Raw genomic sequence first — 55,748 nt, forward strand, 5'->3', positions numbered from 1 at the left:
ATCGCCGCCTCCCGGCTCACCGAGCGGGGCGCGACCCGCGCGGACGACAAGCTGTCCGAGGCCGCGATGGAAGACCGCAAGCGCGAGGGGTACTTCTAAGCTCCGCGCCCCTGAAGGAGGCCGCAGGCCTTCCTTTCAGGGGCGCGGGGAACTGCGCGACCAGCCACAAACAACCCGCACTCCGCCAACGAATTGGAACCCCCCCCACCCCGGAGGGCGCAGGCTGGGGAGTTGCCCTCAACTCCCCAACGTAAGCCGCGGCTTCGGCGCATCCGTGCGCCCCGTCTGCGGGCGTCGGCTGCCCGCCCGGTACGGCCCGGGCCAGCTGACGCCCGGCCCCGTGTACCCCTGCTCGGCCGCCGCGTGCAGCGTCCAGTGCGGGTCGTACAAGTGGGGACGGGCCAGAGCGCACAGGTCTGTACGGCCCGCCAGGATCAGGGAGTTGACGTCGTCCCAGGAGGAGATGGCGCCCACCGCGATCACCGGGATCCCCGTCTCGTTGCGGATCCGGTCGGCGTACGGGGTCTGGTAGGAGCGGCCGTACTCCGGCTGCTCCTCCGCGACCACCTGGCCCGTCGAGACGTCGATCGCGTCGGCGCCGTGCGCGGCGAAGACGCGGGCGATGGTGACGGCGTCGTCCGCGGTGGTGCCGCCGTCGGCCCAGTCGGTGGCGGAGATGCGTACGGTCATCGGGCGGTCCTCGGGCCATACGGCGCGTACGGCGTCGAAGACTTCCAGCGGGAAGCGCAAACGGTTCTTCAGGGAACCGCCGTAGGCGTCCGTGCGGCGGTTGGTCAGCGGTGAGAGGAAGCCGGAGAGCAAGTAGCCGTGGGCGCAGTGGAGTTCGAGCAGGTCGAAGCCGCAGTGGGCGGCCCGTCGGGCGGCTGACGTGAACTGCTCGCGTATATCGGCCATTTGAGTCCGGGTCAGCTCGCTCGGCGTCTGGTTCTCCGGCCTGTACGGGAGCGGGGACGCGGCCACGAGTGGCCAGTTGCCCTCCTCCAGCGGTTCGTCGATGCCCTCCCACATCAGCTTGGTGGAGCCCTTGCGGCCCGAGTGGCCGAGCTGTACGCCGATCGCCACGCCCGGTGCCTGTGCGTGCACGAAGTCGGTGATCCGCCGCCAGGAATCGCCCTGTCGGGAGGTGTAGAGGCCGGCGCAGCCCGGCGTGATCCGGCCCTCCGGGCTCACACACACCATCTCCGTCATCACCAGTCCGGCGCCGCCGAGCGCCCGTGCGCCCAGGTGGACGAGGTGGAAGTCGCCGGGTACGCCGTCCACGGCCGAGTACATGTCCATCGGTGAGACCACGACCCGGTTGCGCAGGGTCAGTCCACGCAGCCGGAACGGTGTGAACATCGGCGGCGTACCGGGCGGGCAGCCGAACTCTCGCTCCACGCTCTCGGTGAAGCGCGCGTCGCGCAGCCGGAGGTTGTCGTGCGTGACGCGGCGGCTGCGGGTGAGCAGGTTGAACGCGAACTGGCGGGCGGGCTGGTCGAGATAGAGTCCCAGGTTCTCGAACCACTCCAGGCTGGCGCGTGCCGCCCGCTGCGTGGAGGCGACGACTGGGCGCCGTTCCTCCTCGTACGCGGTCAACGCGGCGTCGAGCGAGGGCTGTTCCTCCAGGCAGGCGGCGAGGGCGAGCGCGTCCTCGACGGCGAGCTTCGTACCGGAGCCGATGGAGAAGTGCGCGGTGTGCGCGGCGTCGCCGAGCAGGACCACGTTCTGGTGGGACCAGCGCTCGTTGACGACGGTACGGAACGCCGTCCACGCCGACTTGTTGGATCTGAGCGCCCGTCCGCCGAGCGCGTCCGCGAAGATCTTGGCGCACCGTTCGACGGACTCCTCGACGTCCGCCTCCGCGAACCCGGCCGCTTCCCACACCTCTCCGCGCATCTCGACGATGACGGTGGAGGCGTCGGCCGAGTACGGGTATCCGTGCAGTTGCATCACCCCGTGCTCGGTCTCCGCGATCTCGAAGCGGAACGCCTCGAACGGGAAGTCGGCGGCGAGCCAGATGTAGCGGCACCGGTGGGTGGTCACCCGCGGCCGGAACACTTGCGCGTACGCCTCGCGCGTGGCGCTGTGCACCCCGTCCGCAGCGACCACGAGGTCGTACGATTCCGAAAGCCGCGCCACGTCCGGCGCCTGCGTACGAAAGCGCAGCTCGACGCCGAGCGAACGGCACCGCTCGTGCAGGATCTCAAGCAGCCTGCGCCGCCCGAGCGCCGCGAAGCCATGCCCTCCGGAGGTGTGGCGGGTGTTCCGGTGGACGATGTCGATGTCGTCCCACCGCACGAACTCGTCCCGCAACGCCTCGTACACCACGGGATCGGCGTGCTCGATGCCCCCGAGCGTCTCGTCGGAGAGCACGACGCCGAAGCCGAAGGTGTCGTCGGGGGCGTTGCGCTCCCAGACGGTGATGTCACGGGCAGGGTCGAGCCGCTTGAGGAGGGCGGCGGCGTAGAGCCCACCGGGGCCACCGCCGATCACCGCCACCCGCATCGCGCTCACGGTCACCGCCCCCGCCACTTCGGGGGCCGTTTCTCCGTGAACGCCGCGTGGAACTCGGCGTAGTCCTCCCCGTTCATGAGCAAGGCCTGGGTCGAGGCGTCCAGCTCCACCGAGGCGGACAGGGGCATGTCCAGTTCGGCGGTGAGGAGGGCCTTTGTCTGGGCGCATGCGAGGGCGGGGCCCTGGGCGAGGCGGTGGGCCAGGGCCTGGGCGGCCTCGTCGGCGTGGCCTTCCTCCGTCAGCTCGCTGATGAGACCGATGCGCTCGGCTTCGGGTGCGCGTACCGGCTCGCCCAGCATCAGCAGGCGGGTCGCGTGGCCGAGACCGACGACGCGGGGCAGCAGATAGGCGGCGCCCATGTCGCCGCCGGACAGGCCGACGCGGGTGAAGAGGAAGGCGAAGCGGGCGCTCGGGTCGGCCACCCGGAAGTCCGCGGCCAGGGCGAGGACCGCGCCCGCGCCGGCCGCGACACCGTGCACCGCCGCGATCACGGGGAAGGGGCATTCACGTACGGCCCGGACGACCTGCCCGGTCATGCGGTTGAAGTCGAGCAGCTGGGACGTGTCCATCGACAGCGTGGCCCCGATGATCTCGTCGACGTCACCGCCGGAGCAGAAACCGCGGCCCTCGCCGGCCAGCACCAGGGCGCGTACGGACTTCTCGCGGGACAGCTCGGCGAGCAGGTCGCGCAGATCGGCGTAGGCGCCGAAGGTGAGGGCGTTCAGCTTCTCGGGGCGGGCCAGGGTGACGGTGGCGACCCCGTCGACGTACTCGCAGCGCAGATGCTGCCAGTCGGGCGTGCGGGTCGCGGAGCCGGTGAAGGGACTCATGAGGTGCGGCCTCCTCGGGAGGGGCGGCGGGCGGCGCTGCCGGGCACTACCCATGAATCTATCACTCATCTTTGACTGTCGTCAGGAGTGCGCGATAAGACCGGGGCGACGCGACGTCAGTATGCGAGCTTCGCCACATGAACCGATATGAAGTGCGATACGTGAGCTTTGATACGCCACTATCGCCACGAGACGTGACCTCGACACAGCAGTCACGGAGTCACGGGTGCGCGACAGCGCCGTAACGGCGGGAGTTCCGGCGCGAGCCGGACCGTTGACCTGGGTACAGCCCGTACAGCCCACGCAGCCCGACAGCAGAACAAAACGAACAGAAAGGCCCCCGCCGGGCATTCGGCCCGGCATCGCAGTACCCTTCTTATTGTTGAAAGCAGGAATACCTGCTCCATGAACGGACCCGCCTTGCACGAGCCCTCAGCCCCAGCCTCCTGGCGCGTCGCGCTGCCGCACTCCGCCGCCGCCGTGCCCGTCGCCCGCGCACTGGTCCGTACCGCCCTGGCCGAGATCGAGCACCCCGCCGACTGCGACACGGCCGAGCTGCTCACCGCTGAGCTTGTGGCCAACGCCGTGGAGCACACCAAGGGGGACGACCCCATAGAGCTGGTCGTGCAGCTGCTGCCGACCGGCTGCCAGGTCGAGGTGCACGACCCCGACCCGTCCCCACCCGGCAGCCTCACCCGCCCCGGACCGGACAACAACCCGGACCCCTGGCAGGAGCACGGCCGCGGCCTGCTGCTGATCCGCGCCCTCAGCTCGTCCTGCGGGCACCGGGCGACCGAGTCCGGCAAGGCGGTCTGGTTCAGGCTGCCTGCGGTGCCACAGCAGCGCAGACCCAGCGAGTGATCGATTGACGACGTAGGGCTCAGGCGAGCGTCGCCACCAGGACCGCCTTGATCGTGTGCAGCCGGTTCTCCGCCTCGTCGAAGACGACCGAGTGCGCCGACTCGAAGACCTCGTCGGTGACCTCGAGGGAGTCCAGGCCATGCCGCTCGTGGATCTCGCGCCCGACCTTCGTACCCAGGTCGTGGAAGGCGGGCAGGCAGTGCAGGAACTTGACGTCCGCGTTGCCGGTGGCACGCAGAACGTCCATCGTCACCGCGTACGGACCGAGGGCGGCGATCCGCTCGTCCCAGACCTCCTTGGGCTCCCCCATGGACACCCAGACGTCGGTGGCGACGAAGTCGACGTCCGCGACGCCCTCGGCGACGGTCTCGGTGAAAGCGATACGGGCGCCGCTGGTCTCACTGATCCTGAGGGCCTCGGCGATGACCTCCTTGGCGGGCCAGTAGGCCTGCGGGGCCACGATGCGGACGTCCATCCCGAGGAGCGCGCCCGTGATCAGGTAGGAGTTGCCCATGTTGAAGCGGGCGTCGCCCAGGTACGCGAAGGCGATCTCGTTCAGTGGCCGGTCCGTGTGCTCGGTCATCGTGAGCACGTCGGCGAGCATCTGCGTGGGGTGCCAGGCGTCGGTGAGGCCGTTGTAGACGGGCACGCCCGCGTACGCGGCCAGCTCCTCGACGTTCACCTGACTGTCGCCGCGGTACTGGATCGCGTCGTACATCCGCCCGAGCACCCGCGCGGTGTCCTTCACGGACTCCTTGTGCCCTATCTGGGAGCCGGACGGATCGAGATACGTGGTCGACACCCCCTGATCCGCGGCCGCCACCTCGAACGCGCAACGGGTGCGCGTCGAGGTCTTCTCGAAGATCAACGCGAGGTTCTTCCCGCGCAGGTACTGGGTCTCGGTCCCGGCCTTCTTGGCAGCCTTCAGCTCGGCGGCAAGCTCGATCAGACCGCGGAACTCCTGCGCCGTGAAGTCCAGCTCCTTCAGGAAGTGGCGGCCGGTGAGGGCGGTCGGGACTGTCGCCATGGGGCGCTCCAGACATGCGGGGACACGGACGCCTGGAAGTCTATACGAAAGTCCGTATTTCTATGCGACTCCTTCGTGACTTCTATGCGTTCGAAGTTGCGGGTCCGTCGTGGCTGGTCGCTCCCCCACTCTCGGCTCCGCTCGAGCGGGGGGACCCCCATCGCGGCGGAGCCGCAAATCGACACAGCCCCGCGCCCCTAAGAGGCCTGCGGCCTCCTTAGGCGCGCGGTACAGCGCCGGACTTCGGCAAGTCCGCTCACACTGCATCCCGTACGACCGGGCAGCTCATACAGCGCGGACCGCCCCGCCCCCGCCCCAGCTCGCTCCCCGGGATCTCGATCACCTCGATGCCCTGCTTGCGCAGATGGGTGTTCGTGGTCGAGTTCCGCTCGTAGGCGACCACGACGCCCGGCTCGACCGCGAGGACGTTGCAGCCGTCGTCCCACTGTTCGCGCTCGGCCGCGTGCACGTCCTGCGTCGCGGTCAGTACGCGGATCTCGCTCAGCCCGAGCGCAGCTGCGATCGCGCGGTGCATGTGCTCCGGCGGGTGGTCAGTGACCTTGAGCTCCTTGTCGTCCACGCCCGGTTCGATGGTGTACGAGCGGAGCATGCCGAGTCCCGCGTACTGCGTGAAGATGTCGCCGTCGACCATCGTCATCACCGTGTCGAGGTGCATCAGGGCCCGTCTCTTGGGCATGTCGAGCGCCACGATCGTGGTCGCCGAACCGGCGGCGAACAGCTTGTGCGCGAGCATCTCCACGGCCTGCGGTGTCGTCCGCTCACTCATGCCGATGAGCACGGCGCCGTTGCCGATCACGAGCACGTCGCCGCCCTCGATGGTGGAGGGGTAGTCCGCCTGCCCTTCCGACCAGATGTTGAAGGTCTCCTTCGCGAACAGCGGGTGATGCCGGTAGATCGCCTCGAAGTGCACGGTCTCGCGCTGGCGGGCGGGCCAGCGCATGGCGTTGATGGAGACCCCGTCGTATATCCAGGCGGAGGTGTCCCGGGTGAAGAGATGGTTGGGCAGCGGGCGGAGCAGGAAGTCGTCGAGCTCCATGACGTGGAAGCGCACGGACGTCGGCTCCGCGTGCGCGTCCAGGAACTCCCGCTTGGTCATGCCGCCGACCAGGGCCTCGGCCAGCTCGCCCGCCGGCATGGCGTCGAAGGCCTCCCGGATGTGGTCCGTGGCGAGCGGCCCGTACTCCTTCTCGTCGAAGACGCGGTCCAGTACGAGCTCCCGGGCGGCCGGGATCCCCAGCACATCGGTGAGCAGGTCGCCGAAAAGATGGACGGTGACCCCGCGGTCACGCAGCACGTCCGCGAACCCGTCGTGCTCCGCTCGCGCCCGGCGCACCCACAGCACGTCGTCGAAGAGCAGGGCGTCCTTGTTACTGGGGGTGAGCCTTTTGAGCTCAAGATCAGGCCGGTGCAGGATGACGCGGCGGAGCCGCCCGGCCTCGGAGTCGACTTGGAATCCCATGTCTCCATCTTGGCCACCGGGGGCGGTGTTCACCCCCTCCTACCCTCTTCTTTTTTCGTCGCCTTGACGACAAGCGCGACCCCCAATTATCGTCCACATGACGAAAAGAGGGGGCTTCATGGCCGACATCACCCGGCGCCTCGGCTGGCGCCATCTGCGCGGCGCGCCCACGGCGCACATCCGCCATCACCGCGGCGGGAAACTGCTGCACGACGGCCCCAGGCTCAGCTTCTGGTTCCGGGCGCTGACCGCCGCGCTCTCCGAAGTCCCGGTCGACGACCGGGAGTTGGCGATGACCTTCCATGCCCGTACATCCGACTTCCAGGACGTGGCTGTCCAGGCGACCGTCACCTACCGGATCAGCGATCCGGCGATGGCCGCCGCACGCCTGGACTTCTCCATCGACCCGGACACCGGCGCGTGGCGGGGCACACCGCTGGAGCAGCTGGGGACGCTCCTTACGGAGACGGCACAGCAGCACGCGCTGGACGTGCTGGCCCGCACGCCGCTGTCGGCGGCGCTGGTTGACGGAGTGACGGCGGTGCGGGAGCGGATCGCGGCGGGCCTGGCCGGGGAGCCCCGGCTCCCGGCGACCGGCATCGAAGTGGTCGCCGTACGCGTCATCGCGCTGCGCCCGGAACCGGAGGTGGAACGGGCGCTGCGCACGCCGGCCCGCGAGCAGATCCAGCAGGAGTCGGACCGGGCGACCTACGAGCGGCGGGCGGTGGCCGTCGAGCGGGAGCGCGCGATCGCCGAGAACGAACTGGACAGTCAGATCGAACTCGCCCGCCGCGAGGAGCAGTTGGTGGACCAGCGAGGGACGAACGCGCGGCGCGAAGCCGAGGAGCATGCGGCGGCCGACGCGGTCAGGGCCGAGGCGGAGGCGGCACGGACAGTGCGGCTCGCGGAGGCGGAGGCCACACGGTCCGTACGGCTGGCCCGGGCCGAGGCCGAGGGAGCGCGCGAGGTCGGTGAGGCGCGGGCGCAGGCACAGGCGGCCTGGCTGCGGGTGCACGCGGAGGTGGACGTGACGACGCTGCACGCCCTCACCGGGACACGACTGGCGGAGAACCTGCCGCGGATCGACAGCGTGACGGTGTCGCCGGACGTGATCACGGGCTTGCTCGCCAGGCTCGGTACGCAGGAGCAGGCGTGAGCCTCGCTCCCCGGGTCGTCCTCGTCCACCGCGTCACGGAGTACGAGGAGTTGGTGGCCCGGCACGGCACGCACGGCCAGGCCGCGTTCTTCCTCTCCTCCCGTGGCCGGGACATCCAGGAGATCGCCGAACGCCACCGCCGGACGCGACAGGCGCTGACGGAGGTGGCCTCGGCCATCCCCCTGACCTGGCGTCAGACCCGCGTGGAACGAGCCGACCTGGACCGCTTCCTGTTCGCCCCCGAGGACGTCGTGGTCGTGGTCGGACAGGACGGGCTGGTGGCGAACGTCGCCAAGTACCTCGCCGGGCAGCCGGTGGTCGGCATCGACACCGACCCCGGCCGCAATCCGGGCGTCCTGGTGCGCCATCGCCCCGAGGACGCGGGCAAGTTGTTCGCGTTCACGCAATCCGGAAGGAGCATCTTCGACGAACTCACCATGGTCGAGGCCGTCGCCGACGACACACAGCGGCTCGTGGCGCTGAACGAGATCTACCTGGGTGCCGCCGGCCACCAGACGGCCCGATACCGCCTGGGCCTCGAGGACGACGGGGGTGTCGTCGAGGCCCAGGCCTCCTCCGGGGTGATCGTCGGCACCGGGACCGGGGCGACAGGATGGATCCGGTCCGTGTGGCAGGAGCGCGGCGTGCGGCAGCGGTTGCCCGCCCCCACCGAGGAACGGCTGCTGTGGTTCGTGCGGGAGGCCTGGCCGTCCCCGGCCACCGGTACGTCACTGGTGGCCGGGGAACTCGCCGCCGCGACCCGTCTCCGCCTCACCGTCGAGTCCGAGCGGCTGGTCGCCTTCGGGGACGGGGTGGAGACGGACGCGGTCGAGCTGACCTGGGGGCAGACGGTCCGGGTGGGCGTGTGCCGGGAGCGGCTGCGACTGGTCTGCTGACCTGACCGTCACAGCCGCGGATCCACCGGCTCCGACTCCAGCGCCAGCACCCCGAACACCGCCTCGTGCACCCGCCACAGCGGCTCGCCCTCCGCCAGACGGTCCAGGGCCTCCAGGCCCAGCGCGTACTCCCGGATCGCCAGCGAGCGCTTGTGATTGAGGAAGCGGCCTCGGAGGCGGTCGAGGTTCTCCGGGCGCGTGTACTCGGGGCCGTAGATGATCCGGAGGTACTCGCGGCCCCGGCACTTGATGCCGGGCTGCACCAGCCGCCCCTCTCCGCTGCGCACCACTGCCCCCACCGGCTTGACGACCATGCCCTCGCCACCGCGCCCGGTCATCTCCAGCCACCAGTCGGCACCAGCCCGCACCGAGTCCGGGTCAGCCGTGTCGACGAACAGCCGTCGCGTGGTCTGCAGCAGCCCGGACGCGTCGCTCGACACGAAACGGTCGATCAGCGCGAGCTGTTCGTCGTGCGGCAGCGCGGCCAGGCTCCGCCCCTGCACGGCGAGGATCTGGAAGGGCGCGAGCCGCACTCCTTCCAGACCGGACGTGGTCCAGCAGTACCGCCGGTACGCCTCGGTGAACGCGGCGGCGTCCGCGGCCCGTTCCCGCTGCTTCACCAGCAGATCCTGTACGTCGACGCCCCGCGCCGCCGCCCCCTCGAGCGCGGCGACCGCACCCGGGAACACAGCCCCGGAAGCAGCCCCGACAGCGGCGTACTGACTGCGCAGCAGCCCGGACGCCTTGAGCGACCACGGCATCAACTCCGCGTCCAGCAGTACCCAGTCGGTGGCCAGCTCCTCCCACAGCCCGGCCTCGGTGACGGCGTTGCGCACCCGCCCGAGGATCTCCTCGGTGACGGCGGGGTCATCGAAGAAGGGGCGCCCGGTACGGGTGTAGAGCGAGCCGGTCGGCCCGTCCACACCGAAGCGCTCACGCGCGGCCTCCGCGTCCCGGCACACCAGCGCCACCGCCCGCGACCCCATGTGCTTCTCCTCGCACACGACCCGCGCGACACCGTCCGCCGCGTACTGGGCGAAGGCCTCGGCCGGGTGCTCCAAGTAGCCCTCCACACGCGAGGTCGCCGTCGGAGCCATCGTCGGCGGCAGGTACGGCAGCAGCCGCGGGTCCACGGCGAAACGGCTCATGACCTCCAGGGCCGCCGCCGCGTTCTCCTCGCGGACCGACACCCGGCCCGCGTGGCGGGTCTCCACGACCCGACGTCCGTGCACGTCCGCGAGGTCCAGCGGCCGGCCGTCGTGACCGCCGGGTGCCTCGGTCCGCAGCGGCTTCGTCGGCTCGTACCAGACCCGCTCGGCCGGTACGTCGACGAGCTCGCGCTCCGGCCAGCGCAGTGCGGACAGCTTGCCGCCGAAGACGGCGCCGGTGTCCAGGCAGATGGTGTTGTTCAGCCAGGTCGCGGTGGGGACGGGAGTGTGGCCGTACACCACCGCCGCGCGGCCCCGGTACTCCTCCGCCCACGGGTAGCGCACCGGCAGCCCGAACTCGTCCGTCTCGCCGGTGGTGTCGCCGTACAGCGCGTGCGAGCGCACCCGGCCCGACGTACGGCCGTGGTACTTCTCGGGCAGACCGGCGTGGCAGACGACGAGCCGGCCGCCGTCGAGCACGTAGTGGCTGACGAGCCCGTCGATGAACTCCCGCACCTGCTTCTTGAACTCCTCGCTCTGCCCCTCCATCTGCTCGATCGTCTCGGCGAGCCCGTGGGTGTGCTGGACCTTGCGGCCCTTGAGGTGACGCCCGTACTTGTTCTCGTGGTTGCCGGGCACGCACAGTGCGTCGCCCGACGCGACCATCGCCATCACGCGGCGCAGCACGCCCGGGGAGTCGGGGCCGCGGTCGACGAGGTCGCCGACGAACACGGCCGTACGGCCCTCGGGGTGGACTCCGTCCACGTAGCCCAACTTGCCGAGCAGCGACTCCAGTTCGGAGGCGCAACCGTGGATGTCGCCGATGATGTCGAAGGGCCCGGTGAGGTGGGTCAGGTCGTTGAACCGCTTCTCGGTACGGATCGACGCGCTCTCGGCCTCCTCCACACCGCGCAGGATGTGCACCTTGCGGAAGCCCTCGCGCTCCAAGTGCCGCAGGGAGCGCCGCAGTTCGCGGATGTGGCGCTGGATGACGCGGCGCGGCATGCCGGCCCGGTCCTCGCGCGCGGCGTTGCGCTCGGCGCACACCTCCTCCGGTACGTCGAGCACGATGGCGATGGGCAACACGTCGTACTTCTTGGCCAGTTCGACCAGCTGCTTGCGGCTCTCCTGCTGCACGCTGGTCGCGTCGACCACGGTGCGCCGACCCGCCGCGAGCCGCTTGCCCGCGATGTAGTGGAGTACGTCGAAGGCGTCCCCACTGGCGCTCTGGTCGTTCTCGTCGTCGGCGACGAGGCCGCGGCAGAAGTCGGACGAGATCACCTCGGTCGGCTTGAAGTGCCTGCGGGCGAAGGTGGACTTGCCCGAGCCGGAGGCGCCGATGAGCACGACGAGGGAGAGGTCGGTGACGGGCAGAGTACGACCCTTGGTGTCATTGCTGGTCATGCGGCCTTCTCCTCCTTCGCTGCTTTCGTCGTGAATATCGTGAAGACGGCCATCTGAGTCGGCGGACCCACCTCGGGGTCCTCGGGTCCGACGGGTGCGAACTCCACGTCGTATCCGTGCCGTTCGGCCACCGCACTCGCCCAGGTGCGGAATTCCTCGCGCGTCCACTCGAAGCGGTGGTCGCCGTGGCGGCTGTGCCCGGCGGGGAGGGTCTCCCAGCGGACGTTGTACTCGACGTTCGGCGTCGTCACGAGGACGGTCCTCGGGCGGGCGGAGCCGAACACGGCGTACTCCAGGGCGGACAACCGCGGCAGGTCGACGTGCTCGATGACCTCGCTGAGCACGGCGGCGTCGTACCCCTTGAGCCGAGTGTCGGTGTACGCGAGCGAGCCCTGCATGAGCTTCACGCGCTCGGCCCGCCGCTCCCCCATCCGCTCCAGCTTGAGTCGGCGCGAGGCGATGGTGAGCGCGCGCATCGACACATCGACGCCGACGATCTCGGTGAACCGCATGTCCTTCAGCAGCTCCTGCACCAACTGGCCCTGCCCGCAGCCGAGATCGAGCACCCGCCCGGCCCCGGCGACCCGCAGCGCCTCGACGATCGCGTCCCGCCGCCGCACGGCGAGCGGTACCGGCTTCTCGTCCGTGTCCTGCGTCTCGTCGACGGCGTTGTCGATCTCCTCGACATCGCTGTCGTCCGCCTCCGCCAGCCGTACGAGTTCCAGGCGCTCCATGGCCTGCCGCGTCAGCGACCAACGGCGGGACAGATAACGGCTGGTGATCAGCTTGTGCTCCGGGTGCTCCGGTAGCCAGCCCTCGCCGGCCCGCAGCAGCTTGTCGACCTCGTCGGTCGCGACCCAGTAGTGCTTGGCGTCGTCAAGGACGGGGAGGAGAACGTACAGGTGCCGCAGGGCTTCGGCCAGCCGCAGTTCGCCTTCGAGTACAAGGCTTACGTAGCGGGACTCGCCCCACTCCGGGAACTCGGCGTCCAGCGCGACAGGTTCCGCCGTCACCGTCCAGCCGAGCGGTTCGAAGAGCTTCCGTACGAGCTCGGCGCCGCCTCGGGCAGGCAGCGCGGGCACCTCGATGCGCAACGGCCTTGCCTGCTCCGGGAGTTCGGGCCTGGCGTGGCACGTTCCCTTCATCGCGCTGGAGAACACGCTGCTGAGCGCCACGGCGAGGAGCGACGAGGCGGCGTACGGCCGGTCGTTGACGTACTGCGCGAGCGCGGCGTCCGGGGCTCCACCGCGGCCCTTGCCCTTGCCGCGCCGCACCAGCGCCACCGCATCGACCTCCAGCAGCAGTGCCGCCGTGCAGCGCTCGGGGCTCGCCTCGGGGTAGAGGACGTGCGCCTTGCCGTAGGAGGTGGAGAACGCCTGCGATTTGTCGGGGTGCTTGTGCAGCAGGAAACCGAGGTCGGTCGCCGGGCGCTCTGGTGTGCCGTAGGTGCTGATCGTCAGGAACACGGTGGTCTGCCTCGAAACGTCTTTCAGAACCGCTTCTGAACTGCGGAAATCGGGGGCGCCGCCGTCCGGCACCGTGCACAACGTACAGCGAACCTCTCCGGAGAAGTCAGGCATTTTCCGTCTTCCGCGTACGGCAGGTGAGCGGCTCTCGGGCTGCACGCGGACGGCTTCCGGGCCGTACGAGCAGGGCTTCCGCGCCGTACGCGGACAGCTTCCGGGCCGATCGGACCGGACGTCTGGCCGATCGGCCCGGGCCCTTGGCCGGTCGGCCGACGCGACGGCGTGCGGTGTCCGTCTAGCGTCGGTCTCGTCCGGCCACCACAGCCCGAGGGGAACGTTCGATGCACCAGCGACCGACGACCGGAGCACACACCGACGCCACCGCCATGGCCGTACTGGCCGGAGCGCCCACGGAGTTCGAGCTCGACGTCATGGACCTGCTCGTAAAGGCACTGCGCGGGGCCGTCAAGCTCGAGTCACCGGCCGTGGGCACCGAACACCTGCTGTCCGCGCTCGTGATGGGGGAGACGGACGCCGGTTCGGCGATCGCCCCCGGGATGCGGAAGGCCGGGTCGCTCAGCGGCCTGGTCGCGGGCCGGGGCGGGCGTGGTTGGGCGAACGACGACGGGGACGGCGGCACACCGGTCGAGGCCACCGACGAGGACGAGGCCGAGGTCACCGCCACCTGGCGCGAGGCACAGTGGCGCCTCGGGCTCGAGACCGGCGCATCACGTGGCTCGCGCAAGGCGAAGGGACCGGCCGGGGAGAGCGGCCGGCCTCTGCCCGGGATGACCGACGCGACGCGGATGTGCCTGCTGCTCGCGCTCAGGTCGGCCCGCGCCGAAGGGACGGTCGCGGTGCGCTGCCGGCACGTGGCGCGGGCCCTGCTGAACCTGCCGGCGAGCCGGGCCCGGGAAGCACTGGTCGTGGAGAGGTTGGACCTGGCCGCCGCGGCCACGGCACTCGACGCACTGGACGCGAGGGCCTCGGCGGAGACCGAGGGACCGGAATCCCGTGGCGTCCTGCTTCTCCGCCGGGCCGGCACGCTGGGCAAGAGCGGCAACCGCCTGTCCCGCGCTATAACGTCGTGGACCTCAGGGGCGTCCGTCTACGGCTCACCGGTGATGTTCGCGGTGACCGGCGAGGCCGCACGGCAGGCGGCGCGGTACGGGCGCGGCGAGACGGAGCCCGTGGACCTCCTGCTGGGAATCCTGGCCCTGGACCGGGCCCTGGCCGTTGCCGGACGGTCGCTGCCCGAGGATCTGGCATCCGTCAGCACGGCCGCCGAACTGTTGCGCCGGCACGGCGTACGGCACGGGCCCCTGGCCCGTTCGGCGACCATCAGCACACCGGCCGACTCGGGCGCCCACACACGTCTCTCCGACTCCGCCCAGCAGGTCAAGGCGGCCGCGCAGCTCATCGCCGCCGAGCAGGGTTCGCCCACGGTCGGTACGACCCACCTGCTGGCCGCGCTGCTCGAAGCACCCGCGGTGGACGCGGAGGCGGGCGACGAGGGCCGCACGGTCGGACGGCTGCTGGCCGCCGAGCACGTGGACACCGCCGCGTTGCGGGCGGAGCTGGGTCCGCGGTCGGGCGCGTGACATCGGGGCATCACCGGGCGGCGGCCGTCTCTGCCGCGGCTACCGTTCCCTCCGGCGGATCCGTGGTGCCGGGGCAGAGGTGAGTATGAGTCAAGTGACGGAAGACGAACGGCAAGTAGCCGGGCCCTCAGGGCGCGGACCGCGCGCTGCGGCACGGCGGCTGCGTCGCGAGGCGGCCGAGACCCTGGCCGCGATACGCGCCGCACCACGCCGTACGGTCCGCGCTGAGATCCTCGTGTGCGTCCTCACGGCGGCCTTCGGACTGATCCCGCTGCTGGTGGTGCGTCCGGAACGGCCGGTTCTCGCGGTCCTTGAGGCGCTGTGGGCGGCGCTGCTCATGGCGGCGCGGCGCGGCCGGCCGGTCGCCGCGGTCCTGTGCACCTCTCCGCTGCTCCTGGGTGTCAACGTGTGGATGCTGCCGGTGGCGCCGATCGTCGTGCTGTCCGCCACCCGTCGTATCGCACCACCTCGGCGGGCCTGGCGGGTCGTCGGTGCGGCCTGCGCCGCGGCCGGTGTCCTGACCGTCGCCCTGGACCTGTCCCGGTGGGAGACCCTGCCGACGAAACTGGCCGAGAACGCGATCTCCGCGGCGCTCCTCCTGCTGCTCCCGGCCCTGGCCGGCACCCTGCTCGGCCGGCGTCGGCCCCTGGTCGACCTGCTGCGGGAGCGCAACGCCTATCTGGAACAGGCCCGTACGCTGACCGACGCGGCGGCCCGGATGGAGGAGCGGACCCGGATCGCGGGCGAGATGCACGATCTGCTGGGCCACCGACTGAGCCTGATCTCGGTGCACGCGGGGGCGCTGGAAATGGCTGCCGTGCGGCAGGCGCCTCCCCTCGCGGGGCAGGCGGAACTGCTGCGCACGACCGCGGGCACGGCCATGGAGGAGCTGCGCGAGATCCTCGGTGTCCTGCGGCACACGGACCTGGCGGACGAGACCGGGAGCGACCGCGGGACGCGTGAGGACATCACCGCTCTGGTGACCCAGTCACGGCAGGCGGACGGCGGCCGGATCGAGTTGGACTGGTCGGTTCCCGACACGGTCGAGGTCGAGGCCCGTACCCGGCAGGCGATCCACCGGGTGGTCCGCGAAGGTCTGACGAACGTGCTGAAACACGCGTCCGGCGCGCCCACCAGGGTGGAGGTCAGGGCCACGGCCGAGGGGATCGAGGTGTCCGTCACCAACGCGGTGCCGCTCGTCACCCGCCGCTCCCACGGAGGAACTCACAGCGGTTTGGCCGGTCTTCAGGAGCGGGTCTCGTTGCTCGGCGGCACCTTCGCGGCGGGCTCCCTGACGGACGGTGGCTTCCGCGTGGCGGCATGGCTGCCGTCCCGGACGAACAGGCCCCTGCCCACGCCTTCGCAGACTGCCGCGGTGCCGCTCCCCCATGCGCCCTTCCCTCCTTCCCGCACCACCGAGCGGGAAGGGTCCCGCGCCCCGATGTCGGCAGAGGTGCTGACCTGGCCGCGTGTCCTCGGAGCGGGCTGCGCGGCGGCGCTCGTGGTGCTGCCGACGGCGGGTTTCCTCGTCGTACTGCTGATCGCGGCGGCCCTAAGATGAGCTGATGATCCGAGTCCTCATCGCCGACGACGAGGCCCTGATGCGCGTCGGAATCCGGCTGATCCTGGAGAACGCCGAGGACATCGAGGTCGTGGCCGAGGCGGGCGACGGTCTCGAAGCCGCCGCGGCCTGCCGCTCCCAGGACATCGATGTCGCCCTGCTCGACATCCAGATGCCGACCAGGGACGGAATCGCGGCCGCCGAGGACATCGCCCGCGTCTCGCCCCGTACGTACGTCGTGATGCTGACGGCCTTCGGCGAGGAGGCGAGCGTGACGCGCGCCCTGCGGGCCGGGGCGAGCGGCTATCTCCTCAAGGACACCGGCCCTGCCGAGCTGATCCGTGCCGTGCAGCTCGCCGCGAAGGGCGAACCGGTGCTGGCGCCCCGTATCACCCGCCAACTGCTGGACCGGCATGTGCAGTCCGGCCGTGACACCGAGGCCGCCCTGCGCAGGACGGAGGAACTCACGCCGGCCGAACGGGAGGTCCTGCGGCTGCTCGGTACGGGCCTGTCGAACGCGGAGATCGCCGACCAGCTGTATCTGAGCGCCGGCACGGTCAAGGCGCACATCAGCCGGATCCTGACCCGCACAGGCTGCGCCAACCGCGTACAGGCCGCCGTCCTGGCCCACGACGCCGGGCTGCTCGACGACCGCTGCGCGTGACCAGGTCCACCCCGCTCCCGGCCGGCGTCCGCCGACCAGGAGCGGGATAACCCGGACACCGGGAGGCCCGGAGACCGGAGACCGGGACGAGCTTGCGGTGGCCGTCGGTTACTGGAGCTGGGACTGCACCTGGGCGGAGATCAGGTCGAGGTGGTCCAGGTCGTGGAGGTCGAGGATCTGGAGGTAGATGCGCTGGGCGCCGATCTCCGCGTAGCGGCCGATCTTGTCGACGATCTCGGCCGGGGAGCCGGCCAGACCGTTGGTCTTCAGTTCGTCCACCTCGCGGCCGATCGCGGCGGCGCGGCGGGCGACCTCCGCGTCGTCCTTGCCTGCGCAGACGACGAGGGCGTTGGAGTAGACCAGCTCGTCGCCCTTACGCCCTGCCTCCTCCGCCGCCGCCCGTACGCGGCCGAACTGGCGCTCGGTGTCCTCTATCGATCCGAAAGGCAGGTTGAACTCATCGGCGAACTGGGCTGCGAGGCGCGGCGTACGGCTCGCGCCGTGGCCGCCGATGAGGACCGGGACCTTGGCCTGTGCGGGCTTGGGCAGCGCGGGCGAGTCGGTCAGGTCGTAGTACGTGCCGTGGTGGCTGAAGGTCTGGCCGGCCTCCGTCGCCCACAGGCCCGTGACGATCGCCAGCTGTTCTTCCAGGCGGGCGAACTTCTCCTTCGGGAACGGTATGCCGTACGCCTTGTGCTCCTCCTCGAACCAGCCCGCGCCCAGGCCCAGTTCGACTCGGCCGCCGGACATCTGGTCGACCCCGGCGACCTGGATCGCCAGAACGCCGGGCAGCCGGAAGGTACCGGCCGTCATCAGAGTGCCGAGGCGTATGCGCTTCGTCTCGCGGGCGAGCCCGGCGAGGGTGATCCAGGCGTCGGTGGGACCCGGGAGGCCGTCCCCGGACCCCATGCGCAAGTAGTGGTCGGAGCGGAAAAAGGCGTCGAAGCCGAGGTCTTCGGTGGCCTTGGCCACGGCGAGCAGGGTGTCGTAGCTGGCCCCTTGCTGGGGCTCGGTGAAGATTCGAAGATCCATGCCTCCATCCTGCACGGTCGGATACCGGTCGACGCCACGGGCTCCGCCGTTCCTCCGCGCCCTCGGAACCGACTCCGCCTGACGGCCGCCGCCCCCGGCAATCGCCGCTGCCCGCATCCCGAAGAAACGCCCACTGGAGCTCTTGACCAAGTGCTGCGTCAACTCGTCGTCGCCATCGAAGGGTTTGTCGCTCGTGCGGTTCTTGAGTGCGTTACTCCCCCCCAGGTCCAACGGAAGGCGAGGCTCTTCACCCCCACGCCTCCCCCACCCCTCAAGTCCCACGAATACATGTGCCATACTCGGGCGCCGATCATGGCAAGAAGCGACCGGGGGGCCGTGTGTACGCCGTTTCTCTGGACGCCCCCTATCTGGACACGGATGCGGATCAACTCTGCTTCTCGCTGGACCTGGCGGAGCGTCCGGCGCTGGCAGAGCGTGTGGTGTCGCTCGGCGGGCTGGATGTGCGGCTGCGGCTGCTCGGGGCCTCGCACCAGGTGTTCGCCGGTCCCGTGAGAGAGACGGTGGCCTGTCTGCAGGGCGCGGTGAGGGGTTTGCCCGAGGCCTGCACCCGTCAACTGCCGGGCTGGGGCTACGATTTCGGCGCCACCACCCGCCGGCTGACTCCCGAGGAGTTCAGCGCCGAGGTGGCGCGGGTCCTCGGCCGGGCCACCAACGCCGAGCACAGTCTGTGCGGAGTCTTTCCCGGTTCGCCGGAGGCGGTCACCGCGGTGGTCGTCGAGACGGTCGAGGGACCGTACGGCGCCGGGCTCGTCTGGCGCACCTGGCACACGTATCCGCAGAACGGCCAGATCGTATCGACGTACAGCCGGCTGGAGGCCCGATGAACAGCGCCCGACTCGTCCGCGCAGCGGTGGCGGCCGTGCTGGCCGCGACCCTGCTCACCGCCTGCTCCAGCGACGGGGACGACGACGCGGTCCCGCGCGAGTGGATCAGGAAGACGTACACCGAGACCGGGGCGGACTGGCGCGACCCGAACAGCACCCCGAGCGAGGTCGCCCAGGCGGTCCACACCGAGCGGGCGGCAGAGGACCGTACCTCCGGCGACAGCATGGAGTTCCTGCGCTACGGCGACGACCTGGTCACCGTCTCGCCGCACCGGAGCGGCAGCCTGATCGAGATCGAGGACTACCGCGACGGCTACCGCCGTCACAAGCGGCACCTCATCTCCTGGCCGGACCCGGACAGCGCGAGCTTCCGCGGCGGCGGCCCCGGCGAGGGCAAGTAACGTCCGGTTGCCGACCGGATCACCCCCGACGCATCCCGCGTTCCTCCCGCACAGCACCTGATCACGCCCCGACCCCGCCCCCAAGAAAGGCAACGCAGTGACCGAGATCTTCGAGTCGACCGGCCAGTCCCTGCTCTACGGAGTCGTGGGCCTCGTCGTGATGGCCGTCGGCTTCATCGCCCTCGACCTCGTCACGCCGGGCAAGCTGTACCACGTGGTGTGGACCGACCGGAACCGCGGCGCGGCCGTCCTGCTGGGCAGCCAGTCCGTCGCCGTGGGCCTGGTCATCATGAAGGCCATCGAGGCGAGCGAGTCCGAGCAGGGCCTCGGCTACGGCCTGATCAGCACGCTGCTGTACGGCCTGGCCGGGGTGCTGGTGATGACCGTCGTCGGCATCGTGATCGGCGTGCTCACGCCGGGCCAGATGGGCGCGGTCGTCCTCGACGACCAGGACGGCCGTCCGCACCCCGCCGCCTGGGTCCAGGCCGGCATGTACCTGGGCACCGGGTTCATGGTCGGCGCGGCGATCTCGTAACGGCGCCCCACGATGAGCGCCACCACCGCGCAAGGCCGCGACACCACCACGGCGCCCTCCCGCCCCCCGGCCGTCCGGCACACCCGCGGGGCTCGCTTCCTGCTGCTGTTCGCCGTCTTCCTCTGCGCGGCCTGCGGCCTTGTCTACGAGCTGGCCCTGACCGCACTGGGCAGCTACCTCATCGGCAACTCGGTGCTCCAGACCTCCGTGGTGATCTCCGTGATGGTGTGCGCCATGGGGCTCGGCTCCCTCGCCGCCAAACCTCTGCGCCGCCGCGCGGTGGGCGCGTTCGCGCTCGTGGAGGGCGTGCTGGCGCTGGTCGGCGGACTGTCGGTGCTGGTGCTGTACGCGGCGTTCGCCTGGCTCCAGCTGTACACCCCGGCGATGATCGTGGTCGCGGTGGCCGTCGGCATGCTGATCGGCGCCGAGATCCCGCTGCTGATGACCCTGCTCCAGCGGATCCGGCGGCAGGAGGCGGGCAGCGCGGTCGCCGACATGTTCGCCGTCGACTACATCGGGGCGCTGGTCGGCGGCCTGGGCTTCCCGCTGTGGCTCCTGCCGACGTTCGGCCAGCTGAAGGGCACGCTGGTGGTCGGCGCGGTCAACGCGGTGGCCGGGGTCATCGTGGTGGTGTTCATCTTCCGCCGGCAGATGCGGCGCTGGGTGCAGGGCGCCCTGCTGGCCGGGGTCACGGCGGTCCTGGCCGTGCTCGGTACGACGTACGCGTTCGCGGACGACCTGGAGGTGACCGCGCGCCAGCAGATGTACCGGGACCCGATCGTCCACTCCGAGACGACGCCGTACCAGGAGATCGTCGTCACCCGCTCCACCGCCTTCACCGGCGAACCGGACATACGCCTCTTCCTCAACGGCGACCTCCAGTTCAGCTCCGTCGACGAGTACCGCTACCACGAGTCCCTCGTCCATCCCGCCCTCGCCGGCTCCCGCGCCAACGTGCTGATCATGGGCGGCGGCGACGGGCTCGCCCTGCGCGAGGTGCTGCGCTACGACGACGTCCAGCACGTCACCCTCGTGGAACTGGACCCGGCGATGACCCGGCTCGCGCGCGACTTCGAGCCCCTGCGCGACCTCAACGACAAGGCGCTGGACGACCCGAGGGTCAAGGTCGTCAACGCCGACGCCTTCAACTGGCTGCGCGGCGCCCGCCAGCACTACGACGCGGTCGTCATCGACTTCCCCGACCCGGACACGGCGGCGCTGGCCAAGCTGTACTCGGTGGAGTTCTACCACCTGCTCGGCCAGGTCCTGACGCCGCAGAGCAGGGTGATGGTGCAGAGCGGGTCGCCGTTCTTCGCGCCGAAGACGTACTGGTCGATCGCGAAGACGATCGAGACGGCGGGCTACGCGACCACCGAGTTCCAGGTCGACGTACCGAGCTTCGGCAACTGGGGCTACGTCCTGGCCACCCCGGGCGGCGGCACGTCCCCACCGCTGCGGCTGGCATCGGACGCCCCGCAACTGCGCTACCTGGACGAGGCGGTCCTGAAGGCCGCCGCGGTGTTCCCCGTGGACCGCCGCCGCCAGGACGTACGGCCGAGCACGCTGATGGACCCGGCCGTGCTGGAGTACGTACTGGACGAGTGGGAGAACTACTGACCGCCCGCGGTCGAGATCATCTGCCTTGTGGGCAGGGACGGGTTCGCGGCAGCAGCTCCTACGACCCTCCAGAAGCTCAAGCAGGCGCTACTCGACCAGGTTCTGGATGCCGACCACCGAGATCAGCTCCAGCTTCTCGGCGGCCCCGGTGCCCGGCTCGGCCGAGTAGACGAGGATGTACAGGCCGCTCTCCTCCAGTCGAAGCAGGTCGCAGTCCAGCGTCAGCAGGCCCACCTGCGGATGCTCGATCGTCTTGTGCCAGGCCTCGAACCGTCCCACGGCACCCGCGTCCCACAGCTCGGCGAACCACTCGCTGTTGGTACGCAACTCCGTTATCAGGCGCCGCAGTTGACGGTCCGCCGGATAGCGGGCGGCGGTCCTCCGCAGCTGGGAGACCATGCCGGCCTCGCAGGCGCTGCGTTCCTCGGGTGTATGCCGCACCCGGGTCGGCGCACCCATGAAGTAGCGCCACGCGTCGTTGCGTTCCAAGCCGCGCAGGCCGGACGGGTCGCCCATCAGCGCCGCGTACATCGGGTTGGCCAGCAGCAGCGTCATGGCCGCGTCGGAGACCGCGACGGGTGCGTCGACGAGCCGGTCCAGCAACCGCTGGACGCTGGGCGTGATGTGCCCGGGCACCATGTCGGGACCGGGCGGGATCAGCCCCGCCAGCCCGAACAGGTATGCCCGCTCGTCCCCCGACAGCCGCAGCGCACGGGCCAGCGCCTCGACGACCTGCCCGGAGGGGTTGGCCGCCCGGCCCTGTTCGAGGCGCGTGATGTAGTCGACCGAGATCCCGGCCAGCAGGGCCAGCTCCTCGCGCCGCAGACCGGCCGCGCGCCGGTGTCCACCGGAGAGCAGCCCCGCCGCGTGCGGGACGACTCGGTCACGCCAGCGCCGCAGCGCCTGTCCGAGTTCCGTCGCCGCCATGTTCCCCAGTGAACACCGCCGACCGCACATGTGCCTGGTACTCGCAGTCCCAGGAAGAAGGGTCTTCTGGCTGACCTCACCGCCGCGCCGCAGTCTGGACGCATGACGACAACACTGATCACCGGAGCCAACAAGGGCCTCGGCCACGAGACCGCCCGCCAGCTCATCGCCACAGGTCACACGGTCTACGTGGGAGCCCGCGACGCCGAGCGCGGACGCCGGGCCGCCGAGCAGCTGGGGGCACGGTTCGTCCTCCTCGACGTCACCGACGACGCCACGGTCGAGGCCGCGGCCAAGACCGTCGAGGCCGACGGCGGCCTCGACGTACTGATCAACAACGCCGGAATCGCGAGCAGGGCCGACGCCCACAGTGTGCCCACCGCCGCGACCGTGACCGCCGACCAGATGCGGAACACCTTCGAGACGAACGTCTTCGGCGTCGTCCGCGTCACCCACGCCTTCCTGCCCCTGCTACAGCGCTCGGCCGCACCGGTCATGGTCAACGTCAGCGGCGGCCTGGCTTCGCTGACCAACCTCTCCGACCCCGAACATCCCACGCACTTCTACCCGGGCGTCGCCTACCCGGCGTCCAAGACCGCGGTCAACATGCTCACCGTGCAGTACGCGAAGGCGTTCCCGGACATGCGGATCAACTCCGTCGAGCCCGGCTTCATCAAGACGGACCTCAACGACAACACGGGCACTCAGACCGTCGAACAGGGCGCCGAGATCATCGTCCGCATGGCGCAGATCGGTCCCGACGGCCCGACCGGGGGCTACTTCGACGCCAGCGGGCCGATGCCCTGGTGAGTCACAGCTGCACCGGCCGGGGCGCCGCGTCCTCCGCGCGCAGCAACGCCCCGGCCTGACGGGTCAACTCCCGTGCACTGCCCAGCAGTCCGTCCAGGACGACGGCCCGGCGCAGGTGCCGGTGCCGGTGCCGGTGCAGCGGGTGTTCGGCGGTGAACCCGATCCCGCCCAGCACCTGCTGGCAGTGCCGGGTCGCGGTCAGCGCCGCCTGACCGGACGCCTGACGCAGTACCCGCAGTGCCGCACCCAGCTCGGAACGGTTCACGCGGCGTGCTTGGCCCACCAGTCGTCGAACGGCTCGGCGTGCGCCAGCGCCGTGTCCCGGCAGGCCACGAACTCGGCGCCCCGCTCGTCGGGCAGTACGTCGGCCCCGAGGAACTCGCCGCCCTCACCGTGCTGTTCGCGGACGTGTTCGTCGGCGCCTGCGTGGTCAGTTCGTGGCGGGGTGACGCCGGCCGAGCAAGGCCGATGGACTCCGGGGCGCCATCCCAGCCAGGTTCAGGGGCCAGGCACTCCTGGCGGTGTCCGGGACAGCGCTCCGAGGATGGGACGGATCGGGGGCGACCGTGCGCCCCCTACGCCGCAGACCCCCGCTCCCGCTCAGCCTCATCCCGCACCGCCAGCCGCCGCAGCATCTCAAGAACCCTGTCGCGGGACTCGTCCGCCGCGTCGATCGCTTCCATGCACTGCCAGTACATGGCCTCATCCGCCGCCGAGGCGATGCTCACGAGGGCGATGCCCACCTCACCCAAGAGGCCGCTGAGGTCGACGAGAGCTTGGCGGGCATCGCCCAGTTCCGTGAGTTGTGCGGCGCGCAGGGTGCCGGCTCTCGGCAGGGGCACGTCCAGGACGCTGCAGCCTCTGCCTGCCAGTTCGGTCAACCCCACTGCCTCGCCTCGTAATTCGGGAGGACCGGACATGGCGAGGCGACTGCCTATCGCCTGGGCGAGGGCCTGCGCCTGGCAGGCCTCCGCCATGATGCCCCCCGCGTCCTCACTTCCCATCAGGGCCCGTCTGCTCGCACCGATGAGCCGCACCGCGTCCATGCACTGTCCTCGTCTGTCCCGACGCGTTCTTCACACGCCTGCCCGAGCTCCACCTACCACTACCCAGAGTGAAGGGACTCGGGACGAAAAGCCAGAGGAAGCCGGAAATCTGTGGACAATGAGTCGAGCGTGGACAACTCGATGACTCCGGAGAGTGACGAATTGCGTCGCGTCACGTCCCGTCCACCGGAAACCTCTCCTCGTTCCGGTCGATCTTCGCGGAGAGTGCCGCGAGGGGATCGATGTCGAGCACCTCGCACAGCTGGAGCAAGTACGACAGGACGTCCGCGACTTCGTCCGTCACGCGGAACGCCTTCTTCGGGTCGGACATCACTCGGGCCGATTCGTCCGGCGTCAACCACTGGAAGATCTCTACGAGTTCGGAGGCCTCGACGCTGAGCGCGGCGACCAGGTTCTTCGGGGTGTGGTACTGCTGCCAGTTCCGCGCCGCCGCGAACTCGGTCAGTCTGCGCTGGAGCTGGGCCACGTCAAGTTCTGTCACGGCTCAAGGTGTACCACCGTGACCCCGTCCACTCCCGAGGCCCAGGAGGCGTCGCTGACGGCCCCCACCAGCCGGATGTGCCCGCGCTCACACATCCGCGCCGCCAGCCGTACGAGCTGGTCCCGCTGGCGCCCGTCCAGATCGCGGTCGAAGCCGTCGGCCAGCACAGTGAGCGTCTGGAGCGCCTCGGGCACCTCCCCCGCCGTGTCGACCTCCAGCACACCCGGCCCGGTGAGCAGCACCAGGGCGAGGGCCAGGTATCTCAACTCCCCGTCCCCCAGCAGTCCGAGAGGCGTCCGCAGCCCGTCGCCCCGGTCCAGCACCGCTCGGACTGCCGGTGCCGCCCGGACTGCTCGGACGGCCTGGACCGTGTGGCCCGCCCGAGCCCTCGGTACCGATCCCTGCCCGGCGTCGGACAAAACCTGCTCAGCCAGTACGTCCACGACCCGCCCCGCACACCCGTCCCGTACTGCCGCGACCAGCAGCCCGTGCCGCCTCCCGCACTCCGACCGCGTACGCCACAGCACCTCGGCGAGGTTGTCGCAGCCGGGCAGCAGCCGTCCCGCGCCGAGCGGCACGGGCGCGCGCATGTGCCGGGGTACCGGGTCGCAGGCGAAGACGGATCGCAGGGCGACCACCATCTGCTCGGCGGCGGCGAGGACTTGGCGCTGGCCGTCCGTCTTGCCGGCCACGCGCAGCGGCAGCAGCGCGGTGCCGAGCCGGTCGTCGGGGAGCGGGGCCCGGGTCACGGAGGACGAGCCCGCCGTGTACCAGGCCGCCTGCACGGTGGGGCGGCTCGGGTCGCGCAGGGCCGTCTCCAGCAGGGTCACTCCGCCGGTCGTCAACCGCTCGCCCACGATGCGGAGTTCGGGCTCGGCCTGCACGGCGAGGTCGAGTCGTACGACTCCTGCGGGGCCGTCCACCGTGCAGCCGATACGGAACCCGCGTCGCCGCCCGGCATCGGGCCGGGCCCGCTCGGGAACGCAGGCGCCGGGATCCGGGAACACCTCGTCCAGCGACGCCCCGCCACCCAGTCGCGCCAGTGCCTCGTAGGCCCGTAGCGCACTGGTCTTGCCGCTGCCGCTGGGCCCCGAGAGGAGGGTCAGCGGGCCGAGCGGGAACTCCGCGCGCCGGTGCCCGGCGAAGGCCGAGAGGCGGAGTGCGGTGACGCTCGGCCGCCGGTCCGGTCCGGGCGGCCCGCCGCAAGCAGCTTCTTCGGCAGGTACAGCGTCCGCGGCGGCGCTCAGGAATGGCACGGTCATATCCGGACCGTAGGCTTCCGTCGGCCTGCCGAACCGTTCCGCCCGGCGGACCTTCCTACGATCGAGGGATCAGCAGGTCAAGCAGGTGATCGTCAGGCGCCGGGGACTCCCGCCCCCTCCATCAGTCCGGCCACTTCGGTGCCCGGCGGCGTGAGCAGGAACACGTTCCGCTCGACGCGGTGCATGCCGCTCGCCAGGCCGAAGACCACGCCCGTACTGAAGTCCAGTACGCGCTTGGCGACGTCCGGTTCGGCGCTGGTGAGGTCGAGGAGGACCGGGATACCGGCCATCAGCGTCTCGGCAACCTCGCGCGCGTCCCCGAAGATATTGACCCGGAGCACGACGAAACGGCGGCGCGGTTCGGTGTCCGCGTCGGGGATCGACCGGTGGTCGACCGCCGAGGGCCAGGCGTCGCGGCCTCGCAGCGGGACGACCTGGGCGAGCCCTTCCCACTGTTCATCGGTGACGTCGTAGCCGTTCACCGGCTCCCCCCGACCTGTTTCGCACTGATTTCCTGCACCGGCCAATTCTTGCGCATGCTCACCCGTTCGGCCCAACAATGACACGGTCCGCGAGGCGGTCGTGCCGCACATCACGTCACATCACGTCGGCGACAGGCCACAGAGCTCTGCCGCGGGCACGGCGGGATCAGAGGCGTACGACCGTCGTCTCCGTCGCCTTGATGCTTGTCCATACGGACACTCCGTCCGCGAGGCCGAGGTCGGTGGCCGCCTGGGGGGTGATCTCCGCGACCACGTCCGGTGCCCGGTCGGAGGTGATGAGGACGCGCAGTCTGCTGCCGGTGGCGGTGATCTCGCGGACGGTGCCGGGCCAGACGTTGCGGGGGCTGCCGCTGGGCCGCTCGCGGTGGACGGCGACCGCTTCGGGGGCGATGATCGCGAGCGCTTCCGTGCCCGTCGGCAGCGGGTCCGCGATCACCAACCGTCCTCCGCCGTCGGCGAGTTCGAGCCCGTCGGCGGTCGCCGTGCCGGGCCAGGCGTTGCGGCCGAGCATGCGGGCCACCCACGGTGAGCGCGGATGGCGGGTGACCTCGGCGGGCGGGGCGTCCTGGACGGCGCGGCCCTCGTCGAGTACGAGCACGCGGTCGGCGAGCGACACCGCCTCGACGGGGTCGTGGGTGACGATCAGGCAGACTCCGCCGAAGCCTTCGAGGTGACGGCGCAGGGTGTGCCGTACCTGGGCGCGGGTGGTCTGGTCGAGGGCGGCGAGCGGTTCGTCGAGGAGCAGGAGTCGGGGGCGTACGGCCAAGGCCCTTGCCAGGGCGACGCGTTGGGCCTGGCCACCGGAGAGCTGGGCGGGTTTACGGTGCGCGAGGTGGCCCACCGCGAGCCGGTCGAGCCAGTCCTGTGCGGCGCGGCGGGCCTCGGTGCGCGGTACGCCGTGGGCGCGCGGGCCGTACGCCGTGTTGGCGAGTGCGGTGAGGTGTGGGAAGAGCGCGCCGTCCTGGGGGACCCAGGCGACTGCTCTGCGGTGCGGGGGCAGCGGGGTGGCGTCGGTGTCGCCGAGGCGCAGTGCGGCGTGGGCGCGGGGGGTCAGGCCGAGCAGGGCCCGCAGCAGGGTGGTCTTGCCCGCGCCGTTGGGGCCGACGACGGCGATGGTGGTGCCGGGGGCCGCGTCCAGGACGAGCTGGGTGAAGCCGGTGACCTCGGCGTGCAGGGACCAGCGTTCCCTGTCGGGAGCGGGGTCCTTGTACACAGCGGGGGTGTCCGCGGGTGAACTTCCCTCGTCCGCGGGCGGCTTGGGCGGATACGGGCGGGCACTGCCCGGCGTACCCGTGAAGCGGCCGCGCAGGGCGACGAGGACCGCCATCGCGATGGCCAGCAGCAACAGCGAGACGGAGGTCGCGGCCTGCGGGTTGTCCTGGAGCAGCAGGTACACCTGGAGGGGCAGGGTCTGCGTCGTGCCCGGAAGGTTGCCCGCGAAGGTGATGGTGGCGCCGAACTCGCCGAGGGCGCGGGCCCAGGTCAGCGCGGCTCCGGCGACGAGACCGGGGGCCACCATGGGCAGCGTCACGGTGCGGAAGACCCGTAGCGGCGAGGCCCCGAGGGAGGCTGCGGTCTCCTCGTAACGCGGCCGGAGTCCGGCGATCGCCCCTTCGAGGCTGATCACCAGGAAGGGCATCGAGACGAACGTGGCGGCGACGACCGCGCCCGAGGTGTGGAACGGCAGCGTGACGCCGAAGGCGTCCTCCAGCCAGGGCCCGAGCAGCCCGCGCCGCCCGAAGGCGAGCAGCAGCGCGACGCCGCCGACGGTGGGCGGCAGCACCATCGGCAGCAGGACGAGCGAGCGGACGAGGGCCTTGCCGGGGAACGGTACGCGCGCCAGCAGCCAGGCCAGCGGGACGCCGAGCACGAGCGACAGGCCCAGAGACCAGAAGGAGACGACCAGGGAGAGCTTCAGCGCCTCGCTTGTGCCCGGGCTGGTCAGGTGCTCGCTCAGGTCGCCCCAGTCGGTGCGGGCGAGGACGCCGGCCAGCGGGAGGAGCAGGAAGGCGATGGCGAGCAGGGCGGGGAGGGCGAGGGTGAGAGGCGTACGGGAGGAGCGGGTGCGCCTGGTCGCGGGACCCGAGTCGCCGGGGCGTAGGACTTTCATGACTGGCTACGGCTCATCACTGGTCACGGCTCATCGAATCGTCACGGCTTCTCGAAGCCCGCGCCGCGGAGGATCTGCTGGGCCTGCGGCGAGGACAGCCACTTCACGAAGGCCGTGGCCGCCGTGGAGTGCTGCGACTCCTTCAGGGTGGCGGCGGGGTAGGAGGCGATGGCGTTCTGGTCGGCGGGGATGGTGATCGCGTCGGTCTTGTCGGTCGCCGTGGCCGCGTCGGTCTTGTAGACGATGCCCGCGTCCGCCTCGCCGAGTTCGACCTTGCTGAGCACCGCACGGACGTTGGGCTCGTCGGAGACCGGTTTCACGGTGATGTTCCGGTCGGCGAGGACCTGCCTGCTGTAGCGGCCGACCGGCACCTCGGGCGCCGCGAGTACGACCTTCGTCCTGCTGTCGGCGAGGTCCTCAAGTCCCTCGATCTTCTTCGGGTTTCCCGCGCCGACGGCGATGACCAGTCGGTTCCTGGCGATGACGGTCGCGGTGCCGGTGTCGGCCCGCAGACCGTCCATCGTCTTCGTGTCGGCGGTGACGAGTACGTCGGCGGGGGCGCCCTGCTTCACCTGCGCGGCCAGTTCCTGGGATCCGGCGAAGGAGAAGGTCACCTTCGTACCCGGGTGGTCCTTCTCGTACGCGGCGCCCGCGGTCCTGAAGGCGTCGGTCAGGGAGGAGGCGGCCAGGACGGTGAGGTTCGCCGTGTCCGAACTCCCGCCGGTCTGCTCGGTGTTGTCATCGCCGCAGGCGGCGAGCGAGCCGAGCAGGGCGACGGCGGTGAGTACGGCGCCGGCGCGGCGCCCCGTACGGAGGAGGGACATGCCGTGGGGCTCCTTGCGAGGGGAGGTGCCGGGGACCGTGCCCTGCGGGTGGTCAGGCACGGTCGATGTGCACATTGGTCGACTTCACGCGGGCGGTGGCCTGCATACCGACCTCCAGGCCCAGTTCCTCGACGGCCTCCCGGGTCAGCAGGGAGACCAGGCGGTGCGGGCCCGCCTGAATCTCGACCTGGGCCGCGACGTCGCCCAGCTTCACGGCGGTGACGATGCCGGGGAACGCGTTGCGCGCCGAGGTGTACGGGTGCTCCTCCTCGCCGGTGCCGCTCTGTGCGCTCTGCGCGATCTCGATGGAGAAGGCGGCCAGATCACGGCCATCGATGAGGCGACGACCGCCTTCGTCGCGGTGCGTCGCGACGCGGCCGGCGTCCGCCCAGCGGCGCGCGGTGTCGGCACTGACACCGAGGAGCCGGGCCGCCTGCCCGATGGTGTAGGACTGCATGTGCGCAAGATTAAGCCGCAACGCCTAGCATCTGCAAGGAATTGTCTGACTCAAGCCCAGCAGGTGCTAGTCGATCATCTCCAGGTCCGGCGGGACGAGGGTGGTGGATTCGACCAGGCCCCTGAGGAGGTTGTGCAGGAGGTTGTTGTCCGTGGGCGCTCCGGACTCCTTGTCGTGGATCAGCGGGTAGGGGAAGCCGCCGCTGTGGAGGCGCTTGCGGACCTCCGTGATCTTGTGCTCGATACGGCGCTCGGTCCAGTTGTCGTCCGGGCGCAGACACTCCAGCAGGGCGGCGGCCTTCCGGTAGGACAGGGGGCGCGGGCCGTCCTCGTACAGGAGGTAGTGCTGGCCGAGTACGACCAGCAGCAGCCGTTCGTCCTCGGCGAGCGGCCAGAGGTGCGGCTTCAGGGTGCTCGCCTGGCGGCGCGGTACGAGGCCGGGGGTGTCATGGCTCGTCACGTACAGCTCGACCAGGTGTTCCCGGTAGCCCGAGCCCTTCACGAACAGCGGGGTGTAGCCCGGCGCGAGCGGGATGGGCTCGGTGGTGGTGTGCATCAGGCGGCCGTGCGGCAGGCGGACGAGTTGCTGTCCGGTGTTGCGCAGCCACCACTGACTTGCCTGGTACGTGAGTTCGCCGTGCCTGCGGCTGACCCTCAGGTCGTCCTCGCCCACCGCCAGGTCCACGTCCGGTTCCTCGCCGCGGCCGAAGCGGACCGTCAGGCCCGGTCGTGGCGGGACCCTGATGCCGCCGGTCAGTGAGCGCGCGTGCAGGGTGCCTGGACTGGTCTCGGTGACACCGCGAGCCAGACTCGCGAGCTGATCCATGGTGGCCTCCATCTGTCTTCTCGGTGTCGGGGAGTCGATCGGGTGGGGTGCGCGCCCCCCTCCGCCGCGCACCCCGGCGTCAGTGTGCCCGCGGGGACACGGGACCGGTCCCCGGCGGGGTGCGCACGGGCAGCACCGTACGGCCACCGTGGGCAGCTTGTGGCTGGTCGCGCCCACAAGTGGGAGCCGTTTCCCAGTCCCGCACCCCTGCCCGTACGCGCCGACCGTTCGCTACCATCGCCCCATCAGTCGATCGCCAAGAATCCTGATGATTGACCTCAACAATGAACAGCCCCGAACGGAGCCGTATGTCCCTCTTGGCCAGGCCCGCTGTGGCCTCCTTCGCCGCGAAGACCATGCAGCGCATGCTCGGGCTCGCGAGCCGACGAGCCAGTGGGCGCGGTTCCGCGGCCTCGTGGCGCGAGCGGCTTCCCGAGTTTCCGCGCGACGTCCGCGAGTTGACGGTACCGACGTCCATGGCTCCGGCCCCGGTCGAGGTGTACATGCCCAAATCCGAGGATGGGATACTCCCGCCGGTCCACGTCAACTTCCACGGCGGTGGATACGTGCTGCGGGGCGCGGAGATGGACGACGCGCTGTGCCGTTTCCTCGCCGCGGAGGCGGGCGTGGTCGTGATCAACGTGGACTACGTCGTCGCCCCGCAGCACCCGTTCCCCGCCCCGCCGAAGCAGGCGTACGAGGTCGTCCGCTGGGTGGCCGAGCACGGCGCCGAGCACGGCTGGGACGGCAGCCGGCTCACCGTGGGCGGACAGAGCGCCGGCGGCGGTCTCGCGGCGGCAGTGGCGCGTCAGGCCTTCGAGGAAGGCGGGCCGGCGATCGCGCTCCAGGTCCTCCACTATGCGCCGCTCGACCTCGCGACGAGCGCCGAGCACAAGAAGGCCCACATCCCCAAGCCGGTGTTGCGCCCGTGGATGGCCGCGATCTTCGACAGCTCGTACGTACCGGACCCGGCCCAGCGCACCGACCGCCTGATCTCTCCGGCCAACCCGGCGGACACCGCGGACCTCACGGGTATCGCCCCGGCGCTCGTCATCACCGCGGAGTACGACCTCCTGCGAGCCGAGAGCGAGCGGTACGCCGGGCGCCTGTACAAGGCCGGGGCGCTGGCCGAGCACCACGTCGTGCTCAAGGCCGACCACGGCTACGACCTCAAGGGCACCAAGGCCGCCCGGCCGGTCTACGCGCTGATCGCGGACCATGTGCGGCGGGCCGTCAACGCGTAGGCAGAGGCAGCGAGTTGAGCTGCCGATCGCGTCGTCAGCCGACCGGTGGCGTGCCGTGCGTATGGAAGGACTCGATGGTCTTCAGGCCCCAGGCCTGGCCCTTCTTCCGCTCTTCCTCGGTCCAGGTGATCAGGGGCCAGTCGGGGGCCAGGACGAGGCGGGTGAGCGGGTTGCACAGTTCGATCCGGTTGCCGCCCGGCTCGTAGACGTACAGGAAGAACGTCTGCTGGATGGCGTGCTTGTGCGGGCCCGTCTCGATGAACACGCCCGTGTCCAGGGCGAGATCGGCGGCGCGCAGGATGTCCTCGCGGGTGTCGGTGGCGAACGCGATGTGGTGCAGCCGACCGCGTGAGCCGGTCCAGTCCTCGGTGTAGACGACGTCGTACGACTTGTCGGTGAACGTCAGCCACTTCGCGGCGATCCTGCCGCTGTCGAGCCGGATCTGCTCGGTCGGACGGGCGCCGAGGACTTGGTGCTGGAAGTCGGCATTGACGGCGACATCGGCGGCGAGATAGTTGACGTGGTCGAGGCGGCGTACGGCCACGCCGTGGCCCGGCTTGGCCTGGGGCTGGTTCTTCAGGCCCGGCTTGAGCGCTTCGGGGGCCTGGTACCACTCGGACTCCCAGTACAGGGCGACCTCGTGGCCGTCCGGGTCGGTGGTGACATAGAGCGGGCCGAGGCCGGGCTCGTCCTCGGTCCAGCGGCCCTCGTGGCCCGCGGACGCCAGCTCCTTGACCCTGCGCTGCAGGGCCTCCTCGCTGGAGGCGCGCAGCGCGGTGCGGCGGATGCCGGAGGTCTCGTGCGCGGTGAGGACCAGGCTGTGGTGCTCGTAGTCGTCCCAGGTGCGCAGGTAGACGGAGTCGCCGCGTTCGCCGTTGACCGTCAGGCCCAGGTAGTCGGTGAAGAACGCGAGGCTGCGGTCCAGGTGCGGGGTGAGCAGTTCGACATGCCCGAGATGGGCGATGTCCCCGAGGGGAGGGGTCATCGAGGGCTCCTTGGGTCGAGTGTGGAGGCGGGCCGGGCGAAGACGGTGCCGTCGAAGATCTTCCGGGCGGTGCGTACGACGGCCGTGCGGCGGGCCACGGGGTCGCTGCCTCCGGCGTCGACGCCGGCCTCGATGTCCAGGAATCCGGTGGGGTGCTCGATACGCAACCGCTCCCCCGCTGCCGGGAGTTCGGCCACGTCCTGGCCGACGCCGCCCTCGATCCGCAGCCCGGCGGCGACGCTCGCCGCGGACAGGACGCCGATGGAGGTGTGGCAGCGGACCGGGATGAAGGTGCGGGTCATCACCGCGCCGCCGTGCGCGGGCGGGGCCAGCAGGCTGAGCTTGGGCACGGTGGTGCCCTCGACCTCGCCGAGGCCCATCAACGGGCCCGCCGCCAGGCGGATTTCACGGAGCCGGTCGGCGAGGGCCGGGTCCTTCTCCAGGTCCCCGGGGTCCTCGTAGCCGGTGGTCTTCAGGGCGGAGGCGGCGATCAGTACGGTTGGCATCCCGTTGTCCACGCAGGTCACCGGGGTACCGGCAACGGTGTCGCGGACGTTGCCGGTGGGCAGCAGCGGGCTGCCGCCCGGCGGGAACTCGATGACCACGGGCGCGGCGGTCCCCGGCACGCCGGAGATCTCGGCGGAGCCGGTGTAGTCGACCCGTCCGCCCGGGGTGGGGAAGGTCGCGGTGGCGAGGTCGCCGGTGTTGAGCATGCGGATCCGTACGGAGGTCTCGCCGTCCGTCGGGGCGACGAGGCCGCGCTCGACGGCGAAGGGTCCGACGCCGGCGAGCAGGTTGCCGCAGTTCTGACGGTCGGACACCTCGCCCGTCTCGACGCCGACTTGGAGGAACAGATAGTCGACGTCCGCCTCGGGACCGGCCGAGGCCGACACCACGGCCACCTTGCTGGTCAGGGGGTGCGCCCCGCCGAGCCCGTCGATCTGGCGCGGATCGGGGCTGCCCATGACGCGCAGCAACAGGTCGTCGCGTACGGCGGGTTGGGCGGGCAGGTCGCCGGCCAGGAAGTAGGCGCCCTTGGAGGTGCCGCCGCGCATCAGCATGCAGCGCACCTCCTCGGGTTCGGGCCCGCCGGTCACGATCCCGCCTCGTCACGGGCGTGGTCCTCGTACGAGCGGTACTGCACCCCCAGGCGTACGAGGGTCTCCCGCAACCCGTAGCGGTCCAGGCCGAGTTGGCCCCCGGCGAAGGCGGCGCGGGAGGCCTCCTCCTTGGCCGTACGGGCGGCGGACGCATCGACGGCCTCGGCGGCTCGCTCGCGGGGCACGCACATCACGCCGTCGTCGTCGGCGAGGATCACGTCGCCGGGCCGGATGGTCTGCCCGCCGATGGCGACCGGCACATTGACCGAGCCGCCGGTCGCCTTCACGGTGCCCTGAGCGGACACGGCGGCGGACCAGGCAGGGAAGCGCATCTCGCGCAGTTCGGAGGTGTCGCGGATGCCCGCGTTGATCACCAGGCCGCGTACGCCGCGCCTTTGGAGCGCGGTGGCGAACAGTTCGCCGAACATGCCGTCCGTGGAGGGCGAGGTGGTGGTGACGACGAGGAGGTCGCCCTCGCCGCACTGCTCGACCGCCGCGTGGATCATGAGGTTGTCGCCGGGCCAGCTCAGGACGGTGACGGCGGTTCCGGCGACGCGTACGTCCTGCTGGATGGGGCGCAGGTGCGGGCCGAGGAGGCCGGTGCGGCCGAGGGCTTCGTGGACGGTGGCCACGCCGTACGCGGAGAGGGCGTCCACGTCCTTCTCGGAGGCCTTGGGAGGGTTGGTGACGATCACGCCGCTCATGCCAGCTCCGCGGCGATCTGCGGGTAGGGGCGCATGTAGGCCTCGGCGTAAGTGGTGTGCGGCAGGCCGAGGTTGGGGCCGGCGTTGCGCTTGAGCTGGACGCCGCGGCGGACGGCGAGGTCGGTGTAGTAGTCCCACAGGTGCTGCTGCGCGGCCAGGCACTCCATGGCCCGACGCTTGGTCTCCCACACCTCGGTGATGTCGAGGAGGACCTCGGGCTTGAAGCCGCACATCTCGGGCTGGTGCGGCTCGAAGAAGAACACCGGCGGGGCGCCGATGACCTCGCCCTCGGCGGGGTAGCCGATGGCCTGGGCGAGGACGCGGGCGTCCAGGGCCATGCGGGCGGCTGCCGGGTGGTCGCCGTTGTACGGGTCCTCGAGCGGGTGGGTGAGCACGACGTCGGGCTGGGCCTTGCGGTAGGCACCCACGAGTCGGTCGGTCAGCTCGGGGGTGGCGAGCAAGGGATAGTCGCCGGCGTCGAAGAAGACAACCTCCGCGCCGAGGGTGGCCGCGGCCTTCTCGGCCTCCTCGCGGCGTATCCCCTTGATCTCCTCCAGCGTTCTGCCCTGGCGCCACGCCTTCGCGGACTCGCCGCGCTCGCCGTAGGTCAGGCACGCGATGGTCACCCGCTCGCCGCGGGAGGCGGCCAGGGCGATGGCTCCGCCGGCCCGCCATACGAAGTCCCCGGCGTGCGCGGTGATGACGAGGGTCGAGCGTGGGGGTGCGGGGGTGGGTTCGGGCGCCTTGTCGTCGTGCGTCATGGCTTCTGAATCTCCTTGTTTTTCAGGCGGTTCGCCTCCGGGACGCTGAAGTCGGTGTCGAGACCGCGACCGTGCTCGACCCTCCTTCGTCGGGCACTCCGCGCTCCCCCACTCTCGAATTCGCTCGAGCGGGGGGACCCCCATGCTGCTCTCGACACCGACGCGCCCCTGCGGCTCACTCGCCGCGCTGGACAGGTCGGTTGACCCATTCCCGGAGCGTCTATTCGCGCAAGGCGTCGATCACACTCGCGAGGTGGGCGCGGGCAGCCGCGTCGGCCGCCTGTGGGTCCCGGACCCTGATCGCCTCGATCATGGCCAGGTGTTCGTTCACGGACTGCTGGGGCCGTCCGGGTCGCAGCGAGAGCTGGAAACGGTGGCGCACCAGTTGCGCGTTGAGCCGTTCCAGCAGTTCCACGGCCACCTGCTGGCCGGAGAACTGCCGGATCTTGGCGTGCAGTTCCTGATTGAGCCCGGAGTAGGTCATGGGCTCGCCGTCGGCGACGGCCTTGCTCATCGCCGTGCCGATCTCGGCCAGTTCGGTCAGCTGGTCGTCAGTGGCCTCGACGGCCGCCTTGGCCGCGCACAGCCCTTCGAGGACCATGCGGCACTCGGTGATGGCGACCGCTTCCTCGACCGTGACCACCCGCACCCGTGAGCCGCGGTTGGGGATCCGTTCGACCAGTCCCTCGCCCGCCAGGTCGATCAGGGCCGCGCGCACACTGGCCCGTGTCACACCGAACTGCTCGGCGAGTTCGTTCTCCACCAGCCGCTGGGCCGGTGACATCTCGCCGCCCAGGATCGCCTGCCGCAGCTGCGCCAGCGCGTGCTGCTTGGCCTGCTCTCCGGTGCTCGGTTTGACCTGGTTCGCCATCGTGCTCTCCCTGAGTGAGTGCCTGTCGACCGTAAATGTAGGCGAACAAGATTGTCAACGATTTCGTTCACCATGACGCGGGCGCGCAGGAAGCTCAGGGCCGTGAAAGACGGAGGGCGCCGGGTTCCTTCGGAAGGAACTCGACGCCCGGGACGATCGGGGCTCAGGCCGTCCGGCCCAGCGGCAGCCTGATCGTGAAGGTCGTCGAGCCCGGGCAGCTGGCCAGTTCGAGGGTGCCGCCGTGGGCGCGGGCCAGTGAGTGCGCGACCGCGAGGCCCAGGCCGCTGCCGCCCCGGTCGCGGCTGCGGGCCTTGTCGACGCGGTAGAAGCGGTCGAAGACGCGGTGCTGGTCGGCGGCCGGGATGCCGGGTCCTGCGTCGTTGATCTGTACCAGCGCCATGCCGGACTCGACGCACACCTCCACCGACACCTTCGTACCGGCCGGGGTGTGCACGGCGGCGTTGGAGAGCAGGTTGTCCAGCACCTGCCTCAGGCGCAGGGGGTCGAGGCGCAGCCGTACCGGGTCGGAAGGGACCGCGACGGTCAGCGGGTGGTCACTGCGGCCCGCGCGGAAGGCGTCGGCCGCCTGGTGCACCAGCTCCACCAGGTCCGTCTCCTCCAGCCGCAGCGGTGCTTCCACATCGGCGGCGTCCAGGCGGGCGAGCAGCAGCAGGTCGTCCAGCAGGATGCCCATCCGCGCGGCCTCGGCACGCAGCCGGGCCAGGTGCTTGTCGCGCTCCTCGGGGGCGTTGGCCGCCGCGTACTGGAACAGGTCGGCGTAGCCGCGTACCGACATCAGGGGCGTACGCAGCTCGTGCGAGGCGTCGGCGACGAAGCGGCGCAGCCGCTGTTCGGCCTGTGTGCGGACGGCGAGCGAGTCGTCGATGTGTTCCAGCATGGTGTTGAAGGCGGTGCGCAGTTCCTCGACCTCGGGGCCGCCGCTGCGCCCGTCGTGGCGCACCGGCAGGCGTGCCGAGTCCGTCAGGTCGTGCGAGGTGATGCCGCGGGCGGTGTGCGCCATGTCGCTCAGCGGCTTCAGACCGCGCCGCAGCATCCCCCGGCCGGACAGCACGAGGGCGAGGAGCGCGACACCGAAGGCGACGGCCTGGATCGCGACCAGCCGGCCCACCGTGTCGTCGATGCCGTCCATGGGCGCGGCGCTGACCAGAATGACGCCGGGCTCGAACTCGCACGCGCGCAGCCGGTAGCTGCCTTTGCCCTTGAGATCGTCGGTGCGCAGGACCTCCGTGTCCGAGGTCATCTGCGCCCGGGCCACGGCGGTGAAGCTGTCGACGTCCTTCGGCAGGTCTGCGGGGTCCTCGGGCTTGCGGAGCACGGGCGTGCCGCCGGACACGTCGTACACGGCGTAGAACCAGCTGTAGTACTTCTTTCCCGTGAGCGTGCCGTGTTCCTCGATGTTCTTGGACTGGGCGATCTGTCCCTGCGCCAGCTGTGTGTCGAGCTGCTCCGACAGGTAGTCCCGCATGTATGTCGTCAGCGCCGTACCGACGACCGCGAACACCATCAGGGACAGCACCCCCATGCCCAGCGCGAGCCGGGTGCCCAGGCGCATTCTGCGATACGTCCGCCGCAGCCGGGCAATCACTCGGCGACCTGCCGCACCACGTACCCGACGCCCCGCACGGTGTGGATCAGAGGTGCTCTGCCGTCGTCGGGCTCGTCGAGCTTGCGGCGCAGGCGGCTGATGACCAGCTCCACGACGTTGGAGCGGCCTCCGAAGCCGTACTCCCAGACGTGGTCGAGTATCTGCGCCTTGGTCAGCACGGTCGGTGACTTGCGCATCAGGTAGCGGAGCACCTCGTACTCGGTCGGGGTGAGAGTGAGCAGCTTCTCGGCGCGGCGCACCTCTCGGGTGTCCTCGTCCATCGTCAGGTCGGCGACCTGGAGCACGGACCGCTGGAAGCCGGGGCCCGCGCTGCGGCGCAGTACGGTGCGCAGCCGGGCCATGAGCTCCTCCACCGCGAACGGTTTGACCAGGTAGTCGTCGCCGCCCCGGGTGAGGCCCGCGATCCGGTCGGCTACGCCGTCGCGGGCGGTGAGGAACACGACGGGCACCATCGTCCCGGACAGCCGCAGCCGGTCCAGGACACCGAATCCGTCCAGGTCGGGGAGCATCAGGTCGAGCACCACGATGTCGGGATGGAACTCGGCGGCCTGGCGCAGCGCCTCCTCGCCGGAGTACGCGGTCACCGCGTCCCAGCCCTCATAGCGAGCGACGGTGGCGACCAGGTCGGCGATGGGCGGATCGTCGTCCACCACGAGAAGACGTACTTTTTCCACCCGCTCATAGTGCTTCACCTGTCGCCCGGCGCCATAGCTGTCCGCCCACCAAGACTCACATCGATAAAAACTTGAAAGTTGACCGACAGCTGAACGACAGCTCCCACCAGGCAGGCTCGGTATCCCCGGATCATTGATCGAGGAGTTGCCGTCCCGTGACGACTGTCCAACACGTCAGACCCCCCACCCCGGCGATACGCCCCAAGGTGGTGGCCCGCACCGGCCTGTACACCCTGCTGGCCGCGAACGTCGCGGTGGTGACCGCCTTCTTCTTCCAGTCCGGTCTCGACTCGAACGCCCTCCTCCTGCTGGGGCGGCTGACCGGCCTGTACGCCGCCCTCCTCATGGCCTTCCAGCTGCTGCTCGTCGCCCGGCTGCCGTGGCTGGATCACCGGATCGGCATGGACCGGATGACCTCCTGGCACCGCTGGGTCGGTTTCGGTCTGCTGTGGTCGCTGCTGGGACACGGCGTGTTCATCACCCTCGGCTACGCCGAGTTCTCGTCGATGGACCCCGTCAGCCAGCTCGTGGACCTCGCCGAGACCGTCGAGGGTGTGCTGCGCGCGATCGTCGCCCTGGTGCTGATCATGGTCGTCGGCGCGGTCTCGGCGCGCTGGGCCCGGCGCCGGCTGGCCTACGAGACCTGGCACTTCATCCACCTGTACACATACGTCGCGGTGGTGCTGGCGTTCACGCACCAGGTCGCGGTGGGCACGACCTTCACCACGAACTCGACGGCCAAGACGTACTGGTACGTGATGTGGGGCGTGGCGCTCGGCTCGGTCTTCGTGGGCCGGCTCGTGCTGCCGCTGTGGCGCAACCTGCGGCACCAGCTGCGTGTCTCGGCCGTCGTCCCCGAGTCCGACAACGTCGTGTCGATCTACATCACCGGCCGCGATCTGGACCGGCTGCCCGCGCGGGCAGGCCAGTTCTTCCTGTGGCGGTTCATGACCAAGGGCCGCTGGTGGCAGGCCAACCCCTTCTCGCTGTCCGCCGCCCCGGACGGCCGGGGCCTCAGGCTGACCGCGAAGACGGCCGGCGACGGCACGGCCGCGCTGCGGCACCTGAAGGTCGGCACGCGGGTGTTCGCCGAGGGCCCGTACGGCGCCTTCACCACGATGCACCGCACCCGCCCTGACGCCCTGCTCATCGCGGGCGGCGTCGGCGTCACCCCGATCCGCGCCCTGCTGGAGGACCTGCACGGCCACGCCGCCGTCATCTACCGGGTGGCCACCGACCAGGACGCCGTGCTCTACGACGAGCTGCGCGAACTGGCCCACGCCAAGGGCGCCCACCTGTTCCTGGTCACCGGCCCGGCCACCCCGGACAAGCTGGCGCCGGCCGAACTGAGCCGACTCGTCCCCGACATCGCCGACCGGGACGTCTACGTCTGCGGCCCGCCCGGCATGACCGGCGCCGTCCTGCGCACCCTGCGCGATCTGGACGTGCCCAAGCAGCAGATCCATTTCGAACGCTTCAGCCTGGCCGGATGAGGGGGACACCATGAAGCGAGCACTACCTGTCCTTGCCCTGAGCGTCGCGGCCCTGATCCCGGTCTGGCGCTACGCACCGTCGGCCGAAACGTCGTCGTCGAGCACCGAGGTCGCCGCACCGGCTTCGACGCCTTCCGCGGCTCCCTCGTCGGGCTCGTCGGGATCGGGCTCTTCGGACTCGGGATCGTCCGACGCGGGGACCTCGAACCAGGTCGTCGCGGGGTCGACCCTCAACACCGAGAAGGGCCCCGTGCAGGTGGAGGTCACCTTCACCGGCGACGAGATCAGCTCCGTACGCATGCTGCAGGCGCCGCCCCACCCGCAGACCGAGGCCGCCGTGCCGAAGCTGATCGAGGCGACGCTCGAGGCGCAGAGCGCCGACATCGACGCGGTATCCGGCGCCACGATCACCAGCGAGGGATACGTCAAGTCCCTCCAGGCCGCCATCGACGCGAAGGGCTGAGGGTGCGCCGGGTCGAGCACATCATGGGGTTCCCGATCTCCGTACGGATGGACGAGAGGGAAGGCGACGCCGCCGAGGCCGCGGACCGGGCCTTCGACTGGCTGCGCGAGGTCGACGAACGGTTCAGCCCGTTCAAGCCCGGCAGCGAGGTGTCGCGCCTTGACCGAGGTGAGCTCGAACTCGCCGAAGTCAGCCCGGAGTTGGCGGAGATCCTCGACCTGTGCGAGAAGTACCGAATCGCGACCGGGGGCGCCTTCGACGTACGGCTCCCCGGTCGCGGCCTCGATCCGTGCGCCATGGTGAAGGGCTGGGCGGTGCAGCGGGCGGCGGACCTGCTGACGGCGACCGGGGCGTCCCGGTTCTGCCTGAACGCCGGCGGCGACGTGGTCGCGACCGGCGGTCCTTGGCGGGTGGGCGTACGGCACCCCGAACAGGCCGACAAGCTGTGCACGGTCCTGGACGTGACGGACGGCGCCGTGGCGACCTCCGCACGCTACGAACGGGGCGACCACATCATCGACGGCCGCACCGGCCGCCCGGCCACGGGCCTGCTCAGCGTGACGGTCGTGTCCCCGTCCCTGACGGAGGCGGACGCCACGGCGACGGCGGCCTTCGCGATGGGCCCGGAGGGCATCGTCTGGGCCGCCGCGCGCGAGGACTGCGAGGTGTTCGCCGTGGACGCGGAGCGGAAGGTGTTCCGGACGGCGGGGTTTCCGGTGGCGGCTTGACGGGGTTCTGAGCGTTTACGTGGGCGCTCGTCCCGTCCGCCGTACGCGGCTCAGGCGGACGCGTCCTCCTCGGGAGCGAAGCTGGCGAAGTACGCGGCGGCCATGTCCTCGTCGGCGTGCCCCTGGGCGGCGGCGCGCTGCATGCGATCGGCGCTCGCGGCGGCCACGTCGAGGCGTACGCCGTGCTGCTCGCCCGCCTCGACGATCAGACGGGCGTCCTTGGCGGCGGTGGCCACCGCGAACTGGGCCGGAGTGAGCCGGTCGTCCAGGATGAGTCCGGCCTTGGCCCGCAGGTAGCCCATGTCGAGCGGGCCACCGGCGATCGCGTCGAAGAAGCTCTGCGGGTCCACACCCAGCGCCTTGGACAGTGCCAGAACCTCACCGGTCGCCGCGGTGGCCGCCAGTACCCAGCTGTTGGCGACGAGCTTCAGCCGGGTCGCACTGCCGACCGCGCCGTCCTCGCCGGTCCACACCGTACGGGCGCCGACCGCGTCGAAGACGGGAGCCACCGCGTCCCGGCCCTCGACCGGGCCCGCCGCCAGGACCAGCAGCTGCCCGGCCTCGGCGGGCTGCCGGGTGCCCAGCACGGGCGCGTCGTAGAAGACCAGCTCGTGTGCGCGGGCGAAGCCGGCCAGCTCGCCGACGCCCTCGATCCCGGCAGTGGTGGACTGCACCCAGGCCATGCCGGGGCGCAGTGCGGGCGCGGCCTCGCGCATGACCTCCAGGGCGGCCGGACCGTCGTACAGCATGGTCAGGACGACATCGGCGCCGGTCACCGCCTCGGCGGGAGTACCGGCGACATGCACCCCGTCGGCCGCGAGGGGCTCGGCCTTGGCGCGGGTGCGGTTCCAGGCGCGGACGGTGTGCCCGGCCTTGGCGAGATTACGGGCCATCGCGGCGCCCATGATGCCGGTGCCCAGGACGCTCACGGTGAGCTTGTCGGTCATGACGTCAACTTCCCTGTCCGTGCGGTGCGTTGGTCTTGTTCCGGGTCGGGATTCCGTCGGGATTCAGCCGAGCTTCTTGAGCAGTTCGGCCGCGAGCGGGCCGGAGGAGGCGGGGTTCTGGCCGGTGACGACGTTGCGGTCGACCTCGACGTGCGGCGCCCACGGCTCGCCGGTCTCCACCTTTACGCCGGCCTCGGTCAGCCGGTCCTGGAGCAGCCACTTGGCACCCTCGGCGTTGCCCGCCAGCCGCTCTTCGGTGTTGGTGAAGGCGGTGATGCGGTAACCGGCGTAGGCGTTGGTGCCGTCCGCCTTGACGGCCGCGAGCAAGGCGGCCGGGCCGTGGCACACGACGCCGACGGGCAGTCCCCGCTCCACCGCCCGGGCGAGGAGGCGGCCGGAGTCTGCGTCGACCGCCAGGTCCTCCATCGGGCCGTGACCGCCGGGGACGTACACCGCGTCGAAGTCGTCGAGGCGTACATCGGCCAGCACGAGAGGACTGCGGAACTCGGCGGCGCCCTCCACCACGCCCCGGACCTTCGCGGCGTTCTCCGCGCCCCCGTTGGCCTCGGGGCTCAGGCTGGCGAGGTCGACGGGCGGGACGACACCGCCGGGCGTGGCCACGGTGATCTCGTGGCCGGCGGCCTTGAACGTCTCGTAGGGGACGGTGGCCTCTTCGGCCCAGAAACCGGTGGGATGCGTGCTGCCGTCGGCCAGCGTCCACTGGTCGGCGCCGGTCATCACGAAAAGGATCTTCGCCATGTGTACTCCCTGGGTAGTCCTGGTTGCATGGTCGCCGCTCGTGCTGGGCGCCACCACCGAGTGGCACCCTGACGACATCCACGACGCTACTGCCTCGTCCCACGGCCCGGCGCCGAGACCCACCGCAGCCGGGGACCCCTGGAGCGCGCCGGCCGCCCTGTTCCGAGGCGGCCTGGCACCAAGTGAACGACTGTGCCCTGCACCGGAGTTGACTGGTGCAGGGCACGGTGTTGTGAACGGTCAGGTCTGGGTGGCGTACGAGACGAAGTCGGTCCATCTGACGGGAGAGAGGGCGAGTTGGGGGCCCTGCTTGTCCTTGGAGTCGCGGACGTGGACGGTGTCTTGGCAGGTGGCGACTTCGACGCAGTCACCGGAACCGCTGCTGCTGTAGCTGGACTTGAACCAAGTCAGTTCGCTGGTGCTCATAGCGCTCCTCGCATCCGCTGCAACAGGCCCACGGAGTCTTCGAGGGTGAGAGCCTGCGAACGCATCCCGGCATACCGCCTCTGGAGCACGCTCACGACCTTGGGATCGGAGATGAGCTGGCCGCTTTCCGGGGCTTCGGTGTAGGCGAACCACTTGTTCTCGGGGGTTTCCAGCAACTGCACGGAGCCGTGCAACCCGGCATGGGACTCCCGCACCAACGGCATGATCTGGATCTCGATGTTCCGCAGCTCGGCCATCTCCAGCACGTGATCGACGAGCTCCCGCGTGACCTCCACTCCACCCGTGCGCCGCAGGAACAACTGCTCTTCGAGGATGAAGCTGAACGCGGTGTTCGGGCGCTCCCGCAGCAAGCGTTGCCGTTCGGCCCGGGCCTCCCACTGAGCCTCGATCTGGTGGTCCTCCAGCGGCGGCAACTCGTCGACGAACAGCTGACGCGCGTACGCCTCGGTCTGCAACAGGCCCGGAACGACGCGGCACTCGTACGTGTACAGAGTGATCGCCGTCGCCTCCAGCCGAGCCCACGTCCGGAACCACGCCGCCAACCCCGGCTGCCGTGCCAGATGCCGTACCGACTTCCGCAGCGCCCCGGTGTTGCCCGTCGCCTCCTCCGACCGTTCCACGAGCGCCGGGTCCGGCATCCGCCGCCCCAACTCCACGGACGCCACCGTGTGTTTGGAGAACCGCACCAGTTCGGCGAACTCCTGCTTGCTCAGCCCCGCATGTTCACGCAGGACCTGGAGCACCGCACCGAACGTCCACAGACTGTCCGAGGACTCCGGCTCACTCCGGAAGGTGGCCGGGACTCCGACCGTCGCCTCCGCCGACGTACCGTCCGCGTCCGCCCCGCCGACATCCGTACCGACCGTGTCATCGGCCACCCTTGGCCACCTCCCGCGCACCCGCCCCGACGCACACACCCAACCCGCCCATCGTTACGGAACGTCACGAATGCCGTCCAGTCCGTAACCGCGTACGCTCGCGCAGCGTACGCGGGCCGGACCTGGTGAAGTGCCCCTCCGGACCGCCGCATTGGGCGCGTGACACGACCGGCCACCCGTCAACACCCGGTCACCGTACGTGCGTCCCCCAGCGCTTCAGCGCCACCCCGCTCAGCGACACCAAATGAGGCCTCTGGTTCCAGCGCGCCGTCCGGCTGCCCACCGAGCACCTGGAGGTCGAGCCGGCCTTCCCGGCCGCCCCGTCAGCACCCACCGGCCCGGCCCATGGTCAGGCTGCTGCGGTATCACCGTCGGTGGCGACTGGCTGCGCGGTTACAGACGCGGCGCCCGGACAGAGAACAGCTTTACTTGCCGCCCAGAGGTGCCCGTCGCGCGAGGACCTTGCGATAGCTGATACGCCAACCCTGGTCACCACGCGTGATGGTGTCTTCGTAGGTCACGCTTCCGGTCGTGCCGTCTGCGTTGATGCCGATTCCCTTGGAACGAGCGTGCACCTGGCCGTCAACAATCTCAGTGAGAACGATGTTCGTGACGTGATGGCCAACAGGATTCGACTCGCCCAACGCGAGGGCGGCCTCCCGAACGGCCGCCACTCCCGTCAACGGCTCCTGTCCGAAGTCTGTGACGTCGTAGACGACATCGGCGGTGAACAACTCGTCGAGCCTGTCCAACTCTCCGCCGTCGAACAGGTGACCGTGCATCGAGATCAGCTCGGCAATGGCGAACCGATCCTCGACTGAAAGTGTCATGGCAGTCCTCTCACCGGAGCTCAAGAGCGATGTGGATCTCCCTGATTGTGTCAGTCACGAGAGTGGCAACGGAGACTGCTACCGGGTTCGCTTCCGGCACACGCTTCATGCGTGAGCGATGAGTTCGGGCGGCGGACCGGGTCTGCCCTGGCATGACTCGAATCATCGCTGACATCTCGGTCTCCCTCGACGGCTTCGTCACCGGGCCCGACCCCGGCCCGGACAACGGTCTGGGCACCGGTGGCGAGGCTCTGCACACCTGGGCATTCTCCGACGACCCCGACGACCGCCGGGTCCTGCGCGAGGCGACCGCCCACTCGGGCGCCGTCGTCCTCGGCCGCCACCTCTTCGACGTGGTCGACGGGCCGAACGGCTGGGACGACAAGACCGGCTACGGCGCCGGCGAGGTCGGCAAGCCCGCGTTCGTCGTCGTGACGAGCTCGCCGCCGGAGTCGGTGCGGCTCACCGACCTGGACTGGACGTTCGTCACCACCGGTCTGCCCGACGCCGTCACCGCCGCGCGCGAGCGCGCCGAGGCGGCGTCGTCGGACAGCGGCAAGGACCTCGACGTCGTCCTCATGGGCGGCGGCGCCACGATCGGCTCGGCGCTCGACGCCGGGCTGGTCGACGCGCTGACGCTGCACCTCGCGCCCGTCGTGCTGGGTGCCGGGAGGCTACTGTTCACCGGCGGAGCGCCGCGCATGCTGGCGCAGCGGAGCGTGACCTCGACATCGACCGCGACGCACCTGACCTACGAAGTCCAGAGGTGACCCGATGACCACTGTCAACGTCAATGAGATCGCCCTGGGCATCGAGTCGTTCGGTGAAGACGACGCGCCACTCGTCCTGCTCGCGGGCGGGACCACGATGCTCTCCTGGCCCGACGCGCTGTGCGAGCGCCTCGCCGCCGACGGGCGCCGCGTGGTGCGCTACGACCTGCGCGACAGCGGAGAGTCGACGACGGCGGACCCGGAGGCGCCCGCCTACACCCTGCGCGACCTCGCCGCCGACGCGGCGGCCCTTGCTGACGCGCTCGGCGGCGGGCCCGCGCACCTCGCGGGGATCGGCGTCGGCGGGATGGTCGCCCAGGTGGCCGCGCTCGACCATCCGGGCGCGTTCTCGGCGCTCACCCTGGCCGGCACCCGCGCGGTTGCGCCCGGCCCGCCCGACGACGACCTCCCCGACCATGACCAGGCGACGATGAGCCGGCTGTTCGCGCATCCGATGCCCGACTGGGCCGACCGCGAGGCGGTGGCGGAATTCGCCGCCGCCGGCGCGGAGATCCTCGGCGACGACCCCGCCGCCGCGCGCGCGATCGCCGCGCGCATCTGGGACCGCACGCCCGGCACCGCACCCCCGGTCCAGATGGCCAACCAGATGGGCATGGTGTTTTCCAGGCTCGACTGCAAACCCCGCTGGCGCGAGCGCCTGCCCGAGATCAAGGTGCCCACGCTCGTCGTCCACGGCCGCCGCGACCGGTTCTTCCCCGTCGGCAACGGCGAGGCGATCGCGCGCGAGATCCCCGGGGCGCGGCTGCTCGTCCTCGAGGAGGCCGCCACTGCGATCCCCGATGCGGCGGCCGGCGAGGTCGCCGAGGCGATGCTCACGCTCGGGTAGCCGACTCCGGCCGTGGCCTCGTCCTCGTCGAGCCCTTGGCCGACCGCTGGGAGATCCTGGACCGCGAACCCCCGGCATACGACCGGGACTTCGACCGGAAACTGAACGATGCGAGGGAGATCCTGAGTTGAGCTCCACCCCGACGGTTGCCAGACTTCGAACTGCCCACACACAAGCGGGACAGCCCCGGCCACGGCGTCCCGGACAGGACGCCAATCAGCGCGGGACGATACAGAAGGGATGCCCAGCAGGATCGGTGAGGACCCGTGCCCTGTCCCCATGCGGCTGGTGATCCGGCTTGCCCGCACCCAGTTCCAGCAGCCGGGCCTCGGCCTCGTCCAGGCTCTCCGCGACCTTGAAGCAGATGTGAAGCTGCTGGGGGGAGATTTGGTCAGGCCAACTCGGAGCCCGGTAGTCCTCGACCCGCTGGAAGCCGATGAGGAGTCCGTCCTCACGGTTGAGACCGGCGAAGTCGGCGTCCGACTTCGGGTGCGGTTCAAAACCGGTGGCCTGCTGATAGAACGCCGCCAGAGCCGGCGGATCAGGGCAATCGAGTGTTATCGCGACCAGTTCCATCTGCAGGGGCATGGCACCTCCGAGCCGATCGGTGGACTTCCGTGATGCACGCCATAGAGACGGCTGCCTACGGTTGAGCGGGACGGAGAGGGCTCGTTCGTTCCGCTCGACCGTAAGCACAGCAGGTCAGAGCCGCACCATGCCAACGGTTATCTGGGGCAGGACACGGAATGAACAGCCGGGGTTGATCCGGGCCAACGGCACATCTTCTTCGCCGGTAAGCAAACCGGTCTCGCGTGGAGCCCCTCCCGGGACCGCAGTGGTAGTGAAGAGAGAGTGCAGGTGGCAATCTTGCTGGTCGCCGTCACTGGTGCCCGGACGGGGGATCGAACCCCGCTGCGGCCTCCCCGGAAGATCCGGGGCTGGGCGGTAACTACGGTGCAGCGTCTGGCCGATGCCAGCACCGGAACCGGCCTCGGGGAAGCGCGGGATTCGCTAGGGTCGGCAACGCGGCACCGACTGTGACGTGCGGGAGCCGGTGGGGGGAGCGACGTTGAGCGGTGCGGGGAGAAGTTGGGCTGATCACCCGTTTGTCGTGATCCTTACTGTGATCGCCGCCGTGGTAGGAGTGTTTGTCGGAATCAAAGAGCTGGCTGCCTCTGAAGAGGCTCCGCCTTCGGCCTCGGGACCAGCCCCGACAACCCCGAGCCACACGGTTTGGCCCAGCAGCGACGCTGAAGATACGCGCGCTCCGGTTGAAAGAACCCCACGATCTCCGGACGAGGAGACAGCCGCACCAGATCCGACGACCGAGGATCCCGTCTCCGAAGAGCCCGTCTCCGAGGATCCTCCTCCCGATGATCAGGAGCCCGAAACCCCACAGCACACGGGCCCTTTGACCGTCCGAGTCAAAATGAATCCGGGAGGAAAGGTCGGCCCGAACTCTTGGGAAGCAGGGTCCAGACCCGGCGCCAACACCGAGGTCTACGACGCGACGGGAAGAGTGGACAGGGGATGCTACGTGCAGTGGAAACTCAAACGCGGCTCCGAAGTGGTACGGACCGACACCAGTAGCCGATGCCGACCGCCGAGCATCACGCTCTTCAACTTCGAGAACAGCCTGGACGAACCCGGCTCCTACACCCTGACAGCGGACGTTACGACCGACTGGCATCAAACGGGAAGCGACACGTTCGCCTTCGAGGTCGTCCCGGACTGAATCCATCCCGGCGTGACAGCCAGGTTCAGGTCGAACTTGCGCTGTCCCTGCGTGGTCAGGCCAGGAAAACGGACGTAGGAGCCTCCATGATCACCGAACCTGTGCCTGCCCCGTCCGTCCGCCAGCCCACCGCCGCCCATCCGCGCGACCTCAAGTCTTGTCCCGCAATGACGTTCAGCCAAGCCGGAGTGTGGCCCCTCAAGCTTGGGTATGTGAAACGGTCTGCATAGAGACGTCAGCCCTGTGGGGACATGTTGGACGATCGTAACCATTTCAGGATCGAAGATCTGGCATGCGTGCTGCTGATGCGGCTGATGGATCACACATCCGGAGACGTCTACTCCTCTGTCCTCCCCAGGGAGCTCAGCGATGGCGAGCTTTCATGGAAGAGGCGACAGGAAATGGAAGCCTCCATTCAACTCTTGAAAGATCGCGAGCTTCTGGAAGTGGTTCGGCGACATCAAAGCTCGCCAGAGAAAATCAAGTTGACCTTTGCCGGAAAACGTGAAGCAAAGAGAATCGCAGTCGAACGCCAAGCCCCAGGGGCCTGGTTCAATCACACCGTTGAACGGCTCGTCTATGCCGCTTTCCTCAAGGAGCTCAACAGGGCAGGGCTTTCCAGCTTTGCCGAGGGGCTATTATTTTGGGGTAGCGACCTCAATGGGTCAAGTTACCGAAATCGGGATATGGTAACGCGCGCGGCCCGTTATCTGCAAGACCATGGACTGGCCGAACATACCGTATCCACTCGTTCCGTTCAGGTCCCCGTTAGTTATAGATGGTGGGACACCCGCATGAGAACGGCTGAGATCACTACCGAGGAATTCAAGCTTACGGCGCACGGCATGGATTGTGTGCTTTCTGGAATGACTGTGAGGGAATACTTGAGCACGCAGGGTTCCGCAGGGGCAGGGCCAGTTTTCAATCAGAACGTGTATGGAGGCACTGCCGCACAGGGCGTGAATGTGACGCAGAATGTGGGTGTGCAGCTGGAACAGTTGGCCAGCTTGATCCATCAACTTCGCGCCGTAGCTCCCCAGTTGCCGCAGGTGGACCAGGAAGAATTCCTGCATGACGTCGACGTCCTGGAGGATGCTGACCAGGAACCGCAGGATCGCCTTAGCGCTGGCCAGCGTATCAAGGCGGCTCTCTTGAGTGGCAGTAGCCAGCTCGGCGGACAGGCTATCGTCGCCGCGCTGGAAAGAATTACTGGTTTGATCACCAATCAGTGATCATCTCCTTCATCGCCTGGTCACAGAAACTGCGGCTGCAGGACTAATCCATGACAGAAGAAGAATTCTGGTCCCTCATCGACCTCCTCGGAGGCGTGGCAAACCAGCGCACCACGCCCGTACTGGCAGAGGCCCTGGCACGACAGGGGAAGGTCCGTGTTGAAGAATTCGCCGATATGCTGGCGGAAAAGCTGCAGTGTCTTGAAAGTGAGTCTCTCCGGGGAATTCCAGCGCGAGATGTGAATGATCCATCAGACGCGCCGCCGGTGCCGCTGTTTGGTGACGCGCTCATCCATCTCAACTTCGCGGTTGTGGCAGCGGGCAGCTCACGGTTCCAGCAAATCCGGGAAAAGCCGGACCAGGTAGCTGACTGCGCCTGGGACTTCAGTGAGTCGGATGGTCTTGCCGAGACTGTCTCCACAGCCTATGAGGTCGCCACCGGACAACCCTGGCTGGGCCCGCTGCCTGGATTCTGCATGGTCGAATCCGAAGAGTCGACGGCCATCGTGACGGGGGACACCCCCTGGCTCAACCTCGCTCTGCACGGCGACAACGACATTCCTGCGGCGTATTTCGATGCGGTCGGCACGGTAGTCGAGATGCTCCACGACGACCCACAGTGGCGTACCTGGTGGTCAAGCGCAAAGCTGCGCGACCTGGACGTCGAGATCGAATTCACTTCGCAGGCGGAGCGCGGTCGCGTCACTACCCGAAAGGGACGGGCTTGGGCTTCATTCCGCAGGAACGGCTCGCGCTTTCGAGGATTGAACAAGGGTGGTCTTGCCTACCTTGCTGCCACTGATCTGGAAGCAATCCTCACACTCGTGTCTACGTCTCTGAGCCTGCCCACGCCGTCCCAAGTGCCTCGTCCGGCACATGCAACCCCGCCGACGAGGCGAAATGACGCGGCTCGCGCCAGGCTGGAAGAACTGCAACAACGGCACCGCAAGCCCGGAGCCCGCCGCCCATGACGAGCTGCGGGGAGGGGGAGGCTGTTGCGTAAAATTGTGACACTTTTCCCCTGAGTGTCACAATTTTACGCAACAGCCCCCTGGGCGGCGTACGAGACGAAGTCGGTCCACACGAGGGAAGGGCAAGTTGCGGACTGTGCTCGTCCTTGGAGTCCCGGATGTGCACGGTGGCAGGCTCAAGAGCGACCTCGACGCAAGAAGGCCAGCGTCAACCTCGATTCGCCAGTGATTTCCAGCCGCTGACAAATCGAGGTCAACTCTCGTTGCTGTCATCCGTGAACCCGAACTCACGGTTGAGGGCGGCGATGTCCCAGTGGACGGGTTCTGTCGGTTCTTCTGTCCAGGTCAGGCTGCCGGGGAAGTCGGGATCATCATGGATTGCCTCCCACTCGTCCTCACCATAAAGCACAGCGATCCACGGCGGCGGCCCGTCCAGGACCTCTGCCACAAAATCAAAAATTACTGAGAAAGAGGCCCATAGCGGGTCGCTTGGCCAGGAGTAGCCTTGCACGGGATCGTGTTTCCCGAGCCGCCCATTCCTCGTGTCTACGATCATCTCCAGTGCGCCAATGTTGGCGATGGACACGTATAGAGACTCTGCCCCTTTGCAGAAAGGGCGATCGAGATATTTGCCAGCGATGTCTTCGACACCGTAGACGGCATAACCGGGAGGGATCACCTCGGCAAGTCCCGAGCCGTTGTGGCGCAGCAGCGACTGCTCGACATCTGGCGGTAGCTGGACCCCTATCCGGTCGTACAGACGCGTCAGGTCGCTCTGGTCGGCCGGCCCTGGCAGCTCTTCTTCTGGAGCGTAGAGCGCCAGCCATCGTTCGATCTTCTCCCATGCGCTGGTGACAGACATCGATTGATCCGCCTCGTCCTCCACCCCGCATCGCCTCAGCGGGTCGTGGCGAGCACTTTGTGCAGGAACCCCGCGAGCGTGTGCGTCATCGTGTTGTGAGCCGGTGCGGCGAACAGTGGGTCCAGGTGGTTCATGCCGTTGTCCGATTCGTAGAGTCCGTACGGCACTCTGGAGTCGGCCTCGACCTTGCGTGCCGCCTCCAGGACCGTGCCCTTGGAGTAGCTGGTACCGAAGGCGTAGAGCGGTACGTCGATCCCGGTGCCGTGGTGCAGGCGCAGGCCCAGGGAACGGGCGAGGTCGGTGTCGGCGTAGGCGTCGGCGACGTCGAGGTCCACGGACAGCCGGGCGGGCCAGTACCACTCCCAGACGCCCGGCACCGGACCGGCGTACGCCTCGGCGACGCGCGCGATCGGTGTGATCCCCGCATCGACCCAGCCACGTACGCCGTCGCTGTCCGCGCTCTCGGCGAAGTGCCCCGAGTGGACGCTGATGTCGTTGGGCCAGCCGAACCCGGCGTCGACGAGGAGGCCGAGCAGGGCCGCGTTGCTGACCGGGAACGAGGGCCTCAGGGCGTCCGGCAGGCGGGGCTGAAGCACGGAGCGGGCGCCCGGATCCTGCTGGGCGTACCATCCGGCGAGCTGGTACCAGATCTGAGTGCTCTCGGCCCGGCCGCCCAGCCCGACCCCGGTCAGGGTCATGTCGAAGACAGCCCCGCCGTCGATCGCCGCGAGTCGCTGCCGGACCTCTTCCGGCGAGTCCTGCACGGGCGTACCGGTCCCGTCGAATGCCCCGAGCACCCCGCCGTCGATCACTGCGAGGCCGGCCAGGTCGCGGAACCCGGGGTGCCCCGCGAAGTCCCAGGCGGCGTATGCCAGTGCACTGGTGGCGCCCCAGGAGTGACCGCCCAGCACCACGCGCCGGCTCCCGCCGGCCCGGGCGGCGAGCACGACCGTACGGAGGTCGTCGAGGGTGCGTGCCAGTCCCCACGTGGCGGCGAAGGCGGAAGCGGCCGGGTCCTGGGAGCGGTAGTGGCCGTCGAGGTAGTAGGAAGCGGGGTCGGAGCGGCCGAACCCGGTCCGGTCGGTCAGGTTCTCCTCCCTGCGGTCGAATGCCCACACCTGTACCCCGGGCACGGCCGCGACCAGGTCTCTCGCCATGAGCCGGAAATCATTGGCGGCCCCGAACATCCCTGGCACCAGCACCAGCACGGTGGCGGCGTTCCGGGGACCGATCTTGAGGACGTGTACACGGTCGGTGGGGGTGGGGCCACCGCCGGGGGCGACGGGTATCGCGGTGTACCGCTCGGGGAGCGTTGCCCGGCCGGTGCGGGAGTGGCGGCCTCCGGCGGCCGCTGCCTGTGCGGTCCCGGTCGCTCCTGCGGCCAGCGCGACGCCGCTCAGCAAGGTCCCGCCGAGCAGAGCCCTGCGGGATGGATTTCCGCGCGTCGGATGGTTCGTCATTTTCGGTTGTGTCCTTGGGAGTTGGGGGGTGAGACACCGTTGGTCCCCACCTTCTCGTGAGCCCCAGGCGGGCCTCGCTCCGGGGTAGCCCCAGGGACTCCGGTTCTACCTGTGGAATCTGGCGTCGACACCGGTACGGCTGATGCGCGATGTCCACCATGGGACGAGAATGGACATACCGCGTCGAAGGCGATCGAAGACGGTCGAAACCGCTCCGCGGAAGGAGACCAAGATGCATCCCGCCGCTGTGGCAGGTGCGGCCCTGGGCCGCATCACGCACTACGCCTTGTCCGGAACCGCCGGGGTCCTCGTTCTGCGAGGAGCCGCCAAGGTCGCGCCCAAGGCGAAACCCGCGGCCCGCAGGCTTCTGGTCAGCGGAATCGCCGGCGGCATCACGACGGGGCGGCGGCTCGGGGAAGCTGCCGAGGAGGCCCGTCTGAAGGCCGGAGACCTGCTGGCGGAGGCCAGGGAGCAGCTGGGTGAGGAGGCGCCGCCGCCCTCGGCGGTCGGTGTCGAGGAACACGACCACGACCACGAGCACTGAGCACGAGCACCGAATGGGCATCTGAGAGGTGGTCGCCATGCCCGGCACAGGCCCGCGATCCGCACCCGGCGACGTCGCTGTTCCCGGTCCGGCCTCTGGCCCCGGCTCCGGCTCCGGCCCCGGCCCCGGCTCCGGCTCCGGCTCCGGCTCCGGCTCCGGCTCCGGCGTGATGGTGCGGTCCGCCGCCGCGGGCCGCATACGGCTGATGGTTCCCTGGCTGCGGGCGCGGCCGGGCTGCGCCGGGCTCGTCGATGAGCGGTTCGCCGATCTGCCGGGTTTCCGGGCGCTGCGGATCTTCCCGCGGACCGGTGCCGTGATCGTCTGGGTCCAGCCCGACCTGGTCGACGTGGACCGGCTCGTCGCCGCCCTCGCCGAGGCGCCGCCGCCGGGAGTGCCCGCCAGAGCCAGCCGTTCCGTGCCCGACTCCTCCACGGGGGAGGTCGCGCGGCTGGTGGTCGGCGGTGCGGTGCTCGCCCTGCTGGGAGTGCGGCGACTGCTCGGCCGGCCCTCATGGACCCCGGCGGGCTCGGCCGGCTTCCTCGGTGCGGTCACCGTCTTCACCGGGCTGCCGTTCTTCCGCGGCGCCGCACGCACCCTCGGCGGCAGACGCCACGTGGGCACCGATCTGCTGGTGACCACGGCGACCGTCATCTCACTCGTCCTGCGCGAGAACGTGGTCGCGCTCATGGTCCTGTGGCTGCTCAACATCGGCGAGTTCCTGCAGGCCATCACCCTGCGGCGGACCCGGCGCGCCATCGAGGAACTCCTCTCCATCGGCGAGGAGCGGGTCTGGCTGCTCCGCGACGGCGTGGAGGTGGAGGTCGATCTCGCGGAGGTCAGGACCGGGGACGTGGTCGCGGTCTACGAGCACCACCGCATCCCCGTCGACGGCATCGCCGAGGCCGGCGAGGCACTGGTGGACCAGGCGGCGATCACCGGCGAGGCGCTCCCGGTGTACGTGCAGCCCGGCACCGAGGTCTACGCGGGCACCCTCGTCTCCACCGGCTCCCTGACCGTACGGGCCACCTCGGTCGGACAGGACACGGTCGTCGGGCGGATCATCAGCCGGGTCGAGGAGGCGCAGGCCGACCGGGCCCCGATCCAGACCGTCGCCGCCGCCTTCACCCGCCGCTTCGTGCCCGTCTCGTTCGCCCTCGCCGGGATCACGTACGTACTGACCCGGGACGCCCGGCGGGCGATGACCATGCTGCTGATCGCCTGCCCGTGTGCCGCGGGCCTGGCCACCCCGACCGCGATCAGCGCGGCCATCGGCAACGGCGCCCGCAGGGGCACCCTCATCAAGGGCGGCACCCACCTGGAAGGGGTCGGCCGCGTCACGGCCGTGGTCTTCGACAAGACCGGCACCCTCACCCTCGGCCGTCCCCTGGTCACCAGCGTGGTGCAGCTCGACGAGGCGTTCACCACCGACCAGATACTGAGCCTGGCCGCCTCCGGCGAGCTGCACGCACGGCACCCGCTCGCCGAGGCCATCGTCCGGCGTACCGAGGAACAGCACCTGCACATCCCGATCCACCAGGCCTGCGAGGTCGTCCTCGGTATGGGCGTACGCGCCGAACTCGACGGCACCCGCCTGCTGGTGGGCAGCCCCGCCCTGCTGCGCCGGCACGGCCTGGAACTCTCCGAGGTGGCCGAGGCATGGACCAGCCGGCTGCGCGCCGGCGGCGAGACCGTCATCTGCCTCGCCCACGACGAGAAGCTGATCGGCATGCTCGGCCTGTCCGACGCGGTACGCGGCGGAGCCGACACCGTCGTCCGCCAGCTGACCGACCTCGGGGTGACCCGCATCGTGCTGCTGACCGGCGACGCACCCGAGACCGCCCAGGCCGTCGCCGACACCCTCGGCATCACGGAGGTGCACGCCCACGCGCTGCCCGAGGCCAAGCTCCAGCTGATCCGCGACCTCCAGGCGGAGGGGCACACCGTGGCGATGGTCGGCGACGGCACCAACGACGCCCCCGCACTGGCACTCGCCGACGTCGGCATCGTCATGGGCGCCCACTCCTCCCATGTCGCGCTGGAAACCGCCGACATCGCCCTGGCCGGAAACGACCTGCGCAACGTCGCCGCCGTCGTGGAACTCAGCCGGCACACCCTGCGCGTCGTACGGCAGAACTACACCCTGTCCATCGGCGTGAACCTCGCCGGCCTCGTCGCGGGCGCCGGCGGCTCCATCAACCCCGTACTGGCCGCCCTGCTCCACAACACCAGCAGCATCGCCGTGGTCGCCAACTCCGCCCGGCTCGTGGGCCACAAGCCCCATCTGCCGAGCGACGCCGCCGCACGACTGCGGGCCGCACCGCTCGAGGAGCGGCGGGTGCGCTGACCCCCAGCAGGGAGCTTCAGGACGGCGTGACGGTCAGTACGCGGTTGAGCGCGCCGTCGGGGCGGGCGGTCAGGTCGTCCCAGGTGCCCTCCTCCGCGATGCGGCCGGATTCCAGTACGGCGATCCGGTCGGCGCGACGGATGGTCGCGGGGCGGTGCGCGATGACGA

At 70.0% G+C, this 55,748-nt stretch carries 55 protein-coding genes and 1 pseudogene (1 of these 56 running past the window's edge); 23 read left to right on the plus strand and 33 right to left on the minus strand.

The genetic code is table 11. From position 1 onward, the window contains the following. Window positions 1-99: pseudogene (locus OP79_RS53700) on the plus strand (sulfate adenylyltransferase subunit CysD); the annotation flags it as partial. A 138-nt stretch (window positions 100-237) separates the two neighbouring features. Here OP79_RS53700 and OP79_RS05015 read toward each other — a convergent pair. Beyond that, window positions 238-2,505, minus strand: coding sequence for a bifunctional salicylyl-CoA 5-hydroxylase/oxidoreductase (locus tag OP79_RS05015; protein WP_033318934.1), 2,268 nt, complete (start codon window positions 2,503-2,505; stop codon window positions 238-240). 11 nt (window positions 2,506-2,516) lie between these two features. Continuing rightward, window positions 2,517-3,344, minus strand: coding sequence for an enoyl-CoA hydratase family protein (locus OP79_RS05020; protein WP_033318744.1), 828 nt, complete (start codon window positions 3,342-3,344; stop codon window positions 2,517-2,519). 405 nt (window positions 3,345-3,749) lie between these two features. Between OP79_RS05020 and OP79_RS05025 the strand changes: the two genes are divergently transcribed. Continuing rightward, a complete protein-coding gene (locus OP79_RS05025) occupies window positions 3,750-4,205 on the plus strand; it encodes an ATP-binding protein (protein ID WP_033318745.1) in 456 nt (151 codons plus the stop codon). A gap of 19 nt (window positions 4,206-4,224) precedes the next feature. Here OP79_RS05025 and argF read toward each other — a convergent pair whose 3' ends face one another. Together argF and OP79_RS05035 are read right to left on the minus strand one after the other, a co-directional pair. Continuing rightward, the gene (argF, locus tag OP79_RS05030) at window positions 4,225-5,232 is read right to left on the minus strand and encodes an ornithine carbamoyltransferase (RefSeq protein WP_033318746.1); all 1,008 of its coding nucleotides are present in this window, start codon (window positions 5,230-5,232) and stop codon (window positions 4,225-4,227) included. Window positions 5,233-5,488: 256 nt separating this feature from the next. Next, window positions 5,489-6,712, minus strand: coding sequence for an arginine deiminase (locus tag OP79_RS05035; protein WP_033318747.1), 1,224 nt, complete (start codon window positions 6,710-6,712; stop codon window positions 5,489-5,491). A gap of 118 nt (window positions 6,713-6,830) precedes the next feature. On the opposite strand from OP79_RS05035, the gene OP79_RS05040 reads away from it, so the two are divergent. Continuing rightward, entirely contained in the window at window positions 6,831-7,868 is a 1,038-nt protein-coding gene (locus tag OP79_RS05040; RefSeq protein ID WP_033318748.1) for an SPFH domain-containing protein, read from the plus strand. Then, window positions 7,865-8,764 carry an NAD(+)/NADH kinase gene (locus OP79_RS05045; protein WP_033318749.1) on the plus strand — a complete coding sequence of 300 codons (900 nt, stop codon included), beginning with the start codon at window positions 7,865-7,867 and terminating at the stop codon, window positions 8,762-8,764. Before OP79_RS05040 ends, OP79_RS05045 begins: the two co-directional genes overlap by 4 nt. 8 nt (window positions 8,765-8,772) lie before the next feature. On the opposite strand, the gene OP79_RS05050 is transcribed toward OP79_RS05045, so the two are convergent. Further along, complete coding sequence (locus OP79_RS05050) at window positions 8,773-11,316, minus strand: polynucleotide kinase-phosphatase (protein WP_033318750.1); 2,544 nt, start codon at window positions 11,314-11,316, stop codon at window positions 8,773-8,775. After that, window positions 11,313-12,782, minus strand: coding sequence for a 3' terminal RNA ribose 2'-O-methyltransferase Hen1 (locus OP79_RS05055; RefSeq protein ID WP_033318751.1), 1,470 nt, complete (start codon window positions 12,780-12,782; stop codon window positions 11,313-11,315). Before OP79_RS05055 ends, OP79_RS05050 begins: the two co-directional genes overlap by 4 nt. A 341-nt stretch (window positions 12,783-13,123) precedes the next feature. On the opposite strand from OP79_RS05055, the gene OP79_RS05060 reads away from it, so the two are divergent. From OP79_RS05060 to OP79_RS05070, 3 genes are all read left to right on the plus strand, one after another. Then, window positions 13,124-14,383, plus strand: a complete 1,260-nt coding sequence (locus OP79_RS05060) for a Clp protease N-terminal domain-containing protein (protein WP_033318752.1) — start codon at window positions 13,124-13,126, stop codon at window positions 14,381-14,383. Between the two features lie 85 nt (window positions 14,384-14,468). Continuing rightward, entirely contained in the window at window positions 14,469-15,944 is a 1,476-nt protein-coding gene (locus OP79_RS05065; protein ID WP_051744422.1) for a sensor histidine kinase, read from the plus strand. A 4-nt stretch (window positions 15,945-15,948) separates the two neighbouring features. Continuing rightward, entirely contained in the window at window positions 15,949-16,608 is a 660-nt protein-coding gene (locus tag OP79_RS05070; RefSeq protein WP_033318753.1) for a response regulator, read from the plus strand. Window positions 16,609-16,716: 108 nt separating this feature from the next. On the opposite strand, the gene OP79_RS05075 is transcribed toward OP79_RS05070, so the two are convergent. Further along, window positions 16,717-17,640, minus strand: a complete 924-nt coding sequence (locus tag OP79_RS05075) for an LLM class F420-dependent oxidoreductase (protein WP_033318754.1) — start codon at window positions 17,638-17,640, stop codon at window positions 16,717-16,719. A gap of 338 nt (window positions 17,641-17,978) precedes the next feature. On the opposite strand from OP79_RS05075, the gene OP79_RS05080 reads away from it, so the two are divergent. From OP79_RS05080 to OP79_RS05095, 4 genes are all read left to right on the plus strand, one after another. Then, on the plus strand, window positions 17,979-18,485 hold the full coding sequence (locus OP79_RS05080; protein ID WP_033318755.1) for a DUF2617 family protein: 507 nt from the start codon (window positions 17,979-17,981) through the stop codon (window positions 18,483-18,485). After that, window positions 18,482-18,886: a DUF4247 domain-containing protein gene (locus OP79_RS05085; RefSeq protein WP_033318756.1), complete on the plus strand. Its 405-nt coding sequence runs from the start codon at window positions 18,482-18,484 to the stop codon at window positions 18,884-18,886. The genes OP79_RS05080 and OP79_RS05085 overlap by 4 nt, the downstream gene beginning before the upstream one ends. A gap of 97 nt (window positions 18,887-18,983) precedes the next feature. Beyond that, window positions 18,984-19,421, plus strand: a complete 438-nt coding sequence (locus OP79_RS05090; protein ID WP_033318757.1) for a DUF350 domain-containing protein — start codon at window positions 18,984-18,986, stop codon at window positions 19,419-19,421. Window positions 19,422-19,433: 12 nt separating this feature from the next. Next, window positions 19,434-21,038, plus strand: coding sequence for a polyamine aminopropyltransferase (locus OP79_RS05095; protein ID WP_033318758.1), 1,605 nt, complete (start codon window positions 19,434-19,436; stop codon window positions 21,036-21,038). Window positions 21,039-21,125: 87 nt separating this feature from the next. On the opposite strand, the gene OP79_RS05100 is transcribed toward OP79_RS05095, so the two are convergent. After that, window positions 21,126-21,965 (minus strand): helix-turn-helix transcriptional regulator, encoded by an 840-nt coding sequence (locus tag OP79_RS05100; RefSeq protein ID WP_033318759.1) that lies wholly within the window; start codon window positions 21,963-21,965, stop codon window positions 21,126-21,128. Window positions 21,966-22,067: 102 nt separating this feature from the next. On the opposite strand from OP79_RS05100, the gene OP79_RS05105 reads away from it, so the two are divergent. Continuing rightward, window positions 22,068-22,775 carry an SDR family oxidoreductase gene (locus OP79_RS05105; RefSeq protein WP_033318760.1) on the plus strand — a complete coding sequence of 236 codons (708 nt, stop codon included), beginning with the start codon at window positions 22,068-22,070 and terminating at the stop codon, window positions 22,773-22,775. A gap of 1 nt (window position 22,776) precedes the next feature. Here OP79_RS05105 and OP79_RS05110 read toward each other — a convergent pair whose 3' ends face one another. From OP79_RS05110 to OP79_RS05150, 9 genes are all read right to left on the minus strand, one after another. Next, entirely contained in the window at window positions 22,777-23,040 is a 264-nt protein-coding gene (locus OP79_RS05110) for a hypothetical protein (protein ID WP_033318761.1), read from the minus strand. 310 nt (window positions 23,041-23,350) lie between these two features. Further along, on the minus strand, window positions 23,351-23,821 hold the full coding sequence (locus tag OP79_RS05115) for a DUF6099 family protein (RefSeq protein ID WP_033318762.1): 471 nt from the start codon (window positions 23,819-23,821) through the stop codon (window positions 23,351-23,353). Between the two features lie 172 nt (window positions 23,822-23,993). Continuing rightward, a complete protein-coding gene (locus tag OP79_RS05120; RefSeq protein WP_033318763.1) occupies window positions 23,994-24,323 on the minus strand; it encodes a nucleotide pyrophosphohydrolase in 330 nt (109 codons plus the stop codon). Beyond that, on the minus strand, window positions 24,320-25,585 hold the full coding sequence (locus OP79_RS05125) for an AAA family ATPase (protein ID WP_033318764.1): 1,266 nt from the start codon (window positions 25,583-25,585) through the stop codon (window positions 24,320-24,322). Before OP79_RS05125 ends, OP79_RS05120 begins: the two co-directional genes overlap by 4 nt. 92 nt (window positions 25,586-25,677) lie before the next feature. Continuing rightward, window positions 25,678-26,067, minus strand: coding sequence for a cell division protein SepF (locus OP79_RS05130; protein ID WP_033318765.1), 390 nt, complete (start codon window positions 26,065-26,067; stop codon window positions 25,678-25,680). Between the two features lie 166 nt (window positions 26,068-26,233). Further along, the gene (locus OP79_RS05135; protein WP_033318766.1) at window positions 26,234-28,198 is read right to left on the minus strand and encodes an ABC transporter permease; all 1,965 of its coding nucleotides are present in this window, start codon (window positions 28,196-28,198) and stop codon (window positions 26,234-26,236) included. Window positions 28,199-28,239: 41 nt separating this feature from the next. Next, window positions 28,240-29,022: a molybdate ABC transporter substrate-binding protein gene (modA, locus tag OP79_RS05140; RefSeq protein ID WP_033318767.1), complete on the minus strand. Its 783-nt coding sequence runs from the start codon at window positions 29,020-29,022 to the stop codon at window positions 28,240-28,242. 52 nt (window positions 29,023-29,074) lie between these two features. Next, window positions 29,075-29,479 carry a TOBE domain-containing protein gene (locus tag OP79_RS05145; protein ID WP_033318768.1) on the minus strand — a complete coding sequence of 135 codons (405 nt, stop codon included), beginning with the start codon at window positions 29,477-29,479 and terminating at the stop codon, window positions 29,075-29,077. 66 nt (window positions 29,480-29,545) lie between these two features. Continuing rightward, window positions 29,546-30,304 carry an FHA domain-containing protein gene (locus OP79_RS05150; RefSeq protein ID WP_033318936.1) on the minus strand — a complete coding sequence of 253 codons (759 nt, stop codon included), beginning with the start codon at window positions 30,302-30,304 and terminating at the stop codon, window positions 29,546-29,548. A gap of 308 nt (window positions 30,305-30,612) precedes the next feature. On the opposite strand from OP79_RS05150, the gene OP79_RS05155 reads away from it, so the two are divergent. Next, window positions 30,613-31,548 (plus strand): alpha/beta hydrolase fold domain-containing protein, encoded by a 936-nt coding sequence (locus OP79_RS05155; protein ID WP_033318769.1) that lies wholly within the window; start codon window positions 30,613-30,615, stop codon window positions 31,546-31,548. Window positions 31,549-31,582: 34 nt separating this feature from the next. Here OP79_RS05155 and OP79_RS05160 read toward each other — a convergent pair whose 3' ends face one another. From OP79_RS05160 to OP79_RS05190, 7 genes are all read right to left on the minus strand, one after another. After that, complete coding sequence (locus tag OP79_RS05160; RefSeq protein WP_033318770.1) at window positions 31,583-32,533, minus strand: catechol 2,3-dioxygenase; 951 nt, start codon at window positions 32,531-32,533, stop codon at window positions 31,583-31,585. Further along, on the minus strand, window positions 32,530-33,594 hold the full coding sequence (locus OP79_RS05165) for a 4-oxalomesaconate tautomerase (RefSeq protein ID WP_106972299.1): 1,065 nt from the start codon (window positions 33,592-33,594) through the stop codon (window positions 32,530-32,532). The genes OP79_RS05160 and OP79_RS05165 overlap by 4 nt, the downstream gene beginning before the upstream one ends. 32 nt (window positions 33,595-33,626) lie before the next feature. Next, window positions 33,627-34,337 carry a 4-carboxy-4-hydroxy-2-oxoadipate aldolase/oxaloacetate decarboxylase gene (locus OP79_RS05170; protein WP_033318772.1) on the minus strand — a complete coding sequence of 237 codons (711 nt, stop codon included), beginning with the start codon at window positions 34,335-34,337 and terminating at the stop codon, window positions 33,627-33,629. Beyond that, complete coding sequence (locus OP79_RS05175) at window positions 34,334-35,098, minus strand: PIG-L deacetylase family protein (protein WP_033318773.1); 765 nt, start codon at window positions 35,096-35,098, stop codon at window positions 34,334-34,336. Before OP79_RS05175 ends, OP79_RS05170 begins: the two co-directional genes overlap by 4 nt. Before the next feature lie 220 nt (window positions 35,099-35,318). Further along, window positions 35,319-35,969 carry a GntR family transcriptional regulator gene (locus OP79_RS05180; RefSeq protein ID WP_033318774.1) on the minus strand — a complete coding sequence of 217 codons (651 nt, stop codon included), beginning with the start codon at window positions 35,967-35,969 and terminating at the stop codon, window positions 35,319-35,321. A gap of 163 nt (window positions 35,970-36,132) precedes the next feature. Next, entirely contained in the window at window positions 36,133-37,575 is a 1,443-nt protein-coding gene (locus tag OP79_RS05185; protein WP_033318775.1) for a sensor histidine kinase, read from the minus strand. Then, window positions 37,572-38,270, minus strand: a complete 699-nt coding sequence (locus OP79_RS05190; protein WP_063741876.1) for a response regulator transcription factor — start codon at window positions 38,268-38,270, stop codon at window positions 37,572-37,574. Before OP79_RS05190 ends, OP79_RS05185 begins: the two co-directional genes overlap by 4 nt. 155 nt (window positions 38,271-38,425) lie before the next feature. Here OP79_RS05190 and OP79_RS05195 point away from each other — a divergent pair, with 155 nt between their 5' ends. From OP79_RS05195 to OP79_RS05205, 3 genes are read left to right on the plus strand one after another with little or no spacing between them, the layout of a single operon-like run. Beyond that, entirely contained in the window at window positions 38,426-39,763 is a 1,338-nt protein-coding gene (locus tag OP79_RS05195; RefSeq protein ID WP_033318776.1) for a ferredoxin reductase family protein, read from the plus strand. Between the two features lie 10 nt (window positions 39,764-39,773). Continuing rightward, window positions 39,774-40,226 (plus strand): FMN-binding protein, encoded by a 453-nt coding sequence (locus tag OP79_RS05200; protein WP_033318777.1) that lies wholly within the window; start codon window positions 39,774-39,776, stop codon window positions 40,224-40,226. A 2-nt stretch (window positions 40,227-40,228) separates the two neighbouring features. Then, window positions 40,229-40,954, plus strand: a complete 726-nt coding sequence (locus OP79_RS05205) for an FAD:protein FMN transferase (protein ID WP_033318778.1) — start codon at window positions 40,229-40,231, stop codon at window positions 40,952-40,954. Window positions 40,955-41,004: 50 nt separating this feature from the next. Here OP79_RS05205 and OP79_RS05210 read toward each other — a convergent pair whose 3' ends face one another. The 5 genes from OP79_RS05210 to OP79_RS05230 all read right to left on the minus strand — a co-directional run bounded on the left by OP79_RS05210 (window position 41,005) and on the right by OP79_RS05230 (window position 44,815). Next, window positions 41,005-41,901, minus strand: coding sequence for an NAD(P)-dependent oxidoreductase (locus OP79_RS05210; protein WP_033318779.1), 897 nt, complete (start codon window positions 41,899-41,901; stop codon window positions 41,005-41,007). A gap of 63 nt (window positions 41,902-41,964) precedes the next feature. Then, window positions 41,965-42,660 (minus strand): type 1 glutamine amidotransferase domain-containing protein, encoded by a 696-nt coding sequence (locus OP79_RS05215; RefSeq protein ID WP_033318780.1) that lies wholly within the window; start codon window positions 42,658-42,660, stop codon window positions 41,965-41,967. 240 nt (window positions 42,661-42,900) lie between these two features. Continuing rightward, entirely contained in the window at window positions 42,901-43,086 is a 186-nt protein-coding gene (locus OP79_RS05220; protein ID WP_033318781.1) for a DUF397 domain-containing protein, read from the minus strand. Then, window positions 43,083-43,985, minus strand: coding sequence for a helix-turn-helix domain-containing protein (locus OP79_RS05225; RefSeq protein WP_033318782.1), 903 nt, complete (start codon window positions 43,983-43,985; stop codon window positions 43,083-43,085). Before OP79_RS05225 ends, OP79_RS05220 begins: the two co-directional genes overlap by 4 nt. 425 nt (window positions 43,986-44,410) lie before the next feature. Then, window positions 44,411-44,815 carry a nuclear transport factor 2 family protein gene (locus OP79_RS05230; RefSeq protein WP_033318783.1) on the minus strand — a complete coding sequence of 135 codons (405 nt, stop codon included), beginning with the start codon at window positions 44,813-44,815 and terminating at the stop codon, window positions 44,411-44,413. A gap of 152 nt (window positions 44,816-44,967) precedes the next feature. On the opposite strand from OP79_RS05230, the gene OP79_RS05235 reads away from it, so the two are divergent. Then, a complete protein-coding gene (locus OP79_RS05235) occupies window positions 44,968-45,585 on the plus strand; it encodes a dihydrofolate reductase family protein (protein ID WP_033318784.1) in 618 nt (205 codons plus the stop codon). Between the two features lie 4 nt (window positions 45,586-45,589). Next, window positions 45,590-46,432: an alpha/beta fold hydrolase gene (locus OP79_RS05240; protein ID WP_033318785.1), complete on the plus strand. Its 843-nt coding sequence runs from the start codon at window positions 45,590-45,592 to the stop codon at window positions 46,430-46,432. A 216-nt stretch (window positions 46,433-46,648) separates the two neighbouring features. Here OP79_RS05240 and OP79_RS05245 read toward each other — a convergent pair whose 3' ends face one another. Continuing rightward, window positions 46,649-47,020 carry a VOC family protein gene (locus tag OP79_RS05245; RefSeq protein WP_033318786.1) on the minus strand — a complete coding sequence of 124 codons (372 nt, stop codon included), beginning with the start codon at window positions 47,018-47,020 and terminating at the stop codon, window positions 46,649-46,651. A 523-nt stretch (window positions 47,021-47,543) separates the two neighbouring features. Here OP79_RS05245 and OP79_RS55185 point away from each other — a divergent pair. From OP79_RS55185 to OP79_RS51330, 3 genes are all read left to right on the plus strand, one after another. Then, window positions 47,544-48,167, plus strand: a complete 624-nt coding sequence (locus OP79_RS55185; RefSeq protein ID WP_157857281.1) for a hypothetical protein — start codon at window positions 47,544-47,546, stop codon at window positions 48,165-48,167. 251 nt (window positions 48,168-48,418) lie between these two features. Then, complete coding sequence (locus tag OP79_RS55190) at window positions 48,419-49,399, plus strand: hypothetical protein (RefSeq protein ID WP_157857282.1); 981 nt, start codon at window positions 48,419-48,421, stop codon at window positions 49,397-49,399. A gap of 50 nt (window positions 49,400-49,449) precedes the next feature. Continuing rightward, a complete protein-coding gene (locus tag OP79_RS51330; RefSeq protein ID WP_078491618.1) occupies window positions 49,450-50,370 on the plus strand; it encodes a DUF4240 domain-containing protein in 921 nt (306 codons plus the stop codon). Window positions 50,371-50,623: 253 nt separating this feature from the next. Here OP79_RS51330 and OP79_RS50335 read toward each other — a convergent pair whose 3' ends face one another. Together OP79_RS50335 and OP79_RS05265 are read right to left on the minus strand one after the other, a co-directional pair. Beyond that, the gene (locus OP79_RS50335) at window positions 50,624-51,256 is read right to left on the minus strand and encodes a hypothetical protein (RefSeq protein ID WP_051744424.1); all 633 of its coding nucleotides are present in this window, start codon (window positions 51,254-51,256) and stop codon (window positions 50,624-50,626) included. Window positions 51,257-51,267: 11 nt separating this feature from the next. Then, entirely contained in the window at window positions 51,268-52,692 is a 1,425-nt protein-coding gene (locus OP79_RS05265) for an alpha/beta hydrolase (protein WP_033318789.1), read from the minus strand. 232 nt (window positions 52,693-52,924) lie between these two features. Here OP79_RS05265 and OP79_RS05270 point away from each other — a divergent pair, with 232 nt between their 5' ends. Further along, window positions 52,925-53,236, plus strand: coding sequence for a DUF1490 family protein (locus OP79_RS05270; RefSeq protein ID WP_033318790.1), 312 nt, complete (start codon window positions 52,925-52,927; stop codon window positions 53,234-53,236). 37 nt (window positions 53,237-53,273) lie between these two features. Next, the gene (locus tag OP79_RS05275; RefSeq protein WP_245685223.1) at window positions 53,274-55,580 is read left to right on the plus strand and encodes a heavy metal translocating P-type ATPase; all 2,307 of its coding nucleotides are present in this window, start codon (window positions 53,274-53,276) and stop codon (window positions 55,578-55,580) included. Window positions 55,581-55,596: 16 nt separating this feature from the next. On the opposite strand, the gene OP79_RS05280 is transcribed toward OP79_RS05275, so the two are convergent. Further along, window positions 55,597-55,748, minus strand: the 3' end of a protein-coding gene (locus OP79_RS05280) for an ABC transporter ATP-binding protein (RefSeq protein ID WP_051744425.1). 1,603 nt of this gene lie beyond the right edge of the window; the window shows 152 of its 1,755 coding nt (coding positions 1,604-1,755); its start codon lies off the right edge, out of view — the gene reads right to left on this strand; its stop codon occupies window positions 55,597-55,599.

It is taken from the genome of Streptomyces yerevanensis (assembly GCF_000716805.1).
Taxonomy (GTDB): domain Bacteria; phylum Actinomycetota; class Actinomycetes; order Streptomycetales; family Streptomycetaceae; genus Streptomyces; species Streptomyces flaveus.

What these genes read in the sequence shown, in the direction of transcription:
- OP79_RS05015 (WP_033318934.1), bottom strand. Translation starts at nt 2,505, where the DNA reads ATGCGGGTGGCGGTGATCGGCGGTGGCCCCGGTGGGCTCTACGCCGCC.
- OP79_RS05020 (WP_033318744.1), bottom strand. Translation starts at nt 3,344, where the DNA reads ATGAGTCCCTTCACCGGCTCCGCGACCCGCACGCCCGACTGGCAGCAT.
- OP79_RS05025 (WP_033318745.1), top strand. Translation starts at nt 3,750, where the DNA reads ATGAACGGACCCGCCTTGCACGAGCCCTCAGCCCCAGCCTCCTGGCGC.
- argF (WP_033318746.1), bottom strand. Translation starts at nt 5,232, where the DNA reads ATGGCGACAGTCCCGACCGCCCTCACCGGCCGCCACTTCCTGAAGGAG.
- OP79_RS05035 (WP_033318747.1), bottom strand. Translation starts at nt 6,712, where the DNA reads ATGGGATTCCAAGTCGACTCCGAGGCCGGGCGGCTCCGCCGCGTCATC.
- OP79_RS05040 (WP_033318748.1), top strand. Translation starts at nt 6,831, where the DNA reads ATGGCCGACATCACCCGGCGCCTCGGCTGGCGCCATCTGCGCGGCGCG.
- OP79_RS05050 (WP_033318750.1), bottom strand. Translation starts at nt 11,316, where the DNA reads ATGACCAGCAATGACACCAAGGGTCGTACTCTGCCCGTCACCGACCTC.
- OP79_RS05060 (WP_033318752.1), top strand. Translation starts at nt 13,124, where the DNA reads ATGCACCAGCGACCGACGACCGGAGCACACACCGACGCCACCGCCATG.
- OP79_RS05065 (WP_051744422.1), top strand. Translation starts at nt 14,469, where the DNA reads ATGAGTCAAGTGACGGAAGACGAACGGCAAGTAGCCGGGCCCTCAGGG.
- OP79_RS05070 (WP_033318753.1), top strand. Translation starts at nt 15,949, where the DNA reads ATGATCCGAGTCCTCATCGCCGACGACGAGGCCCTGATGCGCGTCGGA.
- OP79_RS05075 (WP_033318754.1), bottom strand. Translation starts at nt 17,640, where the DNA reads ATGGATCTTCGAATCTTCACCGAGCCCCAGCAAGGGGCCAGCTACGAC.
- OP79_RS05085 (WP_033318756.1), top strand. Translation starts at nt 18,482, where the DNA reads ATGAACAGCGCCCGACTCGTCCGCGCAGCGGTGGCGGCCGTGCTGGCC.
- OP79_RS05095 (WP_033318758.1), top strand. Translation starts at nt 19,434, where the DNA reads ATGAGCGCCACCACCGCGCAAGGCCGCGACACCACCACGGCGCCCTCC.
- OP79_RS05100 (WP_033318759.1), bottom strand. Translation starts at nt 21,965, where the DNA reads ATGGCGGCGACGGAACTCGGACAGGCGCTGCGGCGCTGGCGTGACCGA.
- OP79_RS05105 (WP_033318760.1), top strand. Translation starts at nt 22,068, where the DNA reads ATGACGACAACACTGATCACCGGAGCCAACAAGGGCCTCGGCCACGAG.
- OP79_RS05115 (WP_033318762.1), bottom strand. Translation starts at nt 23,821, where the DNA reads ATGGACGCGGTGCGGCTCATCGGTGCGAGCAGACGGGCCCTGATGGGA.
- OP79_RS05125 (WP_033318764.1), bottom strand. Translation starts at nt 25,585, where the DNA reads ATGACCGTGCCATTCCTGAGCGCCGCCGCGGACGCTGTACCTGCCGAA.
- OP79_RS05135 (WP_033318766.1), bottom strand. Translation starts at nt 28,198, where the DNA reads ATGAAAGTCCTACGCCCCGGCGACTCGGGTCCCGCGACCAGGCGCACC.
- modA (WP_033318767.1), bottom strand. Translation starts at nt 29,022, where the DNA reads ATGTCCCTCCTCCGTACGGGGCGCCGCGCCGGCGCCGTACTCACCGCC.
- OP79_RS05145 (WP_033318768.1), bottom strand. Translation starts at nt 29,479, where the DNA reads ATGCAGTCCTACACCATCGGGCAGGCGGCCCGGCTCCTCGGTGTCAGT.
- OP79_RS05150 (WP_033318936.1), bottom strand. Translation starts at nt 30,304, where the DNA reads ATGGATCAGCTCGCGAGTCTGGCTCGCGGTGTCACCGAGACCAGTCCA.
- OP79_RS05155 (WP_033318769.1), top strand. Translation starts at nt 30,613, where the DNA reads ATGTCCCTCTTGGCCAGGCCCGCTGTGGCCTCCTTCGCCGCGAAGACC.
- OP79_RS05160 (WP_033318770.1), bottom strand. Translation starts at nt 32,533, where the DNA reads ATGACCCCTCCCCTCGGGGACATCGCCCATCTCGGGCATGTCGAACTG.
- OP79_RS05165 (WP_106972299.1), bottom strand. Translation starts at nt 33,594, where the DNA reads ATGCTGATGCGCGGCGGCACCTCCAAGGGCGCCTACTTCCTGGCCGGC.
- OP79_RS05170 (WP_033318772.1), bottom strand. Translation starts at nt 34,337, where the DNA reads ATGAGCGGCGTGATCGTCACCAACCCTCCCAAGGCCTCCGAGAAGGAC.
- OP79_RS05175 (WP_033318773.1), bottom strand. Translation starts at nt 35,098, where the DNA reads ATGACGCACGACGACAAGGCGCCCGAACCCACCCCCGCACCCCCACGC.
- OP79_RS05180 (WP_033318774.1), bottom strand. Translation starts at nt 35,969, where the DNA reads ATGGCGAACCAGGTCAAACCGAGCACCGGAGAGCAGGCCAAGCAGCAC.
- OP79_RS05200 (WP_033318777.1), top strand. Translation starts at nt 39,774, where the DNA reads ATGAAGCGAGCACTACCTGTCCTTGCCCTGAGCGTCGCGGCCCTGATC.
- OP79_RS05210 (WP_033318779.1), bottom strand. Translation starts at nt 41,901, where the DNA reads ATGACCGACAAGCTCACCGTGAGCGTCCTGGGCACCGGCATCATGGGC.
- OP79_RS05215 (WP_033318780.1), bottom strand. Translation starts at nt 42,660, where the DNA reads ATGGCGAAGATCCTTTTCGTGATGACCGGCGCCGACCAGTGGACGCTG.
- OP79_RS05220 (WP_033318781.1), bottom strand. Translation starts at nt 43,086, where the DNA reads ATGAGCACCAGCGAACTGACTTGGTTCAAGTCCAGCTACAGCAGCAGC.
- OP79_RS05230 (WP_033318783.1), bottom strand. Translation starts at nt 44,815, where the DNA reads ATGACACTTTCAGTCGAGGATCGGTTCGCCATTGCCGAGCTGATCTCG.
- OP79_RS05235 (WP_033318784.1), top strand. Translation starts at nt 44,968, where the DNA reads ATGACTCGAATCATCGCTGACATCTCGGTCTCCCTCGACGGCTTCGTC.
- OP79_RS05240 (WP_033318785.1), top strand. Translation starts at nt 45,590, where the DNA reads ATGACCACTGTCAACGTCAATGAGATCGCCCTGGGCATCGAGTCGTTC.
- OP79_RS05245 (WP_033318786.1), bottom strand. Translation starts at nt 47,020, where the DNA reads ATGCCCCTGCAGATGGAACTGGTCGCGATAACACTCGATTGCCCTGAT.
- OP79_RS55190 (WP_157857282.1), top strand. Translation starts at nt 48,419, where the DNA reads ATGTTGGACGATCGTAACCATTTCAGGATCGAAGATCTGGCATGCGTG.
- OP79_RS51330 (WP_078491618.1), top strand. Translation starts at nt 49,450, where the DNA reads ATGACAGAAGAAGAATTCTGGTCCCTCATCGACCTCCTCGGAGGCGTG.
- OP79_RS05265 (WP_033318789.1), bottom strand. Translation starts at nt 52,692, where the DNA reads ATGACGAACCATCCGACGCGCGGAAATCCATCCCGCAGGGCTCTGCTC.
- OP79_RS05270 (WP_033318790.1), top strand. Translation starts at nt 52,925, where the DNA reads ATGCATCCCGCCGCTGTGGCAGGTGCGGCCCTGGGCCGCATCACGCAC.
- OP79_RS05275 (WP_245685223.1), top strand. Translation starts at nt 53,274, where the DNA reads ATGCCCGGCACAGGCCCGCGATCCGCACCCGGCGACGTCGCTGTTCCC.